This window comes from Amycolatopsis sp. NPDC058278 (genome assembly GCF_042881395.1).
Taxonomy (GTDB): domain Bacteria; phylum Actinomycetota; class Actinomycetes; order Mycobacteriales; family Pseudonocardiaceae; genus Amycolatopsis.
In genome coordinates, this window is record NZ_JBHVXZ010000056.1 from 1 (window position 1) to 56,534 (window position 56,534).

At 72.5% G+C, this 56,534-nt stretch carries 53 protein-coding genes (1 of these 53 running past the window's edge); 24 read left to right on the plus strand and 29 right to left on the minus strand.

Annotated features, from left to right (window positions below):
- Positions 1–126 precede the first annotated feature (126 nt).
- The 4 genes from ACFVYA_RS27110 to ACFVYA_RS27125 form a co-directional block, all read right to left on the minus strand.
- On the minus strand, positions 127–480 hold the full coding sequence (locus ACFVYA_RS27110; protein ID WP_387048916.1) for a hypothetical protein: 354 nt from the start codon (positions 478–480) through the stop codon (positions 127–129).
- 408 nt (positions 481–888) lie between these two features.
- Positions 889–1,182 carry an ANTAR domain-containing protein gene (locus ACFVYA_RS27115; protein ID WP_285985538.1) on the minus strand — a complete coding sequence of 98 codons (294 nt, stop codon included), beginning with the start codon at positions 1,180–1,182 and terminating at the stop codon, positions 889–891.
- Between the two features lie 88 nt (positions 1,183–1,270).
- A complete protein-coding gene (locus ACFVYA_RS27120; RefSeq protein WP_387048918.1) occupies positions 1,271–1,621 on the minus strand; it encodes a hypothetical protein in 351 nt (116 codons plus the stop codon).
- Positions 1,622–1,726: 105 nt separating this feature from the next.
- Positions 1,727–2,095 (minus strand): hypothetical protein, encoded by a 369-nt coding sequence (locus ACFVYA_RS27125; RefSeq protein WP_285985540.1) that lies wholly within the window; start codon positions 2,093–2,095, stop codon positions 1,727–1,729.
- A gap of 403 nt (positions 2,096–2,498) precedes the next feature.
- On the opposite strand from ACFVYA_RS27125, the gene ACFVYA_RS27130 reads away from it, so the two are divergent.
- The 9 genes from ACFVYA_RS27130 to ACFVYA_RS27170 all read left to right on the plus strand — a co-directional run bounded on the left by ACFVYA_RS27130 (position 2,499) and on the right by ACFVYA_RS27170 (position 12,553).
- Complete coding sequence (locus ACFVYA_RS27130) at positions 2,499–3,335, plus strand: hypothetical protein (protein ID WP_285985541.1); 837 nt, start codon at positions 2,499–2,501, stop codon at positions 3,333–3,335.
- Positions 3,332–4,297 carry a polysaccharide deacetylase family protein gene (locus tag ACFVYA_RS27135; protein ID WP_387048920.1) on the plus strand — a complete coding sequence of 322 codons (966 nt, stop codon included), beginning with the start codon at positions 3,332–3,334 and terminating at the stop codon, positions 4,295–4,297. Before ACFVYA_RS27130 ends, ACFVYA_RS27135 begins: the two co-directional genes overlap by 4 nt.
- Positions 4,298–4,359: 62 nt before the next feature.
- Positions 4,360–5,592: an O-antigen ligase family protein gene (locus ACFVYA_RS27140; RefSeq protein ID WP_387048922.1), complete on the plus strand. Its 1,233-nt coding sequence runs from the start codon at positions 4,360–4,362 to the stop codon at positions 5,590–5,592.
- Complete coding sequence (locus tag ACFVYA_RS27145; RefSeq protein ID WP_387048923.1) at positions 5,567–6,619, plus strand: glycosyltransferase; 1,053 nt, start codon at positions 5,567–5,569, stop codon at positions 6,617–6,619. Before ACFVYA_RS27140 ends, ACFVYA_RS27145 begins: the two co-directional genes overlap by 26 nt.
- Positions 6,616–7,470: a hypothetical protein gene (locus tag ACFVYA_RS27150; RefSeq protein ID WP_387048925.1), complete on the plus strand. Its 855-nt coding sequence runs from the start codon at positions 6,616–6,618 to the stop codon at positions 7,468–7,470. The genes ACFVYA_RS27145 and ACFVYA_RS27150 overlap by 4 nt, the downstream gene beginning before the upstream one ends.
- Before the next feature lie 208 nt (positions 7,471–7,678).
- On the plus strand, positions 7,679–8,899 hold the full coding sequence (locus tag ACFVYA_RS27155; protein WP_387048927.1) for a glycosyltransferase 87 family protein: 1,221 nt from the start codon (positions 7,679–7,681) through the stop codon (positions 8,897–8,899).
- Complete coding sequence (locus ACFVYA_RS27160) at positions 8,896–10,320, plus strand: oligosaccharide flippase family protein (protein ID WP_387048929.1); 1,425 nt, start codon at positions 8,896–8,898, stop codon at positions 10,318–10,320. The genes ACFVYA_RS27155 and ACFVYA_RS27160 overlap by 4 nt, the downstream gene beginning before the upstream one ends.
- Positions 10,317–11,426: a glycosyltransferase gene (locus ACFVYA_RS27165; RefSeq protein ID WP_387048930.1), complete on the plus strand. Its 1,110-nt coding sequence runs from the start codon at positions 10,317–10,319 to the stop codon at positions 11,424–11,426. Before ACFVYA_RS27160 ends, ACFVYA_RS27165 begins: the two co-directional genes overlap by 4 nt.
- Positions 11,423–12,553, plus strand: coding sequence for a glycosyltransferase family 4 protein (locus ACFVYA_RS27170; protein WP_387048931.1), 1,131 nt, complete (start codon positions 11,423–11,425; stop codon positions 12,551–12,553). The genes ACFVYA_RS27165 and ACFVYA_RS27170 overlap by 4 nt, the downstream gene beginning before the upstream one ends.
- Positions 12,554–12,689: 136 nt before the next feature.
- Here ACFVYA_RS27170 and ACFVYA_RS27175 read toward each other — a convergent pair whose 3' ends face one another.
- Both ACFVYA_RS27175 and ACFVYA_RS27180 read right to left on the minus strand, forming a co-directional pair.
- Positions 12,690–14,078, minus strand: coding sequence for a putative glycoside hydrolase family 15 protein (locus ACFVYA_RS27175; protein ID WP_387048933.1), 1,389 nt, complete (start codon positions 14,076–14,078; stop codon positions 12,690–12,692).
- The gene (locus tag ACFVYA_RS27180; protein WP_387048934.1) at positions 14,060–15,490 is read right to left on the minus strand and encodes an exopolysaccharide biosynthesis polyprenyl glycosylphosphotransferase; all 1,431 of its coding nucleotides are present in this window, start codon (positions 15,488–15,490) and stop codon (positions 14,060–14,062) included. Before ACFVYA_RS27180 ends, ACFVYA_RS27175 begins: the two co-directional genes overlap by 19 nt.
- A 315-nt stretch (positions 15,491–15,805) precedes the next feature.
- Here ACFVYA_RS27180 and ACFVYA_RS27185 point away from each other — a divergent pair, with 315 nt between their 5' ends.
- Both ACFVYA_RS27185 and ACFVYA_RS27190 read left to right on the plus strand, forming a co-directional pair.
- Positions 15,806–16,636 carry a glycosyltransferase gene (locus ACFVYA_RS27185; protein ID WP_285985552.1) on the plus strand — a complete coding sequence of 277 codons (831 nt, stop codon included), beginning with the start codon at positions 15,806–15,808 and terminating at the stop codon, positions 16,634–16,636.
- A 4-nt stretch (positions 16,637–16,640) separates the two neighbouring features.
- Positions 16,641–17,951, plus strand: coding sequence for an NAD(P)/FAD-dependent oxidoreductase (locus tag ACFVYA_RS27190; RefSeq protein ID WP_387048936.1), 1,311 nt, complete (start codon positions 16,641–16,643; stop codon positions 17,949–17,951).
- On the opposite strand, the gene wecB is transcribed toward ACFVYA_RS27190, so the two are convergent.
- Entirely contained in the window at positions 17,921–19,096 is a 1,176-nt protein-coding gene (wecB, locus tag ACFVYA_RS27195; protein WP_387048938.1) for a non-hydrolyzing UDP-N-acetylglucosamine 2-epimerase, read from the minus strand. The two genes, ACFVYA_RS27190 and wecB, sit on opposite strands and share 31 nt — an antisense overlap.
- A 162-nt stretch (positions 19,097–19,258) precedes the next feature.
- Between wecB and ACFVYA_RS27200 the strand changes: the two genes are divergently transcribed.
- Positions 19,259–20,200, plus strand: a complete 942-nt coding sequence (locus ACFVYA_RS27200; RefSeq protein ID WP_387048939.1) for a lysyl oxidase family protein — start codon at positions 19,259–19,261, stop codon at positions 20,198–20,200.
- Between the two features lie 87 nt (positions 20,201–20,287).
- On the opposite strand, the gene ACFVYA_RS27205 is transcribed toward ACFVYA_RS27200, so the two are convergent.
- The 16 genes from ACFVYA_RS27205 to ACFVYA_RS27280 all read right to left on the minus strand — a co-directional run bounded on the left by ACFVYA_RS27205 (position 20,288) and on the right by ACFVYA_RS27280 (position 38,450).
- Positions 20,288–21,226, minus strand: coding sequence for an anti-sigma factor RsbA family regulatory protein (locus ACFVYA_RS27205; protein WP_387048941.1), 939 nt, complete (start codon positions 21,224–21,226; stop codon positions 20,288–20,290).
- Positions 21,223–21,378: a hypothetical protein gene (locus tag ACFVYA_RS27210; RefSeq protein WP_387048943.1), complete on the minus strand. Its 156-nt coding sequence runs from the start codon at positions 21,376–21,378 to the stop codon at positions 21,223–21,225. The genes ACFVYA_RS27205 and ACFVYA_RS27210 overlap by 4 nt, the downstream gene beginning before the upstream one ends.
- A 127-nt stretch (positions 21,379–21,505) precedes the next feature.
- Positions 21,506–21,910, minus strand: coding sequence for a VOC family protein (locus ACFVYA_RS27215; protein ID WP_387048945.1), 405 nt, complete (start codon positions 21,908–21,910; stop codon positions 21,506–21,508).
- A gap of 43 nt (positions 21,911–21,953) precedes the next feature.
- Positions 21,954–22,382 (minus strand): hypothetical protein, encoded by a 429-nt coding sequence (locus ACFVYA_RS27220; protein ID WP_387048947.1) that lies wholly within the window; start codon positions 22,380–22,382, stop codon positions 21,954–21,956.
- A gap of 230 nt (positions 22,383–22,612) precedes the next feature.
- The gene (locus ACFVYA_RS27225) at positions 22,613–23,938 is read right to left on the minus strand and encodes a right-handed parallel beta-helix repeat-containing protein (RefSeq protein ID WP_387048948.1); all 1,326 of its coding nucleotides are present in this window, start codon (positions 23,936–23,938) and stop codon (positions 22,613–22,615) included.
- Between the two features lie 17 nt (positions 23,939–23,955).
- Positions 23,956–26,208 (minus strand): glycoside hydrolase family 2 TIM barrel-domain containing protein, encoded by a 2,253-nt coding sequence (locus tag ACFVYA_RS27230; RefSeq protein ID WP_387049005.1) that lies wholly within the window; start codon positions 26,206–26,208, stop codon positions 23,956–23,958.
- Entirely contained in the window at positions 26,208–28,022 is a 1,815-nt protein-coding gene (locus ACFVYA_RS27235; protein WP_387048950.1) for a rhamnogalacturonan lyase, read from the minus strand. Before ACFVYA_RS27235 ends, ACFVYA_RS27230 begins: the two co-directional genes overlap by 1 nt.
- 32 nt (positions 28,023–28,054) lie before the next feature.
- Positions 28,055–29,071 carry a GDSL-type esterase/lipase family protein gene (locus tag ACFVYA_RS27240; protein ID WP_387048952.1) on the minus strand — a complete coding sequence of 339 codons (1,017 nt, stop codon included), beginning with the start codon at positions 29,069–29,071 and terminating at the stop codon, positions 28,055–28,057.
- 28 nt (positions 29,072–29,099) lie between these two features.
- Positions 29,100–30,155, minus strand: a complete 1,056-nt coding sequence (locus tag ACFVYA_RS27245; protein ID WP_387048954.1) for a rhamnogalacturonan acetylesterase — start codon at positions 30,153–30,155, stop codon at positions 29,100–29,102.
- Positions 30,156–30,216: 61 nt separating this feature from the next.
- On the minus strand, positions 30,217–32,484 hold the full coding sequence (locus ACFVYA_RS27250; protein WP_387048955.1) for a cellulase family glycosylhydrolase: 2,268 nt from the start codon (positions 32,482–32,484) through the stop codon (positions 30,217–30,219).
- Between the two features lie 158 nt (positions 32,485–32,642).
- The gene (locus ACFVYA_RS27255) at positions 32,643–33,752 is read right to left on the minus strand and encodes an arabinogalactan endo-beta-1,4-galactanase (protein WP_387048957.1); all 1,110 of its coding nucleotides are present in this window, start codon (positions 33,750–33,752) and stop codon (positions 32,643–32,645) included.
- Positions 33,749–34,825 (minus strand): LacI family DNA-binding transcriptional regulator, encoded by a 1,077-nt coding sequence (locus ACFVYA_RS27260; RefSeq protein ID WP_387048958.1) that lies wholly within the window; start codon positions 34,823–34,825, stop codon positions 33,749–33,751. Before ACFVYA_RS27260 ends, ACFVYA_RS27255 begins: the two co-directional genes overlap by 4 nt.
- Positions 34,822–35,379 carry a hypothetical protein gene (locus ACFVYA_RS27265; RefSeq protein ID WP_387048960.1) on the minus strand — a complete coding sequence of 186 codons (558 nt, stop codon included), beginning with the start codon at positions 35,377–35,379 and terminating at the stop codon, positions 34,822–34,824. The genes ACFVYA_RS27260 and ACFVYA_RS27265 overlap by 4 nt, the downstream gene beginning before the upstream one ends.
- Complete coding sequence (locus ACFVYA_RS27270) at positions 35,376–36,206, minus strand: carbohydrate ABC transporter permease (RefSeq protein ID WP_387048962.1); 831 nt, start codon at positions 36,204–36,206, stop codon at positions 35,376–35,378. The genes ACFVYA_RS27265 and ACFVYA_RS27270 overlap by 4 nt, the downstream gene beginning before the upstream one ends.
- Entirely contained in the window at positions 36,203–37,150 is a 948-nt protein-coding gene (locus ACFVYA_RS27275) for a carbohydrate ABC transporter permease (protein ID WP_387048964.1), read from the minus strand. Before ACFVYA_RS27275 ends, ACFVYA_RS27270 begins: the two co-directional genes overlap by 4 nt.
- A gap of 13 nt (positions 37,151–37,163) precedes the next feature.
- Complete coding sequence (locus tag ACFVYA_RS27280) at positions 37,164–38,450, minus strand: ABC transporter substrate-binding protein (RefSeq protein WP_387048966.1); 1,287 nt, start codon at positions 38,448–38,450, stop codon at positions 37,164–37,166.
- Between the two features lie 285 nt (positions 38,451–38,735).
- On the opposite strand from ACFVYA_RS27280, the gene ACFVYA_RS27285 reads away from it, so the two are divergent.
- From ACFVYA_RS27285 to ACFVYA_RS27295, 3 genes are all read left to right on the plus strand, one after another.
- Entirely contained in the window at positions 38,736–41,468 is a 2,733-nt protein-coding gene (locus tag ACFVYA_RS27285) for a hypothetical protein (RefSeq protein ID WP_387048968.1), read from the plus strand.
- The gene (locus ACFVYA_RS27290) at positions 41,465–42,487 is read left to right on the plus strand and encodes a GDSL-type esterase/lipase family protein (protein WP_387048970.1); all 1,023 of its coding nucleotides are present in this window, start codon (positions 41,465–41,467) and stop codon (positions 42,485–42,487) included. Before ACFVYA_RS27285 ends, ACFVYA_RS27290 begins: the two co-directional genes overlap by 4 nt.
- A gap of 91 nt (positions 42,488–42,578) precedes the next feature.
- Positions 42,579–43,547 carry a hypothetical protein gene (locus ACFVYA_RS27295; RefSeq protein WP_387048972.1) on the plus strand — a complete coding sequence of 323 codons (969 nt, stop codon included), beginning with the start codon at positions 42,579–42,581 and terminating at the stop codon, positions 43,545–43,547.
- A gap of 348 nt (positions 43,548–43,895) precedes the next feature.
- Here ACFVYA_RS27295 and ACFVYA_RS27300 read toward each other — a convergent pair whose 3' ends face one another.
- Positions 43,896–44,498: a TetR family transcriptional regulator gene (locus ACFVYA_RS27300; RefSeq protein ID WP_387048974.1), complete on the minus strand. Its 603-nt coding sequence runs from the start codon at positions 44,496–44,498 to the stop codon at positions 43,896–43,898.
- Between the two features lie 77 nt (positions 44,499–44,575).
- On the opposite strand from ACFVYA_RS27300, the gene ACFVYA_RS27305 reads away from it, so the two are divergent.
- Both ACFVYA_RS27305 and ACFVYA_RS27310 read left to right on the plus strand, forming a co-directional pair.
- Entirely contained in the window at positions 44,576–45,046 is a 471-nt protein-coding gene (locus tag ACFVYA_RS27305; protein ID WP_387049006.1) for a pyridoxamine 5'-phosphate oxidase family protein, read from the plus strand.
- Positions 45,047–45,160: 114 nt separating this feature from the next.
- Positions 45,161–45,520, plus strand: coding sequence for an STAS domain-containing protein (locus ACFVYA_RS27310; protein WP_387048976.1), 360 nt, complete (start codon positions 45,161–45,163; stop codon positions 45,518–45,520).
- Here the strand turns inward: ACFVYA_RS27310 and ACFVYA_RS27315 are convergent, their stop codons facing one another.
- Positions 45,521–46,528: a hypothetical protein gene (locus ACFVYA_RS27315; RefSeq protein ID WP_387048978.1), complete on the minus strand. Its 1,008-nt coding sequence runs from the start codon at positions 46,526–46,528 to the stop codon at positions 45,521–45,523.
- 54 nt (positions 46,529–46,582) lie between these two features.
- Here ACFVYA_RS27315 and ACFVYA_RS27320 point away from each other — a divergent pair, with 54 nt between their 5' ends.
- The 4 genes from ACFVYA_RS27320 to ACFVYA_RS27335 all read left to right on the plus strand — a co-directional run bounded on the left by ACFVYA_RS27320 (position 46,583) and on the right by ACFVYA_RS27335 (position 49,694).
- Positions 46,583–47,251 carry a TetR/AcrR family transcriptional regulator gene (locus tag ACFVYA_RS27320; protein ID WP_387048979.1) on the plus strand — a complete coding sequence of 223 codons (669 nt, stop codon included), beginning with the start codon at positions 46,583–46,585 and terminating at the stop codon, positions 47,249–47,251.
- Positions 47,252–47,323: 72 nt separating this feature from the next.
- Positions 47,324–48,124 carry an alpha/beta fold hydrolase gene (locus ACFVYA_RS27325; RefSeq protein WP_387048981.1) on the plus strand — a complete coding sequence of 267 codons (801 nt, stop codon included), beginning with the start codon at positions 47,324–47,326 and terminating at the stop codon, positions 48,122–48,124.
- Entirely contained in the window at positions 48,121–49,353 is a 1,233-nt protein-coding gene (locus tag ACFVYA_RS27330; protein ID WP_387048983.1) for a PP2C family protein-serine/threonine phosphatase, read from the plus strand. The genes ACFVYA_RS27325 and ACFVYA_RS27330 overlap by 4 nt, the downstream gene beginning before the upstream one ends.
- Complete coding sequence (locus ACFVYA_RS27335) at positions 49,350–49,694, plus strand: STAS domain-containing protein (RefSeq protein ID WP_387048985.1); 345 nt, start codon at positions 49,350–49,352, stop codon at positions 49,692–49,694. The genes ACFVYA_RS27330 and ACFVYA_RS27335 overlap by 4 nt, the downstream gene beginning before the upstream one ends.
- 55 nt (positions 49,695–49,749) lie before the next feature.
- Here ACFVYA_RS27335 and dapA read toward each other — a convergent pair whose 3' ends face one another.
- Positions 49,750–50,586 carry a 4-hydroxy-tetrahydrodipicolinate synthase gene (dapA, locus tag ACFVYA_RS27340; RefSeq protein ID WP_387048987.1) on the minus strand — a complete coding sequence of 279 codons (837 nt, stop codon included), beginning with the start codon at positions 50,584–50,586 and terminating at the stop codon, positions 49,750–49,752.
- A gap of 72 nt (positions 50,587–50,658) precedes the next feature.
- Here dapA and ACFVYA_RS27345 point away from each other — a divergent pair, with 72 nt between their 5' ends.
- Positions 50,659–51,618, plus strand: coding sequence for a LysR substrate-binding domain-containing protein (locus ACFVYA_RS27345; protein WP_387048988.1), 960 nt, complete (start codon positions 50,659–50,661; stop codon positions 51,616–51,618).
- Here the strand turns inward: ACFVYA_RS27345 and ACFVYA_RS27350 are convergent.
- Complete coding sequence (locus tag ACFVYA_RS27350; RefSeq protein ID WP_387048990.1) at positions 51,572–52,297, minus strand: class I SAM-dependent DNA methyltransferase; 726 nt, start codon at positions 52,295–52,297, stop codon at positions 51,572–51,574. The genes ACFVYA_RS27345 and ACFVYA_RS27350 overlap by 47 nt on opposite strands.
- Positions 52,298–52,392: 95 nt before the next feature.
- Here ACFVYA_RS27350 and ACFVYA_RS27355 point away from each other — a divergent pair, with 95 nt between their 5' ends.
- Positions 52,393–52,665, plus strand: coding sequence for a hypothetical protein (locus tag ACFVYA_RS27355; RefSeq protein ID WP_013229189.1), 273 nt, complete (start codon positions 52,393–52,395; stop codon positions 52,663–52,665).
- 12 nt (positions 52,666–52,677) lie between these two features.
- Positions 52,678–54,501, plus strand: coding sequence for a glutamine--fructose-6-phosphate transaminase (isomerizing) (gene glmS / locus ACFVYA_RS27360; RefSeq protein ID WP_387048993.1), 1,824 nt, complete (start codon positions 52,678–52,680; stop codon positions 54,499–54,501).
- Positions 54,502–54,506: 5 nt separating this feature from the next.
- On the opposite strand, the gene ACFVYA_RS27365 is transcribed toward glmS, so the two are convergent.
- Both ACFVYA_RS27365 and ACFVYA_RS27370 read right to left on the minus strand, forming a co-directional pair.
- A complete protein-coding gene (locus tag ACFVYA_RS27365; RefSeq protein ID WP_387048994.1) occupies positions 54,507–55,916 on the minus strand; it encodes a BNR repeat-containing protein in 1,410 nt (469 codons plus the stop codon).
- Positions 55,917–55,998: 82 nt separating this feature from the next.
- On the minus strand, positions 55,999–56,534 hold the final stretch of the coding sequence (locus ACFVYA_RS27370) for an NAD(P)/FAD-dependent oxidoreductase (RefSeq protein WP_387048996.1). 640 nt of this gene lie beyond the right edge of the window; 536 of the gene's 1,176 nt are visible here — the last part of the coding sequence; its start codon lies off the right edge, out of view; its stop codon occupies positions 55,999–56,001.

The following is a 56,534-nucleotide window of genomic DNA, read 5'->3' on the forward strand; positions in this document are numbered from 1 at the left end:
GGACGGGGAACCGGAGTGTGCAGCTCGCTCCCTGTTCCGGGCACGCCGCACCACCTCGGGCGCGGCGCCGGATTCCGCGCCTCGGCCGGCATCCGCACACACAACGGGCGGCCGTGGCGCGGGGACTCAGTGCCCCTGGCTGGTGCCGCCGTCGGCGAGCCCGCTGGAGGCGCAGTTTTCCGGGTTCTCGCCGCTGGCCTCGTGCTCGCCCGGCGACAGGATCGGCACGCCGATGCCGTTGAGCGAGTTCTGGATCGGCACCTGGACGCCGAGCACGTTGATTTCGTTGTCGCACACGCCGAGCGCGGCGTTGACGTTGTGCAGCACGTCGGTGTTGTTCAGGTTGAGCAGGCCGAGCTGGTCGGTGTGACCACCGTGGTGGTGGTCGTGGCCGTCCGGCGTGGCGGCGGCCGCAACGCCACCGGCCAGGAATGCGCCAGCCGCCATCGCAGCGGTGACGAACCCGATCTTCTTCAGCATTTGTTCTCCTTGATCAGTCGGTGCATCGGACAGGACGGCGACAAGGTGTGTGTGCTCCGTCCCGCGTGGGGGAAATGTACTGAGATAATGGGACGAATTCCACCGCACGCCACCATTGGGTGCCCACCGCGAGCCGCTGACCGGGCAGTGATTGGCCCGATCGGGTCAGCAGGGTTTATCGCGGGAAAAAAGATTTCCGTTGAAACGAGCGGGATTCGCACACTCGTTCATCGCACAACCACTCCAAGAAACGCCGCGGATACGAAGAGGAAGCCGTAGGCTCGGAACCACGGAACGCGTTCCCTCGACCCCGGGAGCGGGTATCCGGCTGGTGAACCGGCGGGGTGTGAACCCCTCAGCCGAGCCCGCAGCCGGGCGACGCACAACCTCGCCGGTTCCCAGCTCCCGTCAAGCCGGTCCGGTCAGCAGGTGACGGCACAACACCGCGCGGACCGCGTTCTCGGTGTCCTCATCGGACAGTCCACGGCCGGCGTCGCTGCCGGCGGCCACGACGACCGCGGCCACGTCGCGGAGCTTGACGTTGCTCAGCTGCGACACGGTGACCAGCACGCCGAACGCCTCGGCGGCGGGGCAGCCCCGCAGCAGCATCACCATGCCCTTGGCCTGCTCGATCACCGGCTGGGACGACAGCGCCTCGCGCAGCTGCGCGTTCTCGGCCGCCGGGTCGACGTCACCGGCCACGGTCGTCCTCCCCTGCTCTTCTACGCACAGCGAAAAGCCGCCGCGCGGAAAACTGCATCCGCGCGACGGCTTCTTCCCACCGGGTCGGTCAGTGGCCCTGGGCCGTCCCGCCGTCCGCGATGCTGCCGCTGGCGCAGTTCGACGGCGTCGAGCCTTCGGCTTCGTGCGCCCCCGGCGACAGGATCGGGACGTCGATCCCCTCGGCGACATCGTGCAGCGGAACCTGCACCCCGAGCACGTTGACGTCGTCGTCGCAGACGCCGCCGACCACGTTCACGTTGTGCAGCGCGTCCAGGCTCTGCACGTTGGCCAGGCCGAACTGCTCACTGTGGTCGACCGGGTGGCCCGAGACGGTGACATCGGTCGCGGAGGCCGAGCCGCCGAACGCGGCCAACCCGGCGGCCAGTGCGGTCGCGACGAATCCGAGCTGCTTGATCACGAGAAAGAACTCCTCAACTGCCCACCCCGGCACGGGGCGGTACTTCACGGCGCAACCCGTGGCTGCGCCATTCCGGAAAACCATTCATTCCGCCGAAGCGGAAACTCACTCGCCCTGGCTGGTGCCGCCGTCGGCGAGCCCGCCGGAGGCGCAGTTGTACGGCGACTCGCCACTCGCCTCGCTGGCACCCGGCGACAGGATCGGCACGCCGATGCCGTTGAGCGAGTCGTGGATCGGCACCTGGACACCGAGCACGTTGATGTCGTTGCCGCAGAGCCCGAGGGTGCCGTTGACGTTGTGCAGCGCGTCGGTGTTGTTCAGGTTCACCAGGCCGACCTGACCGGTGTGGTCGTAGCCGTAGCCGCCGTGGTGGTGGCCGTGCTCTTCGTCCGGCGTCCCGGCGGCCGCGATCCCACCGGTGACGAAAGCCCCGGCCGCCATGGCGGCGGCGACGAAGCCGATTTTCTTCAGCATGGATTCTCCTCAATAAGACAATTGCCGAGGCGGCATTCAAGGCATTGTTCCGCCTCGGTGGGAAAAACGTACTGATGGCCCGCCGGGCGTTCCAGCCGATTCACCGATCGTGTGGGGTGAGCGAACCCCTGACCGGGGTTCGTATAGCCCGAACGGGTGGCCCCGGCGGCGGGCCGCCAGGTCGTCCGAAGACGACGCGGGTGATCACCGAGCCATTACTACGCAACGTGTTCTTCGAGCGAGACACCACGATGCGTCACGCTTTGGAGTTGCTCAACGCGGGCAGATCGATGTCTCAGCGTGACGAATTCCCGAACCCCATCCTTCGAAAGTGAAGCCACTTCCGCGTTCCTACGCTTTACCGGGTCACCCGGTACGCGGGGCGGGACATGAGGAGTGGTTCGTGGTGGATTACGCGGTGCTCGTGGCGTCCGCGGTGCTCTACGCGGTGGGGATCGTCGCGCAGAGCGTCGCCGCCCGGCGGGCCGGGAACCGGCCGGGCACGGGACTGGGCCTGCTGGCCCGGCTCGCCGCCGATCGCCTGTACCTGCTGGGTTTCGCCGGTCAGCTGGGCGGTTTCGCGCTCGCGTTCTTCGCGCGCGCATCCCTGCCGCTGTACCTGGTCCAGGCCGCGTCGTCGTCGGCCATCGGGCTGGCGACCGCGTTCGGGGTCTTCGTCCTCGGGTGGCGGATCCGCACCGGGGAAGCGATGACGCTGGTGCTGCTGGCTTCCGGGCTGGTCGTGCTGGCCGGGGCCTCGTCGGCCTCGGTCGCCACCGACCTCCCGGCCGCCGGGGTCGCCGCACTGGCGGTCGTGGTGCTCGGCACCGGGCTGGCGATGATCCCGGCGGGCCGGGCGGGGACGTTCCTGCCGGCCGCGGTCCTGTCCGGGGTCGCGTTCGCCGTCGTGGCGGTCGCCAGCCGGACCCTCGCGCACCTCGATCTCCTTGCCCTGCCGGGAAATCCGCTGACCTGGCTGATGCTGGCGGCCGCGGTGCTCGGCCAGGCTTCGATGGCGGCCGCCCTGCAGCGCGGGCCGGCGGCGGCGGTCGTGGCCACCGCCGACGCGACCACGATCGTGCTGGCGTCGGTCACCGGCATCGCCGTCCTCGGCGACCACGTCGTCGCCGGACAGGGGGCGTGGGTCGCCACCGGCCTCGCCGTGGTCGTGTGCGGTGTCCTGCTGCTCGGCGTGCAGTCCCGCGCCGGCGCCCCCGCCCTCGCGGGGGAAGCGGCGTGAGCCCGCGGCCGCTCGCGAGCGTCTCGATCGACCTCGACAACCTGTGGGCCTACCTCAAGACCCACGGTGATCCCGGCTGGCGCGACCGGCCCAGTTTCCTGCCGTCCGCGGTGCCGCGGCTGCTGGAGATCCTCGGCGAACAGGGCCTGACGACGACGGTCTTCGTCGTGGGCGCCGACGTCGTCCGCGAAGACGGTGCCAAGGCGGTCGCCGAGATCGCCGCGGCCGGGCACGAGGTGGCCAACCACTCCTTCGGCCACGAGCCATGGCTGCACCGCTACTCCCGCGAGCGGCTCGAGGACGAGCTGAGCCGGACCGAAGCCGCGATCACCGCCGCGGGCGCGCCCCGGCCGAGCGGGTTCCGCGGTCCCGGCTACAGCGTCACGCGGGATCTGGTCGAGCTGCTCGCCGAACGCGGCTACGCCTACGACGCCAGCACGCTGCCGACGTGGATCGGCCCGCTGGCCCGCGCGTACCACAACCGCACGGCGAAGACTTCGGAAGAAGGGGCCGGCGAGCTGTTCGGCGGCGTCTCCCGGGTGCTGGCCCCCGTGCACGCCCACCGCTGGCAGACGTGCACGGGCAGCGCGCTGGTCGAGCTCCCGGTGACGACGATGCCGCTGCTGCGCACGCCGATCCACGGTGCGTACCTCCTGCAGCTGCACGCGATCTCGCCGCGGCTGGCCCGGGCGTACTTCCGGACGGCGTTGCGGCTCTGCCTCGTCCGCGGCGTGTCGCCTTCGCTGCTGCTGCACCCCACCGACGTCCTCGGCGCCGCCGACGCTCCCGGGATGGAGTTCTTCCCCGGGATGGCGGCACCGGGTGCGCGGAAGGTGGCCTGGCTCGGCTGGGTGCTTTCCGCGCTGCGGGAGCACTTCGACGTCGTCGGCACCGGGGAGTACGTCAGCCGGACGGTCGTGCGGCGCACGCGGCCGGTGACCAGATTGGACGCCAGAAGGTGACCATGGACCCGGCCCTTCGGGGGTCCGGGTGGCGGAGCCCCCGGCCCGGGGCGGAGCCCCGGATGACACGGGTCGTCAGGCCTGCCCGGCGCGAGAACCTCGAGGCGAACCTGCTGCGGTTCCTCGCGTGCGCGACCGTCGCTTTGGCGCCGGTCGAGGGTTACCTGACGGCCGTGCAGAGCCAGCTCGGCAAGGTCGCGCCCGCCTTGCTGACCGTGGTCTGGCTCGCCGTGCGGATCCGCCACCGGCAGCCGCCAAGGCCGACCCCGCTGCACGCCGTCCTCGCGCTGCTCGCCGTCGTGCTGGCGGTGACCGCGTCCGTGCACGCGGCGGGCCCGTTCACCGCGGAGTACACCGTGCGCTGGCTGCCGTTCCTGGTGGTCACCGCGGTGCTCGCGGACGTCGCGAGCCGGGAGGTCCCGATCCGGTGGCTGCTGCTCGCGGCAGCCGCGGGCGCGACCGCCGCCGGCGCGGGTGCCCTCTACAGCCTGGTCGCCGAGGGCGAAGCGCGCGCGAGCGGGCCGCAGCCGGATCCGAACGACCTGGCCTACTTCCTCGTCGCGGCGGTGCCCCTGCTCGCGGCGCTGCACCGCCGGGGCCGGGGCGCCGTCCTGACGGCCGCGGGCATCGTCCTGGTGGCCGGCGCGACGGCGACGTTCTCCCGCGGCGGCGCGCTCGGGCTGACCGCCGCGGTCGGCTGGCTGCTGCTGCGCCGGGTGCTGCCGTGGCAGGTGCTCGCCGCCGCGGCCGTGGCGGTCGCCGGGCTGGGGCTGGGCGCGTGGGCGTTCGCCGGGCCGCAGCTGGACCGGGCCCTGCAGGAGAAGAGCTTCATCGCGGCGTCCAATGTGGACACGCGGGAACTGCGCTGGCAGGCGGCGGCGCGGATGCTGACCGCCCATCCGGTGCTCGGCGTCGGCCCCGGCGGGTTCCGCGAGCACTACGCCGCCGAGTCGCACAACGCCGAGGTCGACGAGCAGACCCCGGTGGCGCACGACATGTACCTCGAGGTCGCCGCGGAACTCGGCCTGCCCGGGTTCGCGCTGTTCGCCGGGGTGGTCGTCACCGCCGCGGTGGCGAGCGAGCGGACGGTCCGCCGGGCCGGCCCCGGCGCGCGGCGGACGGAGGCGGTCGCGATCCAGGCGTCGCTGCTGGCCGTCCTGGTGACTTCGACGTTCCTGTCCGAGCAGTACTACCTGCCGCTGTGGTCGCTGGCCGCGCTCGCCGTCGCGGCCGAAGCCCGGGTCCGACGAGAAGGAGAGGGAAGCGCCGATGCGGGTGCTGCACGTGATCAGTGAGATGGGGGCGGGCGGGGCGGAGACGCTCGTGGCCGGCATGGTGGCCCGCGGCGAGGAGTACGGCTGGGTGTCCGCCGTCGCCAGCGGCGGGGGCTTCCGCGCCGACGCGCTGGCCGCGGGCGGCACGCCGACGTTCCCCGTGCCGCTCGCCCGCCGCAGCAAGGCGGGCGTGCTGAAGGCGGCCTGGGCCACCCGCCGCGCGATCGCGCGGTTCCGGCCCGACGTCGTGCTGGCCCACAACGTCGGCGCGAGCCTGGTGGCCCGCCTCGCGCTCGTCCCCGGGCGGCGGCCGATCACCGTCTTCCACGGCGTCGCCGAACCGGACTACGCCGCGGCGGCGCGGATCCTGCGCCGCACCTCCGGCCAGGTCGTCGCGGTCTCCGCCGCCACCGCGGACCGGCTGGAGGCGTCGGGGCTGGAGCGTCCGGTGGTGATCCGCAACGCGGTGTTCCCGAGGCCGCCGGTGTTCGGCCGCGCGGAGATCCGCGCGTCCCTCGGTGTCCCGGAGCGGACGCCGGTCGCGCTCTGCCTGGCCCGGCTGGAACCGCAGAAACGCCACGACGTGCTGCTCGACGCCTGGGCCGCGGTCAGCGGCGACGCCGTGCTGTGGCTGGCCGGCGACGGCAGCCTGCGTCCGGAGCTGGAGCGGCGCGCGCAGGAGCTGGGCCGCCGGGTCGAGTTCCTCGGCACCCGCGCGGACGTGCCGGACCTGCTCGCCGCGGCCGACGTCACGGTGCTGACCAGCGACTGGGAAGGCCTGCCGCTGGCGGTGCTGGAGTCGATGGCGGCCGGCCGGCCGGTGGTCGCGACGGACGTCGGCGGGATCGCCGGGGTGCTGGCCGGCGGCGGCGGGATCGTGGTGCCGCCGGCGGATCCGGCCGCGACGGCCGCGGCGCTGAGCACCCTGCTGTTCGACTCGGCGGCGCGGGAAACCGCGGCGCTCGAAGGAATCCGGGCTGTCGAACGCGACTACGACCCGCACACGCTCATGAAGTCCTACGACGAGTTGCTCCGAGGTGCCCGATGAAGTACCGCAGTGTTGTCTCGAGCGTCGCCGTCGCGCTGCTGGTGGGTGCGCTCGTGCTGATCGTGGGCCTGACGCGCGGCGCGGAGTACCAGGGCCGGGTGAGCCTGCTCGCCGGCCCCGCCGCGGCGGACGGTGCTCCTTACGGCGAGGTCGTGTCGCTGGCGTTGCCGGCGCTGGTCGAGCTGGCCCGCAGCCCGTCGGTGCTTTCGGCCGCGGCCCCGGTGTCCGGGTACCGCCCCGACGAGCTCGCGGAGCACGTGTCGGTCGAGCTGGTCCCGGCATCGGGCCTGGCGCGGCTGTCGGTGCGAGCGGCGTCGCCGGAGCAGGCGGGCGCGACGGCGCTGGCGCTGGGCAAGGCGATGATCGACGCGGATCTCCTCGCCCCGGCCGGGAAGCTGCGGACGCTGGACGCGCGGCCGGAGGTGCTGACGGTGGCACCGGACGTGCCGCTGGTGGGCGGGCTGGCCCTGGTCGGCGCGGTCGCCGCCGGGCTGGCGACGGCCGCTCTGCGCCGGTTGACCCCGCTCGGGGCCGGCCCGGGCCCGGTGCGCCGGGCACTGGCGGCGGCGGGAGTGCACCGCCCGGTGACGGTTCTGCAGGAGGCGGACCCATCGGCGGCGGACCGGCTGGCGGTGCTCTGCCGCGCGGCCGGACGGCCGGTCCGCGTGCTGCCGGTGACACCCGAGCTGACCGAGACGGCGGCCAAGCTGGCGGCGGGATTGCCGGAGGAGCACGGAGACGGCGCCTCGGTGGTGGCCGTGACGGCGGCGGGCCGCAACCAGGCGGACCTGACCGCGACGGTGGCGGTGCTGCCGGCGGACGCGGTGCTGGTGGCGGTGGTGCAGGCATGACCTCACGGCCACACCCGGTTCCCGGCGCGCTGTCCACGCCGGGCCGAACACGTCCCGCCCTCCTTGCGACGGTGGTGCAGGCATGACCTCACGGCAAGACACCGCCACTGCCCCCACCTCCCCCGGGCGCCACCGGCGACTCGGTCGCGATGGTGCCTCGCAAGACACCGCCACCGACCGGCGACCGGCCCTCAGCCGCGGCGCGGGCATGTCCCGGAGGCAGCGTCTCGTCCTCCTCCTCGCGACCCTCGCCGGCGGCCTGAGCACCTGGCACGCCGTCTCCCCTTCGTGGCGAGTCCCGTTGCCCACCCCCGCCGTCCTCGGCGAAGAACGGCTGCAGGACTTCCGCGATGCCCTCTACTTCCCCATCCGCGAGTTCCTCGCCGGCGGCAACCCCTACGACCCCGCCGCGATGTTCGCGCACTGGCCGGTGCGCCAGGATTTCAACCTCTACCAGCCCTACCACCTCCTCCTGCACGCTCCGTTCGCGCTGCCCGGCTACCGCGCCGGCGCCGTCGCGTTCACCTTCTTCTCGCTGCTGCTGCTCATCGCGCTCGCCGCGGTGGCCGCGCACGCCGTCCGGCGGTACGTTCCGGTGCCGTTCGCCGTCACCACCGCCGTCGTCGCCGCGCTGCTCGTGACCAGCCAGGTCGGGAAGGCCCAGCTCTTCGTCGGCCAGGTCAACCCGCTGATCGCCCTCGGCGCGGCCGGTGCCGTGCTCGCCCGGCGCGACCGGCCCGGGTGGGCGGCCGTCGCCCTCGCGTTCGCCTGGCTCAAGCCCCAGTACGGCTTCCCGCTGGCCGTCCTGCTGTTCGCCCGCGGCTCGCGGCGGGTCGCCTTGCTCGGCACCGCCATCGCCGCGGCCGCCAGCCTGCCCGTCGTCGTGCTCCTCGTGGTGCGGAGCGGCGGCATCGGGCCGTTCCTCGACGTCGTCGTCGCGAACCTCGACCACGCGCGCGGTACCGACTACGGCGCCGTGGATTCCGTGACCGCACAACGCATCGACGTCGCCGCGGTGCTGTTCCGGGTCACCGGCTGGGCGCCCTCCGGCGGCGAGCTGGTGGTGCTGGCCGGCGTGCTCGTCGCGAGCGCGCTGCTCATCCGGAAGACCAAAGAGCCCGTCGCCGACCTGCTGACCCTCCTCGCCGTGGTGGTCTGCGTGGTGCACCAGCCCGGCGACGTGCTGATCGCCGTCCCCGCGATGGCCGCGGTGGCCGCGCTGTGGTGGCACCACCGCGGCGAACGGGGCTGGGGCGCGGCAGGCTTGGCCGTCCTCGCGCTCGCCGTCCCCTTCGCCCATTTGTACACAGTGGACACTCTGGTGGTCTCGGTGCTCGGGTCGCGGACGGCGGTCACCGTGGACGGGGTCGCGGTGGTCCTCGCGTGGGGCCTCGCCGTGGTCGCCGCAAGCCGGGTGCGGGCACCGTGACGGCCGCGCTCGGGACCCGCGCGGTCCGCGGCTCGCTGTGGCTGGGCGTGGTCAACCTCGTCAGCAAGAGCAGCCAGATGCTGGTCACGCTGGTGCTGGCCGCCCTGCTCACCGAGGGCCAGCTCGGCGCCGTGGCGCTCGCGGTGGCGCTGGTCAACCTCGGCCAGGTCGTCCAGTCGATCGGGGTCTACGACGTCATCGGGCGCACCGAGCGCGACGCGCGCCGGACGGCGGGGACGGTCCTGACGCTGAGCGTCGGCGCCGGGATCGTCCTGGCCGTCGCGCTGGTGGCCGCGGCCGGCCCGCTCACGGCGTTGCTCGGCACGCCGGACGCCGCCGGGCTGGTCCGGCTGGCCGCACTCGGCCTGCCGTTCTCGGCGGCGGGCGGGGTGCAGATGGGCCTGATGCACCGGGAGCTCGACTTCCGGCGACGGCTGCTGCCCGACGGCGGGAGCGCCGTGCTGGGCGCGGTGCTGACCGTCGTGCTCGCCGCGTGCGGTGCCGGGCCGCTGTCGCTGGTGCTCGGCCTGCTGGCCACGGCGGTGACGCAACCGCTGCTCGGCGCGCTGGCCCGCGGCGGGGTACGGCCGTGCTGGGACGCCGCGGCGGCGCGCGAAGTGCTGGGCTGGGTGACCGTGGTGGGACCGGCCGCGGTCGTCGGCGCGCTGCTGGTCAACCTCGACTACTTCGCGGTCGGGCACGGGCTCGGGGCGGACGCGGTCGGCGTCTACTCGCTGGCGTACCGGCTCGCCTGGGTGCCCTACATCATGGTGGCGGTCGTCCTCGGCGCGGTCGCGTTCCCGGTGTTCACGCGGTTGCGGCGTGAGGGGGCGCCCCTTGCCGGGGCGGTCACCCGGTTCACCCGCGCGGTGCTGGTGGTGACCGGCGGCTTGTACCTGGCGCTCGCGGTCCTCGCCGGCCACGTCGTGCTGCTGGGCGAGCGGTGGGCGGGCGCGGCCGGTCCGCTGGTGCTGCTGTCCGGCTACGGCGTGGGGATCTGCCTGCTGCAGATCTGGTACCAGGCGGTGAAGGCGACCGGGCACGTCCGGCGTTATCTGGCGCTCGAGTCGACGCACCTGGTGCTGCTCGCGGTGGGCCTGGCGGTGCTGACCCACGCGGGGATCGGAGCGGTGGCCTCCGTGCAGTGTGCAGCGGCCTGGCTGGTGGTACCGGTGGCGTGGCGGGTGCTGGCGGGGCTCGGCGTGGCGCCGTCGGTGGCGGAGCTGGGCGGGATGTTCGCCCGCGTCACGCTCGCTTGCGTGGCAGGCGCGGTGCCGGCGGTGGTCCTGGGCCGGTGGTTCGGGGACTCGCTGCCGGGAGTGGTGGCCGAAGCCGCGGTCCTCGTCGCCGGGTACGCCGGGGCGACCCTGCTGCTGCAGCGGAGTGCGCTCGCCGAACTGCGCCGGGGAGGCCTGCGGTGAAGCTCGCGCACGTCTCCCAGCCGGTCACCGCGGGTGTCGCCGTCGTCGTCCTGGAACTCGCCGTGGCGCAGCGGGACCGCGGCTGGTCCGTCACGATCGTCTGCCCACCGTCCGGCTGGCTCGCCGGACGCGCCCGCGAACTCGGCATCGAAGTCCGCGGCTGGGCCGCGCGCCGCGCGCCGGGTCCCGGCTCGGTCACCGAGGCGCTGCGGCTGCGGCGGCTCCTGGCCGACCTCGACCCCGACGTCGTCCACCTGCACAGCTCCAAAGCGGGCCTCGCCGGCCGGCTGGCCGTGCGCGGCGGCCGCCCGACGGTGTTCCAACCGCACCTGTGGTCCTTCGAGACGGCCGGCGGCCCCCTGCGCCGCGCGTCCGCCGCGTGGGAACGCCTCGCGTCGCGGTGGACCGACCTCGTCGTCTGCGTGAGCGACGACGAACTGGCCGCCGGCCGGGCCGCCGGGGTGACCGCCGAGGCGGAAGTCGTCTGCAACGGCGTCGACACCACCCGGTTCGTCCCCGGCGACCGGACCGCGGCACGACGGCGGCTCGGGCTGCCCGAACACGCGCCGATCGCCGTCTGCCTCGGCCGGCTCGCCGAGCTCAAGGGCCAGGACCAGCTGCTGTCGGCCTGGCCCGCGGTGCTGCGGCGGCTGCCGGACGCGCAGCTCGTCTTCGCCGGCGACGGGCCGATGGGCCCGGTGTGGCGCGAGCGGCACCCGGTGGCGGGGCACGCGTCCGTGCGCTGGCCGGGGCACACCGACGAGCCGGCGGCCTGGTACACCGCCGCGGACGTCGTCGTCCTCCCCTCGCGCGCCGAGGGCATGGCGCTGGTGCCGCTGGAAGCGATGGCGTGCGCGCGGCCGGTCGTCGCGTTCGACGTCGGCGGGATGCGCCAGAGCGTCGCGGACGCGGGCGCGGTGCTGCCGCCCGGCGACGTCGGCCGGCTCGCCGACGCCGTCGCCGCGCGCCTCGCCGACCCCGGGCTGGCCCGGCGCGAAGGCGAACGCGGCCGCCGCCGCGCCGAACTGTCCTTCGACCGGGGGCGGATGACCGACCAGATCGCCGCCCTCGTCGACAAACTCACCCCACCGGAGCGCCTCTCGTGACCCGCATCGCCTACCTGCTCACCCAGGACCGCGGCGGTCCGGTGGACGTCACCGTCCGGCTGGCCGCGACGCTGGCCGCCGACGGCCACGACGTCCGCGTCTTCGGTCCCGTGCCGGCGCGGGGCGCTTCGCTGCTCGGCGGCCACCACGAGGAACTCGCGGTGGCCGACAAGGAAGACCTCGCGGCGGCGGGCCGGGCGCGGGCGGCGCTGCGGGCGTGGCGGCCCGACGTCGTGCACGCGCAGGACCGGCGCGCGGGGCTGGTGATCGCGGGGCTGCGGTTCGCCCGCGGCACCCGGCCGGCGCTGGTCCAGACCTACCACGGCGTGCCCGACGACGTCGCGGAGCCGTGGTTCCGGGGCGAGCGCGGGGCGGCCGGGCCGTCGGGGTACACGCGGACGGTGCTGGCCGCGGACGCCGTCGTCGCCCGCGTCCTGGACCGGACGATCGTGCCGGCCGAGGCGATGGGGGCCTTCCTGCGCCGTCGCCTGCGGGTGCCCGCCGGGCGGCTGGCGCACGTCGACAACTGCGTGTCCCCGGCCGAACCGGACCCGCCGCGGGGGCCGGTGCGCCACCTCGTCTTCGCCGGGCTTCTGGTGGAGCGCAAGGGCGTGCTCGACCTGCTGGCGGCGTTGAGCGTGCCCGGCGTGCTGCCCCCGGACGCGCGGCTGACGGTGGTCGGCGACGGCCCGGAACGCGCGGCGGCGGAGCGGGCCGCCCGGCAGCCGCCGCTGGCGGGGCGCGTGACGTTCCTCGGCTTCCGGCCGGACGTCCCCGCCCTGCTCGCCGGCGCGGACGCGCTGGTTCTGCCGTCCACAATGGAGCAGCAGCCGCTGGTGGTGGCCGAAGCGATGGCCGCGGGCAAGCCGGTCCTGGCCACGGCCACCGGCGGCGTCCCGGCCATGCTCGACGTCCCGGGCGCGCCCGCGTTCCTGGCCCCACCGGGCGACGTCCCGGCACTGGCCTCGCGGCTACGCGCGCTGTTCGCGGAGCCGGACCCGGGCCGCCTGGGCCGGCTCCTCGCCGAACGCGCCCACACCCGCCACCACCCGGAGGCCTGCGCCCGCCGGCACCTGGACCTCTACGACCGGCTGACGACATCGTGTCGTCCCGCCAATCACGCGTGATGGCCCTTCAATCACGCGAGATGACCCTCCGATCACCGGGCTCCGCGTGATCCGAGCCCGAACTCGCGTGATCCCGGACGGAACTCACGTGATTGAAGGCGGAACTCGCGTGATTGAGGGGTCGACACGAGTTTGGTCACCTTGCCCAGAGCAAACCGATCCGGAACTCGTCGCGGGTGATCCGCCAGGTGCCGCGTTTCACGAGTTGCTGCGGGTCGACCAGGACGACCGCGTCCGCGGCCTGCAGGGTGAGCGAGGGCGGGGGCGGGGTCGACGTCGGAGCCGAGGTGGGTGGCGAGGTCCGGGTGGGGGTGGTGGTTCGCGTGGGGGTCGGGGCGGGGGCGGGGGCGCCGGGGGCGACCAGGCCCTCCGGGGGCTCCACCGTCTGGGTGGACGCCGTTGTGTTGACCGCGACCCAGCCGTGGGTGAACGTCCGGGTCCAGACGCCGTTGGCCAGCCGGCTCGCCGCGTCGATCGCTTCGCCCAGCCCGGAATCCTGCAACGTCGACCACTCCGGCGCGCGGTAGTCGTCGGTGGTCGCGCGGGTCCAGCACGTGCGGGGGCCGGCGAGCAGGGCCGCGCTCGCGTAGCCGGACCGCTCCTCGCGCGCGTTGTGCGTCCGCGTCACCAGCAGCAGCAGGGACTCGCCGAGGGCGGCCTGGGCGCGCAGCTCCTGGAACTCGTTGCCGCGGAAGGTCAGCAGGCCGCCGGTGCCGCCGTTCTCGCGGAACCCGAAGTTCTCCTCCATCGCGCCGCCGAAGCGGGAGTGCGCGGTCCAGCGGCCCGGCACCAGGTGCGTCTCGGACACGTTGGGCACCATGAGCTTCTGCGCGTTCGTGAGGGCGTCACCGGCCTTGGACAGGAACGCGTCGAGGCCGTCGCGGAGCTTGCGGTCGGTCTCCGCGACGTTCGCCGTGCCCGCGAGCACCGCGGACGAATAGTGGCTCAGTGAGTTGAAGTCGTTGTCCGCGAGCACCCCGTCCCAGCCTTCGCGGGTCACCTCCGCCACGACGGCGTCGGTCCAGGCCTGCTGGTAGTCCGGGCTCCACACGGTCATCTGCCAGTGCCGCGGGTACCCCTGCCACTCGATCCGCCGCCCGTTGACGTCCTGGGCGAACCACTCCGGATGGTGCTCCTGGGCGGCGACGTAGCCGATCCCGCTCGGCAGGAAGATCGCGTCCTGGCCGCCGTCGACCGCGCCCGGGTAGTTGCGCGTGCTCGACAAGTCCTTGTACACCAGCACCTTCACCCGCGGGTTGAGCTGGTGCAGGCGGCGCATGGCCGCCCCCTGGTCGGCGTTGAGCACCACGACCTGGTAGCGCTTGGCCGCCTGCTCGATCTCCGGCGACGTCGGCGGCCGGCCGATCCCGTACCACCACGCGCAGGGCGCGAGCGGCTTCGGCGGCGGTGCCGCGATCTCCTGCGCCGAACTGGCGACGCAGCCGGCCAGGCAGCCGGTCAGCAGCACGAACGCGGCCGTCCAGCACGCCACCGGGTGGTGGCGCATCAGCGTTGCCTTCGGCACAGCAGTTCTCCCACCGTGAGGATGATGATCTTGACGTCGAGCCACAACGACCAGTTCGCGATGTAGTAGTTGTCGTAGCGCGCCCGGTCCGCGATCGAGGTGTCGCCGCGCAGGCCGTGCACCTGCGCCAGGCCGGTCAGCCCGGTCGGCACCCGGTGCCGGGCCCAGTACAGGTCGTGGACGGCGGAGAACTCGTGCACGAACACCGGCCGCTCCGGCCTCGGGCCGACCAGCGACATCTCCCCGCGCACGACGTTCCACAGCTGCGGCAGCTCGTCCAAAGAGGACCGGCGCAGGAAGCGGCCCACCGGGCCGACCCGGTGGTCGCCCACGACCGACCAGCGGGTCTGCGAATCGTCGACGACGGCCTGCCGCACGCTGCGCAGCTTGTAGAGCACGAACGTGCCGCCGTCCATCCCGACGCGCACCTGCCGGAAGAAGACCGGGAACCCGCTCTCCACCGCGACGGCGAGCGCGCAGACCGCGATGACCGGGGCGAGGACGACGAGCGTGGCCGCGGCCAGCGTCGTTTCGACGACGCGCTTGACCCACCAGCTCGGCCGCCGGGTCGGCGCGCCGCCCAGCCACACCAGCGGGTAGCTGCGGAGCCGGTCGACGCCCGGCCCGTCCGGGCAGAGCTCGAACAGGTGCGGCAGCACCAGGGTGACGCAGCCGAGGCGGTGGGCGGTGATGGCGGCGTCGACGATCGCGCCGTCGCGGTCGTCGGCGGGGGCGAGGATCACCGTGCCCGCGCGCAGCCGTGCGATGGCCCCGGTGAGGTCGCCGTCGATCCGTTCGACCGGCAGGCCGTCAGGCACCGGTTCCGGGCCGGACGCCGCGACGCCGACCGGCAGCAGCCCGAACTCGGGGTGCTCCAGCATGGTGCGGACCAGCTCGCCGCCGATCCGGCCGGACCCCACCACGACGGCCCGGTCGCAGCGGCGCAGCCGACGGCGGCCCCACCGGCCGAACGCGAAGACCGCGGGCCGGACCGCTTCGCTGAGCACGGCGAAGCAGAGGACCACCTCCTGCATCCGCGCCGTTTCGTCGCCGTCCATCCCGGCCACCAGCCCGAAGCCGGTGACGAGCGCGAACGCCAGCGCGGTGGCGGTGACCGAACGCGGCAGGTCCTGCAGCCAGGAGAGCCAGAGGCGGCGGCGGTGGACGCGGGCGGCCACCCGGGCTCCCGCGAGGGCCGCGGCGGTCACCGCGGCGCACACCGGGCCGGGCCCGGTCCGCAGCACCGCGGTCAGCCAGGCGGCGCCGTCGACGACGACGAGCAGCACGGCCACGGCGTTGACCCTGGCGAGCAGCGGACGGGCGCGGACGGCGTCCCGCGGCCGGTCGCCCGGCCGGACCCGCCGCTGGGCCGGCACCGCTTCGGTGACGACCGTGTCCCTGAGTTCAGTCACCGGTCTCGACCTCTACTTGACATGAGGGTTCCATTCTCGCTTTCTTCACGACTCAGCCATTCGAGGCAACACCGGCACGATCGAGTGAATTTTTCCGCAAACGTCGGGAAATGCACTCGATCGGGGCGTCCAGCAGACCCGATCCGGTGATTTCCGGAAACACCACGTAGTTCTGATGACGCGCATCCTTCCGAGGGATTTCCGGGGCCACTAAAGAAACCACACAACATAGCCGAATAGGACTGGACGGCCGCACCAAACCCGAGTCCGGACGGGTGACGGGCAAAAACGAAGACAAACCAGACGAGGGGAACCGTGGCGCGCGAAGAAACCACCCTGGCCACACTGTCCGAACCGGACCGCACTGGAGCGGATCCCACCGGGGGACGGACCGGCGGACGGGCGCACGTCGTGCTGCCCGCGTTCAACGAAGAAGCGTCCCTGCCGCCGCTGCTGCGCCGGCTCGCCGACGTGGCCCGCACCGAGCAGGTCACCGTCTGGGTCGTCGACGACGGTTCCGCCGACGCCACGGTCGCCGTGGCCGGGGCGGGCTACGGCGGGCTCGACGTCCGCGTCGTGCGGCACCTGGTGAACCTCGGGCTCGGCCGCGCGGTGCAGTCGGGGCTGCGGGCGGCGCTGGAGGAAGCCGGTCCCGACGACGTCGTCGTCGTGATGGACGCCGACGACACGCACGACCCGGCGCTGATCCGCGCGCTGCAGGCGGAGATCACCGCCGGCGCGGACGTCGCCATCTGCTCCCGGTTCGTCCCGGGCGGCGACGACCGGACCGCCCCGTTCGGGCGGCGGCTGCTGTCCCGCGGCGCGGCGCAGCTGTTCCACCGCACCCTCGACGTCGACGGCGTCCGGGACTTCACCAGCGGCTACCGCGCCTACCGGGCGTCGCTGCTGGCCCGCGCCTCCGCCCACTGGGGCGAGCGGCTCATCGAGGAGCAGGGCTTCGCCTGCATGGTGGAGCTGCTGCTCAAGCTGCGCCACTGCCGCCCGGTGATCACCGAGGTTCCGCTGGCCCTGCGGTACGACCGCAAGCAGGGACCCAGCAAGCTGAAGCTGCGGCGGACCGTCGTGCAATACCTGAAACTGCTCGCGCGCGACCGGCTGAGCCCGGCGCCCTACCGGAAGCTGTGACCCGGTGACCCCTCCCGACTCCGCGCACGTCGCCGTGATCGGCGGCGGCATCTGCGGCCTCGCCGCCGCCCACCGCCTCGCCCTCCGCGGCACCCGCGTGACCCTGCTCGAAAGCAGCGATCAGCTCGGCGGCCTCGGCACCTTCTTCGCCCACGGCGACCAGTGGGTCGAGCGCTTCTACCACTGCATCATGCCTTCCGACGCGAGCCTGCTGGCGCTGCTGGGCGAGCTGGGCCTGCGGGACGCCGTGCGGTGGCGCGAAACGACGATGGGCATGGTCGTCGACGGCCGCCGCCACCCGTTCAACTCCCCGCTCGACCTGCTCCGCTTCTCCCCGCTGCGCCTGCACGACCGCGTGCGCTTCGGCGTGGTTTCGCTGCTGCTGCGCCGGTTGGGGCGGGACCGCGACCTCGACACGCTGCGCACCGAGGACTGGCTGCGGGGGCTCTACGGCGACGTCGTCTGGGAGCGGCTCTTCGCGCCGATGTTCGGCTCGAAGTTCGGACCGTCCTTCGGGGACGTTCCGGCGTTGTACCTGTGGCAGCGGCTCGGCCGCGAGCGCAACGTCGCCACCCGTGGCTACCCGGACGGCGGGTACAAGACGATCATCGACGCGCTGCGGGCGTCGATCGAGCGGGCCGGCGGAGTGGTGCGCACCTCGGCGCCCGTCCGGCGGCTGCACAGCACCGGCGGCCGTTCGGTCCTCACGCTGACCGGCGGCGAGGTCCTGGACGCCGATCACGTGATCTCGACCGTGCCGCTGCCGCTGCTGCGGCGCATCGCCGACGAAGCGCTCGCCGCCCGGCTGCCCACGACCGACCTGCCCTACCAGGGCGTGGTCACCGGCGTGTTCTTCCTCCGGCAGCCGGTCACCGAGCACTACTGGACGCCGGTGCTGCACTCGGGCACGGAGTTCGACGGGGTCGTCGCCATGTCCGCGCTCGCCGGCCCCCACGACGGTCGCCACCTCGTGTACGTCATGCACTACACCGACCGCGACTCGCAGCTGTACCTCGACGACGACACCGCGATCGCCGCCCGCTGGTCCGCGCAGCTGCGCGGCCTGTACCCGGAGCTCGGCACCGACGGCATCGAGGAGGTGCGGGTGTTCAAGGCGCCCTTCGTGGAACCGGTGTACCCGCTGGGGTACCTGGCCCGGCGCCCGCCGGTGACCGTGGACGGCACCGGCCTCCTGCTGGCCACCACCGCCCACGTCTACCCGGACGTGACGAGCTGGAACTCGAGCGTCGCCTTGGCGAACGACGTCGTCGCGGCGCTGGCGGGTCAGCCCGCGGTCACCGAACCGGCCCGCTGATCGAGCAACGCGCCCAGCGCCGTCACGATTCGGGCGGAGGCGGACCCGTCGCCGTACGGTGACGGGAGGTGGCGGAGGCGCTCGCGGTGGCCGGCCACGCCGTCGAGCCACCGCGCCACCTCCGTGCCGATCGCCGGGCCGGGGAGCACCCGCGTGCCGAACGTTCCGGCGATCTCGGGGCGCTCCGTGCTGCGCCGGACCACGACCACCGGTCGCTTGAGGACACTCGCTTCCTCTTGGATGCCACCGGAATCCGAGACGAGCACCGCCGCTTCCGCGGCCAGCGCGAGGAACGCCGGATAGGCCTGGGGTTCCAGCTCGACGAGCGGGCCGAGCAGGTGCCGCAGGCCGAACCGCTCGACGCTCTTGGCCGTGCGCGGGTGCAGCGGGAACACGACCGGCAGCGGCAGGCGGCCCAGCTCGCGCAGGATCGTCCCCAGCCGCCCGGCGTCGTCGACGTTCTCCGGGCGGTGGATCGTGGCCAGCACGAACCGGTCGCGCTCCAGCCCGCGCGCCGCCAGCACCGCCCGCCGGTCGTCGGTGGCCGGGAGCGCGGCCTGCAGCGCTTCGACGACGGTGTTGCCGGTGACCGTGATCCGTTCGTCCGGGACGTTTTCCGCCAGCAGGTGGGCGCGGTTGAGCTCGGTCGGCGCGCAGCACAGGTCGGCGAGGTGGTCGATCAGGACGCGGTTGTGCTCCTCGGGCATCGCCCGGTCGTGGCTGCGCAGCCCGGCTTCGACGTGCACCAGCGGCAGATCGTGCGCGTTGGCCGCCAGCGCACCGGCGAGCGCCGACGTCGTGTCGCCCTGGACGACCACCGCCCGCCCGGGCCGGTCCGCCAGTACCTCGTCGACCGCGCTGACCGTCCGGCCGAGCTGGCCGCCGCGGCGGCCGGCGCCCACGCCGAGTTCGTGGAACCGGTCGGACGGCGGCAGGTCCGCGCGGATGCGCGAGTACAGCGAGCGGTCGTAGTGCTGTCCCGTGTAGACGACGGCGCACTCGCCGCCGAACACCCGCATCAGCGGGGCGAGCTTGATCAGTTCCGGCCGCGTGCCGCAGACCAGCGTGATTCCCCCGGTTCCGGTGGGCTGCGCCGCCGGGGAACTCCCGGTGACTTCACGGAAATCTGCGGTGGTCGTCGACATGCGGTGCGATCCTTTCGGGGGGTGAGTTCGCCGCACGCTACTCACCGGAACCGCGAAACCGGACACAACTCATTCCATCGTGTGACGACGCGGGGTGGCACCGGGGAAATGCGGACGCCCTAGGATGGGGCCGATCGGAATACCGGACAGGACGGCCCGCTCTTGCTCAAGAAATTCGTGGTACTGGCGCTCGTGGCCCTTTCGGCCACCGTTTCCGCCTCCGCTCCCCGTGCCGACGCCGCGCCGAACCTCCTGCTCCCCGACCTCCGCCAGGCCGTGCCGGGGTGCGCCGGCGGCAGTTCCGGCGAACTCCCGCTGTGCACCGCCTGGGACGTGTGCCCGGTGATCGACCCGGCCGCCCCCAACGGCCGCTGCGTCGCGCCGTCGGTGGCGAAGGCCGTCCGGCTGCGGTTCACCAGCGCGGAAGAGAACGTCGGCGACGGGCCACTGCTGCTGTACGGGCGCCGCGACAGCACCAAGCAGGAGACCATGACGGTCCGGCAGGCACTGCGCAACGGCACGGACGGCTCGATCCCGGACAGCTACGGGGCGGCGCAGCGCGCCACCGGGGCCTTCACGTACTACGAGCCGGCCCTCGCCCACCAGCACTGGCACCTGATGAACTTCGAGCGCTTCGCGCTGGTTTCCCCGCAGGGCAACACGGTGGTCACCGACCGCAAGAACGGCTTCTGCCTCGGCGACCGGTTCCGGGTGCACGACATCGGCGAGCTGAGGAACGTGCCGGGTGACACGGGAGCCGACGCCGCCCTCGCCAAAACGCTGCGCGGCAACATGTGCCGCCACCACGAGCCCACCGCGCTCGAGGTACTCGAGGGGATTTCGGTCGGCGCGGGCGACGACTACAAGTACCCGGTGGACTTCCAGTGGCTGGACATCACCCACGTCCCGACGGGCACGTACGACCTGGTGAACACGGTCAACGCCGACCAGACGCTGCTGGAGACGAACTACCGCAACAATTCTTCGGCGGTCGCACTGGCCATTGCGTGGCCGCTGGGAATGCCGGGGCCGGACGGGACGGTGCCGGCCGCGCCGGTGGTCAAGCTGCTGCGCAGTTGCCCGGGACAGCCCCGCTGCGCCTGAGCGGCCGGAGGTCCCTGTCCGGTTGCCGAGCCGCGGCGGCGGTGAGTGCGCCGTCGCGGAGCGGTTTCAGGGAGCCGGAACCGCGCGCTACCAGGGGCGGCCCGCCGTGAGGCGGGCCGTGAAGCCGGTTTCGTCGCGGTGCAACGTCACCTGGCTGCAGATCTGGTGGGCGATCCACAAGCCGCGGCCGCCGATGCTGCGGGCCGCCGGCAGCAGCCCGGCGAACGGGTCGGCCGGCCCTTCGCCAGCGTCGTGCACCGAGACGACCATCTGCCCCGCGCCCGCCCAGATCCGGACCCGGACCGGCGGGCGGCCGTGGCGCAGGGCGTTGTCCACGATCTCGCTCACCGCGAGGACGAGGTCGTCGACCTCCTCCTCGGGCAGGTCCACCGGGGCGATGGCGACGACCGCGCGGCGCGCGTCCGCGGGTCGGGGGTCGGCCAGCTCGGCCAGCGGTGGGGTGAGTTCGATCGGGAGCGGCGCCATCGGCCGCGGGCCGGCCAAGAAGGACAGCGGGTCGAGGTAGCCGGTGTTCGTGCGGTGGCCGCCGGGAGTGGCCACGAACGGGTGCGTCCGGGCTACGTCGTCGAGGACGTGCCGCGGTGTCTTGCGGATGTCGTACGCGCACATGCTGCGCAGCGGGAACTCGTCGTAGGCGTGGTTGACCGCCGACTCGTAGCGGGCCCACCAGTCCCACGACGTGTCGATCGCGGCCGGCGGGATCTCGCCGAAGATGCGGATCCCGGCCGCGCCGCCGGCGACGAACCCGGCCATCAGCTCGCGGTAGGACTTGATCGCCGCGGCCGGCCGCGCGTACAGGTCGCGGGTGGACAGGTACTCCACGCGCGCGGACGGTGGCAGGGCGCCGCGCACCAGCTCGGCGCGTTCCGGCTCCAGCGACACCAGCGTCGGCTCGCCGGCGGCCAGCCCGCCCTCGAGGAACGGCACGGCGACGGCGAGCAGATCCTCGTCGCGGTCGTAGTGGACGGCGGCGTGGTCGTAGCCCCGGTCCTGGCCGGCGCTCACGCGGCACGCTCCACGCGCACGCCGGTCAGGTCCAGCAGCTCGACGAGCCGGGCCGGCGTGGACAACCGCGTCCGCAGCACCACCGTGGTGGCGTGCCGCTCGGCGTAACCGCACATCGCGGACATCGGGTGGCCGGCCATGTAGTGGTCCACTCGGCCAGGAACCTCTGCGCGCGGGCCACGAACCCGCCGCGGCGCCGGTACCCCCCGGCACATGTGGTCGCGGGCGGGCGAAGACCGCGCGCTGTCCCGCTCGGTCGGCATCGGCACGGGGCCGAGACTACGCCGCCGGACCGGCTCCCGGTGCTCCCGCCCGCGCCGCGGGGTCGCGGACCTCGGCCACCGGTTTCACGCAGACGCAGAACAGGTTGTCCTCCGGGTCGGCGAGGACGACCCACTCGTCGGCCGGGTCGTCGTCGACGTGGCGTACGAACCGTGCGCCCAAGCCGATGAGCCGGTCGACCTCGTGCCCCAGGTCGTCCGCGTAGAGGTCGAGGTGCATCTGGTCCCGCGCCGACGCCGGCGTCGCGGACCGTTGCAGCGACAGGTTGACGTGCGGGCCGCGCAGCAGCCGGAAGCCGCCGTCTTCGGACGCCGGCCGGAGGCCCAGCGCCGCGCACCAGAAGCGGGTCATGGTGTCCAGGTCGGTGCAGTTGATCACCGTGCTGCCCAGCCTGATGGCCATGGTCGTCTCCCCCGTCCTGCCGGCGGCGCGTGGTGCCCCCCGCTTACCCGCTCGGCCGGGCGGCGAACCCCCGCTCCCGCTGGTGCAGGTAGGCGGCGATCCGCACCCGCAGGGCGCGGACGTCGGCGAGGTGCACGGTGAACGAGCCGCCCGGCTCGGGCCGCGGCGGCTCGCACGGCCCGGAGACGTAGACGTAGCCGTCCGCCGGCTCGTGCCGGGGTTCCGACCAGGCCGGCTCGCCTTCGAGGGTCAAGCGGCCCGCCCGGGCCCGCGCGGTCCAGTAGGTCGGCAGCTTCATCACCTCGCCGAGCGCCTTGGCGAAGCCGGGGAGGTCCTCCTCGCGCAGGGCCAGCCCGCGCCCGGCCCACCCCCGGGGTGCCGCGGGGCCACGGCCGGCCGGAACGTGCGTGAAGGTGGCCTGGTCACCGGAGGTCCGAATCGTCCACTGAGGCAATTCGGTCAATGTGGGCACGCTCGCTCCTCGTTCTCGCCGTCCCCCAGAGCACCACCCAGCCTAGTTGATCTCCATCGGGTCGTCGAGCGGGCGTCGGCGACGCAGCAATTGAAAGCGCTTTCCGTAAATCGTCGAAAAGTGCGTATTCGCCGAAGGTGCTCAGCCATGACCGACAATCCGGAAACCGCGCCGGCCAAGCGGGTCCCGGTCGGTGGTGACCCGGGCGGGGTCACCACCGATCCGTCCGTTCAGGACTCGAAGGCGCCGAGATCAGGGGCGCTGCCGCGGTAAGGCAGGCCGACGTTGGTGCCCTTGTCGATCAGCGAGCTGCCCGCCGCCAGGTGGAGGTTCGGCAGCACCGGCAGGCTGCCGTCGGCCTGGCGCCGCGCGTCCCAGCCGGACGTCGACACACTCCGGAACTGCGCGTCCGACAGCGTGCCGCCCAGGTTCCACGAGTTGTACGAAGCGCTCGTGCCCGACATGTTCGACGTCAACGTGCCCGCGTAGGCGATGTTGTTCCGGAGGTTGCCCAGCCCGGTGGCGGCACCGCTCGAGGTGATGCCGAGCATGTTGTAGTCGGGGTGGTTGTTGTAGCTGGTGTTGTTGAAGTAGTCGTTGGCCAGCGTGTGGTGGTTGGCGTAGACGCCCGCCGCCTTGTTGTTGAACGCCACGGAGCCGCGAAGGAAGTGCTTGACGCCGTTGGCGACGTACTTCCCGCCGTAGCCGCCCATCTTGAAGCCGTTGCCGTTGCCGGATGACGTCGTGGTCTGCGGCAGGTAGCCGTTGCGCCAGGCCCACGAGTTCTCGATGGTCACCGACGAGAACGCGTTGATCAGGTCGAACCCGTCGTCGGAGTTCCACCACGCGCGGCAGCCGCGGAAGACGTTGCCCGGGTGACCGGCGGAGATGTGCGCGCCGAACCCGTCGGCGCTTTCGCCCGCGCCGTTCGAGGTGCGCGGGTCGTAGTTGTCGTGGGAATCGGAGTTGAGGACGAGGTTGCCGCCGCCGTCCTGGATGAACAGCCCGGGTCCCATGTTGTTGTGCAGGTCGAGCGCTTCGAAGGTGTTGTCGCTCCCGGAGATCCAGATGCCCCACGACTCGTGGTTGAGGTTGTTGTTCTGGGGCACGCCCTTGACTTCCAGCCCCTTGAGGTGGATGTAGTTGCCGGTGACGTCGAAGCCCTTGATCCGGCAGTCGTCGCCGACCCGGGAGAAGTCGAAGACGGGCGTTTCGCCGGGATAGGCCCAGTAGCGGATCGGGCTACCGGAAGTGCCGCTCTTGTTCAGCGTGATCGCGTCCACCCGGTCGGTCTGGCTCGCGCAGGCCTTGTTCGCCCGGGAGTAGGCGTAGGTGCCACCCCGGAGGTACACCGTGTCGCCGGCCTGCGCGACGGCCTGCGCGTGCGCGACCGACGCCCAGGGCGCGGCCTGGGTCCCGGCGGCGCTGTCACTGCCCGCCGGGGCGACGTAGTAGGTCTTCCCGGCCGCCGGGCTGCTCGCCGCGACCGGGGTACCGACGAGCGCGGCGGCGGTCACCGCGACCGCGCAGAACACGAGGGGGACAACGGTTTTCATGCACACTCCAGGCTTCTTCAGTTGCAGCTGCCGGAACACGGCACGAACGGTGCCGTGGTGCCGGTCAGCGTGGTCGTGCCGAGCGTCAGCCCGGCGGAGCTCGCGGTCACCGTGATGGTGCCCGCGCCGGTGGCCCGTACCAGGCCGTACGCGACACCCTGGTAGGCCTTCCGCACCGGGCCGCGGAAGGTTTCCTGCACCGGGCTCCCGCTGTCGACCGCCACCAGCTCGCCCGGCCCGCTGACGCTGAACGTGATCGGGGCGGAAGAGCCGGTCACCACGCGGCCGGAAGCGTCGGCCACGGTGGCTTTGACGTACGAGACGTCGTCGACGTCCGTGGACACGGTGCTGTGGTCCGGCGACAGCAGCACGCGGTTCGCCGTGGTGCCGGTCGCCGGTGGTGACGTCGTGGGCGCACCCCACGTGCGCTGCCACGAATACCCGATCGGCCGGACCGTGCCCACGCCGTCCAGCAGGCCGAAGTCCGGCTCTGCCCGCGGCCACAGCCCGTCGGCCTCCCCGAGGTACGCCACACCGGTCCACAGGAACAGGCCGGTGACCACGGCGTTGTTGCGGACGGTCGTCCACGCGGAGGTGTCGGTGCCCATCTCGGTGAAGAGCCCGGCCCGCGCCGGAGACGTCTTCGCGGCCTGGATGACCTCGTCGGGGCGGTAGTTGCCGCCGAAGACATCCACGATGGTCCGGGTGGCCCCGGTGACGTCGCCGCTGTCACTCGGCCGGAACAGCGCTTGGGTGACCGGACGGCCGGGGTCCAAGCTGTGCGCGATGGCGACCATCCGGGTCAGCAGCGGCGTCCGGGTCGCGATCGGGTCGCGGATCTCGTTGCCGGTGCTCCACATCGCCACGCTGGGGTGGTTGCGGTCGCGCATGACCACGCTGGTCGCGTCCACCTCGTAATAGGCACTGCGGCGCGAAGCGCTTCCGTTGAGGGTGGCGGCGGGGGCATGGATGGACCAGGGCACCGAGCCGCTCGCGCCGGGCACCGCGGGCGTCCCGGTCGGCGACGACGCCGTCCGGTTGAAGTACGTCGCGTAGTCGCCGAGGTCGGAGTACTTGTGCTGGGTCCAGACGTCGAAGAACTCGTCGAGGACCAGGAACCCCATCCGGTCGGTCAGCTCGAGGAACGCCGGGCTCGGCGGGTCGTGCGCGGTGCGGATCGCGTTCACCCCGAGCGCCTTCAGCTGCGCGAGCCGCCGCTGCACGGCCCGCTGCGGGGCGGCCATCCCGAGCCCGTGGAGGTCCTGGTGCAGCGCGACCCCCTGGAACTTCACGGTCTTGCCGTTGAGGCTCATCCCGCTCGAGGGGCTGAACGCCAGCGTGCGGATGCCGACGGACGTGATGTCGTCGTCCACCGCGGTGCCGCCCACGAGGACGGTGGTGGCCAGCGAGTACAGGTTCGGGTTCGCCAGGTCCCACAGCTTCGGGTTGCTCACCGGCACGTCGTAGGCGAAGGTGGCCGACGCCCCGGCGGCGATGGTCTTGGCCGCCGTCGTCACGGCGGGCAGCGCGGCCCCGCCCGGGTCGCTGAGCACGCCCTGGACACTGACGCTCGCCGCGGCGCCCCCTTGGTTGACCACCGTGGTTTCCGCGTGCACGGTGTTGTTGTCCGGCGTGGTGACGCGGGTGGCCCACTGGCCGATGTGCACCGGATCGGTCGCGATCAGCCGGACGTCACGGTAGATCCCGGCACCGGTGTAGTAGCGCGACGCCGGTTGCGACGTCGTGTCGGTCTTGACGGCGACCACGTTGTCGCCGCCAAGCTTTGCCGCCGCCGTGATGTCGTAGCGGAAACCGGTGTACCCGTACGGGTGGGTGCCGATGAGCGTGCCGTTGACGTACACGCTCGCGTTGGCCATCACGCCGTCGAACTCCAGCGACACCCGGCGCCCGGCGGGCACCCCGGCCAGCGAGAAGTGCTTGCGGTACCAGCCGATGCCCGAGGGCAGGTACCCGCCGCGGCCGGTGCTCGGTGCCGACTGCGAGAACGGGTTCGCCGGCGGGTTGCGGCCCTCGATGCTCCAGTCGTGCGGCACGCTGAGCTTGCGCCAGCCACCGTCGTTGTACGAAGCACCGCCGGCACCACTGGCGTCACCGTAGTTGAACAGCCAGCCGGCGTCGAAGTCAGCGACCGTCCGGTACCGGTTCACCGCGGCGGTCCCCGCGTCGGCGGTGCCGGACACGACGGTGAGCGGCGCGAGCACGAGCGCCAGCACCCCGGCGGCGGCTTTCCGCAACGTCGACACCGCCATCACCGGGCCAGGGCGAAACTCGGGTGCGGCGGCTGGTTGTACGCCGTGTTCTGCCACGCCACGGCCTCCCGGTACTGCCGGTCCTGCATCAGGGACACGTGCGAGATGCTCGTCGGGTCCGTGGTCGAGTAGATCCGCAGCGCCCGGTTGTCCGAGGTCGGCCAGACGACCTCTTCGCGCCAGTCGCCGAACAGGTCGGCCTGCAGCGACGGCGTGTTCTTGGTGCCGTTGTTCGCGTGCACGCCGGAGCCGGTCAGCAGCCGGGTGTCGCCGCCGGTGCCGTACTTGTCGATGTGGGTGCCGTCCAGCAGCTCGCGCTGGGCGTCACCGTCCCAGTAGATGACGAAGTTCGTCGACGACGGCTTGCGCCCGATGTTCTGGCCGCTGGTGTTCAGCAGCCCGGACACCGCGGACGACCACGACTCGGCGCCGGGGCTGCCGGCGTAGATGTCGTCCGAGACGCCGCGGCCGTTGTCGCAGTTGCAGGAGGCGTTCTGCCAGATGATCTGCCCGGTCTTCGCGTCGGCCATCCAGGCGGCGGGCTTGGACTTGTCTTCGTCCACTTTGAACTCTTCCAGGCCCGCGCGGCTCGGGATCAGGTCGCCGACGTGCATGGCGTCGCCGTGGCCGTTGCGGGTGTTCCACAGTGGACTGCCGTTGTCGTCGATCGCCATGGCGCCGAAGACGATCTCGTCACGGCCGTCGCCGTCGGCGTCCGCGATGGCCAGCTGGTGGTCGCCCTGGCCGGCGTACTGCGACCCGGCCGAGTTCGAGTCGAACTTCCACCGCTCGGTCAGCGCGCCGCCGCGGAAGTCCCAGGCCGCGATCACGGTCCGGGTGTAGTACCCGCGGCTCATGATCAGGCTCGGGTGGGAGCCGTCCAGGTAGGCCGTCCCGGCCAGGAACCGGTCGACGCGGTTGCCGTAGCTGTCACCCCAGGAGGACACCGTACCGCGCGGCGGGTCGTAGTTCACCGTGGACACCGCGGCGCCGGTCTGCCCGTTGAACACGGTGAGGAACTCCGGGCCGGACAGGACGTACCCGCTCGAGTTGCGGTAGTCGGCGCTCGCGCTGCCGATGACCTGGCCGGTGCCCGACCGGGTGCCGTCCGCGGTCTTCATCGCGACCTCGGCCTTGCCGTCACCGTCGTAGTCGAAGACCTGGAACTGCGTGTAGTGCGCGCCGGCGCGGATGTTGCGCCCGAGGTCGATCCGCCAGAGGCGGGTGCCGTCGAGCCGGTAGGCGTCGACGTAGACGTTGCCGGTGTAGCCGGACTGCGAATTGTCCTTGGAGTTGGTCGGATCCCACTTCAGCACGAGCTCGTACTGGCCGTCGCCGTCCAGGTCACCGGCACTGGCGTCGTTCGCGGTGTAGGTGTAGCTCTCCCCCGCTGGGGTCGTGCCGCCGGCGGGCGGCTGGATCGGGACGTCCCGGGTGCTCGCGGCGACCCCGCTGGTCAACGTCAGCGAATCCTCCGCGGCGAAGGCCGACACCCGCTCGACCCCGCCGGTCACCGCGCGCACGGTGTACCGGGCCCCCGCCGGCGCGCCCGCGTCCACGAAGCTCGTCGGGCCGCCGACCGGGGCGGTGGTCACCTTGGTGCCGTCGCGGTAGACGTTGAACGCCACGCCGGCCGGGTCGTCGGCGAGCAGGCGCCAGCCGACGGTGTTGCCCTGGGCGGTGTGGACGCTGACCACCCCGCGGTTCAGCTTGTCGACCTGGGGCGTGGCCGCGACCGCGGCCGGGACGGGCACCAGCCCCGCCACCAGCACCCCCGCGGCGGCGAGGACCAGCCGCTTGACCGAGTTACGCATGGCTCCTCATTTCTGCAGTGTTTGCCGGAGGATCACCCGAGGACGGCGACGAGCCGGTCCGCGATCTTCCGGTGCCCGGCGTCGTTCGGGTGGGTGCCGTCCGCGGTGTCGGTGGCCTTGTCGATCCAGCCCGTGGTGTCGATGAACTCGACCTTGCTGTCCCCGGCGTTGTTCCGGGTCGTCACCGCGGCTTTCGTCTCGGTGGCGTAGCGCCGGTAGAAGTTCTCCATCGCGTAAATGGCCGCGTTCGGGTACTTCGCGCGGACCCGTTGCAGCAGCGTCAGGTACGCGCTCTGGAACTGCGCACCGGAGACGCCGTGCGACAGGTCGTTGGTGCCGAGGTTGATCACCACGTCGGTGGCCTGGTAACGGGCGAAGTCCCAGTCCGGCGAGCCGGTCGCCAGGCCGGTCTTCAGGAACCGGTCCCGCATGCCGAGGCACCCGTCCGGGGCCGGGTACAGGCAGGCGCCGCCGACGGCGATCTGGGTGTGCCCGGCGCCCAGTTCCTCGCCGGTCAGCCAGCCGTACGCGGTCAGCGCCTGCTTCGACGACCGCTGGCCCACCGTGATCGAATCACCGACGAACTCGATGATCCGCGACGGCACGGCCGGCACCACGGTCCGGGCCCCGGAGTCCAGGACCACGCCCTGGAACACCGCGTCACCGTGGTAAGAACCGGCGACGGGCCGGTAGGACACCCGCAGCGTGTGCGTGCCCTGCGGCAGCCGGGCCGGCGTCAGGTCCAGCGTGCCGCGGACGTTCGTCCGCGACACCCAGGCGCCGCCGTCGATGCTGGTGAACAGGTCGACGGCGTTGCGCTGGCGCAGTTTCACCGTCGTCCCGGTGAAGCCGACCACCACGTACGCCCCGGCCCATTCGGACACGTACGCACCCGCCGAACGGGTGTCCCAGCGCCCGAAGTACCGGATGTTCGAGTCCGACGGCGAGCCGTCGCCGGTGGCGGCCGAAGCCGGGTGCACCGCCGTGCTCACCGCGGCCACGACCGCCACCGCGAGCGTGACCGCCCGCGACCTCGTGCCGATCGGCATCCTCTGCCCCTTTCTCGTCCGCATCGGGTCAGCGCAGGTAGGCGACCAGCGAGAGGTTCTGCTCGCGGACGCCCTGGACGACCAGGTCCGCCATCCGGGTCGCGCCGTAGACCGAGAAGTGCGTGTTGTCGGTGACGCCGTCGGTGGCCTGGGTGAGGTAGATCTGCTGCGACGCCGACGGGCCGAGGGATTCGACCAGGGCCTTGCTCTTGGCCGTCAGGTCGATCACCGGGACGTTCGCGCTCTTGCCCAGTGCCCGGATGATCGCGGGCAGGTCGGCGCCCACGCCGTTGACGTGCAGGGCGGTCGGGGTCAGCTTGGTGCCGCTGAACAGCCGCCGCACCGGCGGTGTCACCAGGACCGGGATCCCGCCGCGCTCCCGGACGCCGTCGACCAGCTTGGTGAGGTTGTCGCGGAACGCCGTCGCCGACGTCTGCTTGTCGTTGTGCCCGAACTGGATGAGGACCAGGTCCTTGCTCTTGATCAACGGCTTCATCCGCGGGAACAGCGCGCTGTTGGCCAGGAAGCTGCCCGAGCTCTCGCCGGAGTCCGCGTAGTTCGCGACCACGGCCCCGCTCCGGACGGCGGTGGGCAGCACCTGGCCCCAGCCGGTGTAGGGCGCCACCGGCTGGTCGCAGACGGTCGAGTCGCCGGCCAGGTAGGTCACCAGCGGGGCCTGGGCCGCCGTCACGGTCAGGGAGCCGATCGCGGGCGCACTGCCGCCGAACGTGAGGTCCAGGCCCGCGGTGCCGGTGCCGCCCTGGCCGGTCGGCTGGCCCTCCGGGTTGCGCACGTTGACCGTGACCGTCGTGGGGACGACCTGGCCCGCGCTCGTCGATACAGCGGTCAGGACCTGCCGTCGTGCCTCCGCCGACATCGAGGTGTTCGCCGCTCTGGTGGTGCTGCCGAGCCCGACGGTGACGTCGTAGTTCCCCGGGGCGACGGCGAAGTGGCACTTGATCGGGGCGCTTCCCGAGCACTGCGCGGGAAGTGCTTCCCGGACGGCCGCGGCCACCGCCGGTGCGGGAACCAGGGTGGCCGCGGCCAAGCCGGCGAGGACGACCGCTCGCTGCCTGAATGACACGAGGACTCCTTTGTCCGTGATGTATACAGTCCTGGATGTTTACAGTCCTGAGTGGACTATCTCAGCCGATGGAACAGGTGCTGCCGTTGAGCGTGAACCCGGACGGCGCCGGGTTGGTGCCGGTGAACGTGCCGTTGAAGCCGATGCCGGTCGAGGCGTTCGGCGCCAGCGTGCCGTTCCAGCTCAGGTTCTCGGCGGTGACGGCCCCACCGGACTGGGCGAAGGTGGCGCCCCAGCCGGGCAGGGTGACCTGCTGGCCGCCGGCGAAGGTGAAGCCCAGCGTCCAGCCGGTGACCGCGCTCGTGCCGGTGTTCGTGATGGTGACGTTGGCGGTGAACCCGTTGCCACCGCCCCAGTTCGAGGACGCGTAGGCCACCTTGCACGCGCCGGAACCGCCGCCCGGGCTCGTCGTCGCCGTCGCGACCCCGGAGCCGGCCGAGGTGTTCCCGGCGGCGTCCCGCGCCCGCACCTGGTACCGGTACGTGCTCGAAGCCGTCAGGCCGCTGTCGGTGTACGAGGTCGTCGCGGTCGAACCGACCACGGCGAACGTGCCCCCGCTCGCTCCCGGCGCCCGGAGGACGTCGTAGCCGGTGACGGCGACGTTGTCGGTCGACGCGGTCCAGCTCAGCGTGGCCCCGCTCGACGTCACGCCCGACACGGCCGGCGTGCCCGGGACGGACGGGGCCTGGGTGTCCGCCTGGCCGCCACCGTAGCTGGTGGCTTCCTTCGACGTCTGCCGGATCCCGTTGGCGCCGTTGAGGAACCGCTCGCCCCACGCCGTCAGGCTCGCCGGGTCGAAGTTGTTCGTCATGTCGAGGTAGGCGACGTCGCTGCTGTTGCCGCTCCACGACCAGCCGAGGTAGCCGAGGCCGCGGGCCTGCGCCTGGGCCATGATCGTGTCCTCGTCCGGGTTGCCGTCGGTGTGCATGTTGCCGAACTCGCCGACGACCAGGGGCAGCCCGGCGGTGCGGAAGGCGTCGAAGTACGCGTTGACCTCGGCCGCGGTGTCGTAGACGCCGTACATGTGGATGGAGAAGACGGTGTTGTGCTGGGGGTCGGCGGAGAACACCGCGGGGGCGTTGTCGCGCATGATGTTCTGCCAGTCCTGGCCCCACATCGGCGCGTCGGCCATCAGCAGGTGCTGCAGCCCGGCGGCCCGCAGCCGCTTGATCGCGTTGCTCGTCGCGCTCGTCCAGGTCGCACTGACCTGCTGGTCGTTGCCGAACGGCTCGTTGCCCAGGTTGATCACGACGTAGTTCTCCTGGCCCTTCAGCGCATCGGCCACGCTGATCCAGTAACCGGCCGCCTGGTCGAGGGTGGCGGCCCCGCTCTGCTCGCCGTACCCGGTGGTGTCGTGCACCTCCAGGACGCAGATCAGCCGGTTCTGCTTGCACTGCCCGATGACACCCGTGACTTCGGCGGCCGGGGTCGGCCCCCACCGCTGCCCGCTGCCGAGGACGACCCGGACCGTGTTGGCGCCGAAGGACTTGATGTCGGCGAAGGCCCGGTTCTGGCCCGGGTACCAGACGTACGCGTGGTTCACCCCGCGCAGCACGAACGGCGAGCCGTTGGCCTCGAGGATCCGGGTGCCGTCGACGTGCAGGCCGGTCGCGGTGGGCGTGTCGGTGCCGAGCGCCGCCACCAGGGCGGGGTACCAGCGGCTCTCCAGCTTCTGGATGCCGGTGGTGTCGTTCGGGTGGACGCCGTCACCGGTGTCCGTCGCCGGGTCGAACCCGGTCCACTGGTCGACGACGGTGATCGGCGACGCGGCCGTGGAGTGCGCCTGCGCCCAGCCGGGGATGGCGTTGTTCAGGTCGACCACCCGCTGACCACAGGCAGCGCAGTTGGCCGGGTTCATCGGGATGATCTTCGCGACGACCAGCTTGGTCGCCGGGTTCGCGGCCCGCATCTGCCCGAGGAGCGTGGTGTAGGCGTCGAGGATCGTGCTCGCCGGGATGTTGCTCCAGACGTCGTTGGTGCCCAGGTGCATCAGGATGATGTCCGGGTGCGTCGCCGACAGCCAGCCGGGCAGCTGGTTGTCCCGGGCGATCCCGGTCGCCAGGAACCCGCCGTGGCCCTCGTTCTCCCCGTCGTAGGTGAAGCCGCAGCCCTGGGGCGGCAGGGTGCCGACGAAGTCGACGTCCGTGTGGCCGGTCTCCTGGAGGTGCTTCCACAACAGCGCGCGCCAGCAGCCGGGCGACCCGGTGATGGAGTCGCCCAGCGCCATGACCCGCGTTGGCGTGGCCGCCCCGGCCGCGGCGGGGGCCATGACGGCGGCCGCGGCCAGGAGCAAGCCGGCCACGAGCGCACGGAGGAATCGCCAGTTCATTACCGACCTCCTGGAGAACGACTCGACAGGAAAGTTTCAGGCTGGGAGCGCTCCCACGGTAACACGCGCGACACCGGCGGAACACCAGTGATGAGACAGAAAACGGCCAACCTGCTTAACCGTTAAGCTGGCTGAGAAAGCGTTTTCTCGGTGGCCGGTCACGCTCGCCAGCGAACCTGCGGGTTGAACCGGCCGGAGCGGTCGAAGACGGCCTGGTTCTCCCAGCCGTTGCCGGAACCGGCGATGTCGGCCGGGTCCCAGCCGTTGCCGGTCACCGCGTACCAGGTGGGTTCCCAGTAGAAGACGCCGATCGCGCCGGCGGCGCGGGCGGTGTCCTGGACGGCGGTGAAGTTCGCCGCCTGCCCGGCCGGGGTGGCCGGGTACCCGGCGCACGGCTGCGCGGCCGAGATGACGTTGGGTGTGCTGTCGTCGTCGGCCGTCGTGTACGGGTAGGCCGTTTCGGCCAGGACGACCGGCTTGCCGTACCGGGACCGCAGGTCGGACACCACGCCGGCCATGTTCGCCATCGTGCCGTGCCAGTAGCAGTAGTAGGACAGGCCGGTGATGTCCCACGGGACGCCCCGGGCCCGGATGCCGTCGTAGAACCAGCGGGCGTGGGCGTCGCTGTCGGCGTCGGCGGTGTGGACGACGACCTGGGTGCCGCCGTTGCAGGCCTTGGTGGCGTTGTAGCCGGCCTTGAGCAGCAGGCTCAGGTTGGTGAAGTCGTTGTTCACGACTTTCCCGTCGTTCCACAGCATCCCGACGTTGATCTCGTTGCCGATCTGCACGCTGTCCGGGGTCGTGCCCTGGGCCTTGAGCCCGGAGCAGACGTCGTAGGTGTAGTCGTAGACGTCGGTCTGCAACCGGCTGACGCCGTGCGACGCCCAGGCCGCGGGCTTGGTCTGCGTATCGGGATCGGCCCACGTGTCGGAGTAGTGGAAGTCCACCAGGAGCTTGAGCCCCTTGGCTTTCACCGTGCGGGCGTACTGCAGCACCTTGGCCTTGTTGTTGTAGCCGCTGCGCGGGTTGTTCCACACGCGCAGGCGCACGTAATCGGCGCCCGCACCCTTGAGGATGTCGAGGGGATCGCGGGCCACCCCGGCCGCGTCGGTGTACTTCGCGCCGAGGTCGAGCGCCCGCTGGACGGTCGAGACGTCCGCGCCCAGCATGCTCAGTGAGTTCGCGGCCGAAGCCGTGGGAACGGGCAGGACGAGGGGCACCAGGATCAGGGCCGCCGTCGCGAGGCGGCCGGTGCGGGACACGGTCATCCGATCTCCTTTGATCGAGTTCTCGAGCTGTTCGACGACGGTGCCGGCCACCGCGCCCGTCTCGGGCGGCGGCTCGACTCGCGGACGACCAGCTCCGGCGTGAAGACCACGTGCCGGTGCTCGTGCTCGGCCGGCGACAGCGATTCGGCGATGACCAGGGCCGCGGCGGTGCGGCCGATCCGGTGCCTCGGCTGGCGGACCGACGTCAGCGGCACCGCGGCCGCCGCCGCGAAGTCGATGTCGTCGTAGCCGACGATCGCCAGGTCCTCCGGCACCCGCACGCCCGCCCGCACCGCGGCCTGGAGCAGGCCCAGGGCCAGCAGGTCGTTCGCGCAGAAGACGGCGTCCGGCAGCACCGCCCTGGCCAGCAGCTGCTCGCCGGCCCGCAGGCCGCACGCCACGTTGAGGGCCGGTGCCGGCAGCACCTCGAGGACGTCCGGCGGCCGGCCCGCCAGGCGGATCGCGTCGCGGGCGCCGCGGTGGCGCTCGGCCGCCTGGTGGATGCCCGCCGGGCCGGTGACCATCACGATCCGCTCGCATCCCTCGGCCAGCAGGTGGGTGACCGCGAGCTCGCCGCCGTGGCGGTCGTCCACCGCGACCGAGCACAGGTCCTCCTCCGCCGTCGGGTGGTCGAGCAGGACCACCGAAATCCCCCGGTCCCGCAGCCACCGCACCGGTGCCGGCCCGGACTCGACCGGCGTGATCAGCACCCCGTGCACCCGCTGCGAAGCCAGCAGCTCGACGTGCCCGCGTTCCTTGGCCACGGATTCGCCGCTGTTGCACAGGATCACCGCGTGCCCGGCCTCGCTCGCCGCCTCTTCGACGCCGCGGGCGACGTCGGTGAAGAACGGGTTGCCCACGTCGAGCACCACCAAGCCGATCGTGCGGGCGGTGCCGGAGCGCAGCTGGCGCGCCGGCTCGTTGCGGACGTAGCCCAGCGCGTCGATGGCGGCGAGGACCCGCGCGCGGGTGGCGGCGGCGACCACGTCGGGGCGGTTCAGCACGTTGGACACCGTCCCGACCGACACCTCGGCCCGGAGGGCGACGTCCCGGATGCCGATCGGCGGCTTCACCGGCGCTCCCGGGTGCCGACCGCGACCGCGGCCAGCACGAGCAGGCCCGGAGCGACGACCACGAAGGCCGGCGCCTGCCCCACCACGACGGCCACGACGACGATCGCGGCAACGAGCCCGAGGCTGCCACGCCAGTCCGAGACCGTTTCCCGGCCGGCCACCGCCAGCACCTCGGGCCAGCGCCGCTCCGGTCGCCAGGCCGCCGCGCCCCGCAGCCCGGCCGCGAGCAGCGCGGCGAGCACCAGTCCCAGCACGGCCCCGAACACCCGGCCGCCGGGCAGCCCGCCCAGCACCGCGACGACGTCGACGGCCCCGACGACCAGCAGACCCGCCGGGGCCAGCACCGCCACGGGGTGGGCCAGCGCCGTGCGGAACAGCCGGGCGAACCGGCGCACGGTCGGGGTCCGGACGTCCGCGGCGACCTCGGTGACCAGGACCGAACCGGCGGCCGCCGCGGCCAGGGACGTCACGACGAACACCGAGGCCACCCCGACCAGGAGGCCGACGAAGAGGACCTCGGCGAGCAGCGTCAGCGAGCGGTATTGCGTTTTCATCCCTTCAGCCCCGACGTCGCCACGCCCTCGACCAGGTACCGCTGGAAGGCGAAGAAGAACAGCCCGATCGGCAGCAGGGCGAGCACCGACATGGCGAACATCGGGCCGAACGCCGACTGGCTCGTCTGGTCGACGAAGATCTGCAGCGCCAGCGGCAGGGTGAAGCGGCCGGGGTCGTTGAGGTAGATCAGCTGGGAGAAGAAGTCGTTCCAGGTCCAGATGAAGGTGAAGATGGCGGTGGTGATCAGCGCGGGGCGCAGCAGCGGCGCGATCACGTACCGGAACGTCCGCACCGGCCCGCAGCCGTCGATCGTCGCGGCCTCGTCCAGTTCGCCGGGCAGCGCGCGGATGAACTGCACCATCAGGAAGACGAAGAACGCGTCGGTGGCCAGGAACTTCGGCAGGACGAGCGGCCAGAACGTGTTGACCATGCCGAGCTTCTGGAAGATCACGTACTGCGGGATGAGCACGACGTGCTGCGGCAGCATGATGGTGGAGAGCATGAACCCGAACATCGGCCCGCGGCCCCGGAAGTGCAGCCGGACGAACGCGTAGGCAGCGAGCGAACAGGACACGACGTTGCCGATCACCGCGCCGACCGAGATCACCAGCGAGTTGGCGAAGTAGTGCCAGACGCTGTACCCGGCCACGCCGGCGAACACCTGCGTGTAGTTGTCCCCGGTGGCGTGCGACGGCAGCAGCGACAGCCCGGCCAGCACCTCCTCCGCGGGCTTGAACGACGCCGAGACCAGCCATACGACCGGGTACAGCAGCACCACCAGGATCAGCACCATCAGCGGGTGCCATCCCCACGACCGGCGGGTCATCGGCCCTCCCCCGCGTAGAAGACCCACCGGCGCGAGCCGCGGAACAGCAGCGCGGTGAGCACGCCGATCACCACCAGCAGTACCCAGGCCATCGCCGAGGCGAAGCCCATCCGGAAGTCCGTGAATCCGCGCTGGTAGAGGTAGAGGGTGTAGAGCAGGGTCGAGTCGCTGGGCCCGCCGCGGCCGCTGCTGACGACGAACGCGCCGGTGAACGACTGGAACGCGTGGATGGTCTCCAGCACCAGGTTGAACAGCAGCACCGGCGACAGCATCGGCAGCGTCACCGACCGGAACCGGCGGACCGCGCCGGCGCCGTCGAGCTCCGCCGCCTCGTACAGCTCCTTCGGGATCTGCTTGAGCCCGGCGAGGAAGATGACCATCGGCGCGCCGAACTGCCAGACGGCCAAGGCGATCACGGCCAGCAGCGCGAACTGCGGCCGGTCGACCCAACCGCCGGTGCCGAGGCCGAACGCGGCGAGCACCCGGTCCGCCGTGCCGCCGGTCGAGAACATCGCGCGCCACACCAGGGCGAGGCTCACGCTCGCACCGAGCAGCGAGGGCGCGTAGAACGCCGAACGGTACAGCCCGGCGCCGCGGCGGGCGCGGTTCAGCAGCATCGCGACGGCCAGCGCCAGCCCGAGCTTGAGCGGCACCGAGAGCCCGACGTACCGGGCGGTGACGCCGGCGGCGTGCCAGAACCGGTCGTCGGCGGTGAACATCGTGACGTAGTTGTCCAGGCCGACCCAGCGCGGCGCGTCGAACAGGTCGTAGTCGGTGAACGACAGGTACAGCGACGCGATCATCGGGCCGATGGTCAGCACCAGCACGCCGAGCAGCCACGGCGACAGGAACAGGTAGCCGGTGCCCTGGCCGGCCCGGCCGCGCCGACGGCGGGGCGCGGGCCGGCCCGGCACCACCGGCCGGTCCAGCACAGCTTGCGTCATCGTGCGTTCTCCCTCAGGACCCGAGCGACTGCTGCGCGGTCTGCACCACGCGCGCGGCCCCGTCGGCGACGCTCGTGCGGCCGAAGATCACGTCGTCGTAGACGCGCTGGAAGTCGCGCTTCACCGCCGCGGACCCGGTGGGCCACAGGCCGGTCGCCGGGCCGATCCGGTCGGCGACCGACTTCTCGTAGTCGCACACCGCCTTCGTGGCGGCCTGGGCCGCGCCGCAGACCTGCTCGCGGATCGCGGTGTTGGGCGGCAGCCCGCGCGCCACGCCCAGCAGCTTCCCCGCTTCCGGGTTGTTGACCAGGAAGCTCAGCAGCTTGGCGGCGGCCTCCTTGTGCGCCGAGCGCTGCGCGACGGCGAAGGTGACCGGCGGCATCGCGGCCATGCCGGACACCGTGCCGTCGGCGGGCAGCGGCGCCGCCTTGATCCCCGGGCCGTAGCTCGAGAGGTACGCGCTGAGGCTGGAGTCGTAGTTGATCTCCGACCCGGCCCGCTTGGTGACCAGGCCGGAGTTCGGCATGGAGCCGTCCATCTTCGTGGTGACCTCGGGCGCGGTGACGGCCTTGGCCGCGCGCAGGTCGCCGGTCAGCGTCCAGAACCGCGTCAGGTCGGCGGCGGTGAACCCGAGCTTGCCGTCGTCGGTGTAGAGCTGCTTGCCGTGCTGGTGCAGCCAGACCTCGAACCAGTCGACGGCCCAGCCGAAGTCGGTCGTCCCGGCCACGCCGGTCGCCGCCACCTTGCGCAGACCCTCGCCGAACTGCGCCCAGGTCCAGGTCTTGCCGGGCCCGGACGGCGGCTCGACGCCCGCCTTGGTGAAGACGCCCGCGTCGTAGGCGAGCATCTGCGTGGTCTGGCCGCCGGGCACGGCGTACTGCTTGCCCTCGATCTTCCCGCCGGCCAGCAGCGCGGGGGCGATCCCGGTGACGTCGACCGCCTTGCCCACGTACGGGCTCAGGTCTTCGAGCACGTGCCGGTGCTGGTACTCGCCGAGCGTCGCGCGGTCCAGCTGGATCAGGTCCGGTGACGCGCCGCCGGCGACCTGGGTCGAGAGCTTCTGGAAGTAGGCGTCGTACGCGGCGTACTCCGTCTGGACCGTGATGCCCGGATTGTCCTTCATGAACAGGTCCACGGCGGCCTTCGTGACCTTGGCGCGGTCTTCGTTGCCCCACCAGACGAAGCGGATCGTCGTGGGTCCCGCCGCGGCACCGCCGCCACCGCACCCCGTGATCAGCCCCGCCAGCGTGACCGCCACGGCCGCCACCAGGCCGGCGCGCAGCCCGAACCGTCCGTTCATCGAATTTCCCTTCTGGAGACCACCACCCGGGCGAGCTCACCGGAATTCGGTCTTGAATCGGTTCAAGCACGGTAAGTCCGCGCGCGGGCGGCGTCAACCGGCAATGATCGCACCGAAAGCGCCGAAACTTTCGAATCGGTCGAACGGTTGCCGCCGTTGATCGGTTGATCGAGAAAGCGCTTACTCGCGGACTGGACTGATCGGGTCGCCCTCGTTGACAACGGCCGGGCCGTCTGGTTTGAATCGGTTCATCGCGGCAGCGACGAGCTGATCCGGAGGCCGACGATGTCCCCGCAGTTCCCCCTTTCCCGCAGAGTCTTCCTCGGCGGCGTGTCGGCCCTGGCCGCCACCGCCGTCACCCCGTCGACGGCCGCCGCGGCGGCCGCCTCCGCGGCGTCCGGCGGCGGCGAAGTCCGCCTGCACTGGCTGGACGGCCGCCCCGCCGCCCCGGTGGGCTGCGCCTTCGGCGTCCCCTGGCCACGGGGCACGCTGTCCAGGACCGTGCCGCTGGCCCTGCACGCCGGCGACGGCAGCGGAGTTCCGGTGCAGTCGTGGCCGCTGGCGTACTGGCCGGACGGTTCGGTCAAGTGGACCGGGCACGCCGTGACGTCGGCCGCCACCGCGGACGCCTTCACGCTGGCACCCGGGACACCCACGCCGCCACCGGTTCCGGTCACCGTGCGCCGGTCGCCGCGCGAAATCGTCGTGGCCAACGGGACGGTCGAGCTGAAGCTCGCCACGACCGGGGCCGTCGCGCTGCCGTCGCTCTCCCGGGCCGGGCGGGTCGTCGCCCGCGACGGCGAGCTCGTGCTGCGGCTGCAGGACCAGCCGGACGACGACGGCGACACCCGGGCGCCCCGCCGCGAGGACTGGACGGGCATCGTCGAACGCGCCGAGGTCGAGCAGGCGGGCCCGGTGCGCGCGGTGGTCAAGCTGACCGGCCGGTACCGGCGCGACCGCGGCCGCGGCACCCGCGCGGTCCTGCCGTGGACGCTGCGGGTCTACCTCGGGGCGGGCGACGAGTCCCTGCGCGTGGTGCACAGTTTCCGCTGGGATGCCGACGAAAACCACGATTTCGTCCGCGGGCTCGGCCTGCGGTTCGCCGTTCCGCTGACCGACGAGCCGCACAACCGGCACGTCCGCTTCGGCACGGCAGCGGGTGGTGTCTGGGGCGAGCCCGTCCGGGTGCTCACCGGCCTGCGCCGCGACCCCGGCACGGCGGTCCGGAAGGCCCAGACCGACGGCACCGCCACCCCGCCGGTCGCGCAGTGGGGCCAGCAGGTGCGCGACGGCTACCAGAACCTGGCGCTGTGGAACGACTTCACGCTGTTCCAGGAGTCCGCCCGGCACTTCGCGGTGTGGAAGCGCACGAGCGCCGCGGGCAGCTGGCTCAAGCACGCGGGCCACGGCGACCGCGCGTCCGGCTTCGGCTACGTCGGCGGTCCCGCCGGCGGGCTGGGCTTCGGGCTGCGTGACTTCTGGCAGCGCGCCCCGCGCTCGCTGGACATCCGCGGCGCGGCCACGGACACGGCGTCGGTGACGCTCTGGTCGTACTCCCCGCTGGCCCCGGCGATGGACCTGCGCACCTACGACACCGTCGCGCACGGGCTGGATCTGTCCTACGAAGACGTCCAAGACGGCTTCGCGACGCCGCAGGGCATGGTGCGCTCGACCGAACTGCGGCTGTGGGCGCTGGCGGCCACCCCACCCCGGGACACGGTCGCCGCGTTGTCGGCCACGCTGACCGCGCCGCCGCAACTCGTCGCGGACCCGGGCACCTACCACGCGGCCGGCGTGTTCGGCCGCTGGAGCCTGCCCGACCGCAGCACGCCCGCCCGCGCGGCCCTGGAAGACGGGATCGCCCGCGAAATCGGCTTCTACGCCGACCAGGTCGACGAGCGCGAGTGGTACGGGTTCTGGCACTACGGCGACGTCATGCACACCTACGACGCGGACCGCCACGAATGGCGCTACGACGTCGGCGGGTACGCTTGGGACAACGCCGAGCTCGGGACGGACGCCCTGCTCTGGTACGCCTTCCTGCGCTCGGGCGATCCCCGGACGTTCCGGCTGGCGCACGCCATGACCCAGCACGTGTCCGAAGTGGACACCCACCACAGCGGCCGGTTCGCCGGGCTCGGGTCGCGCCACGCCGTCGTGCACTGGGGCGACGGCGCCAAGGAGGCGCGGGTCGGCGAGTCGTTCACGAAGCGGTTTTCCTACTACCTCACCGCCGACGAGCTGCTGGGCGAGCTGATCCGGTCGTCGCTGCAGGTCGACGAAACCCTGCGCACGGTCGACCCGCTGCGCGAAGTCCTGCCGCCGCAGACGAAGGCGCCGGCCCGCGTCCGCATCGGACCGGACTGGTACGCGCTGGTCAGCAACTGGCTGACGGAGTGGGAACGCACCGGCGATGTCCGCTGGCGCGACCGGATCGTCACCGGTATGAAGGACATCGCCACCTTCCCCGCCGGGCTGTTCACCGGCGAGGCGGGCGGCGCGGTCGGCTTCGACCCGGCGACCGGGCACCTGGTGAACCTGGAGAAGGGGGACTTCGACGGCGGCTACAACCTCTCGATGGCCTTCCTCGGCGAGCAGATCCTCTGGGAGGCGCTCGACCTGGTCGACGTCCCGGAGTTCCGCCGGACCTACCTGGACTTCGCCCGGTACGCCCAAGCCCCGTCGGCCGAGAAGATCGCCCGGTACGGCCGCGACTTCAACCCCGGGCTGTTCAAGACGATCTACTCCCGCGTGACGGCCTGGGCGGGCGAGCAGCTCGGCGACGCGGGCCTGCGCAAGCGCGGCTGGGACCAGTTCACCAGCGACCCGGCGGGCAAGCCGTGGCCGCCCGCGGAACGCGTCACCGGTTCCGCCGTCGCCGGTCCGGTGACCGAGATCCCCACCCGGACCACGACGAACCCCGCGGGCGACTTCGCCACGTTCGCCACCAACGACTTCGCCCAGCGGAACCTCGCCACCATCGCCCTGCTCGCCATCGCCCCGGAGGAAGCGCCGTGAAGATCCTCGGTCCCGCCCTGGCCGTCTTGCTCGCGTTCGGCGCGGTGCCGGCGGACGCGGCTCCACGGTGGACCGTGTGCACCGGCTCGTGCTCGTTCGACGTGCCGGCGGGCGACTACCGGATCGACGTGGTGCTGGGCGGCCGGGACGCCGGGTCGACCGGGCTGGACGTCGAAGCCCGGCGGATCGCCCTCGCGCCGGTGGCCACCAGGGCGGGCCAGCGCGTCGAGCGCTCGGTCACCGTCGAGGTGCGCACGCCCGAAGGCATGCCGAGCGGCCAGGACGGCCCGGGCACGCCGGGACTCCAGGTGCACCTCACCGGCCCGGCGCCGCAGCCGGTCCGGATCGCCGTGACGCCGGCACCGAAGGCGCCGCGGGTCTTCGTCATCAGCGACTCCACCGCGTCCGACTGGGCGAACCTGCCGAAGAACGGCTGGGCCCAGGCGCTGCCGGAGTTCTTCCGCGCCGGCCCGAGCGTGCGGAACTACGCCCAATCCGGCGCGAGCACGGTCAGCTACCTCGCGGACCCGCTCTACTTCGCCCGCGTGCGAACGATGATCCGGCGCGGGGACACGGTCCTGATCCAGCTGGCGCACAACGACAAGCAGACGACCGAAGACGTCTACCGCGCCAACCTCGCCACCCTGATCTCCGGGGTCCGGGAGCGGGGCGGGGCGCCGGTCATGGTCACACCCCCGGTGCGGCACCGGTTCGGCGCGGACGGCAAGCTCACCCCGCTCGGCCTCGTCGTCAACAACCTCGGCGTCGACCTGCCCGCGGTCATGCGAGACGTCGCCCGGCAGCAGAAGATCCCGCTGCTCGACCTGACCGCGCGCAGCCAGGCGCTGCTGGAAAGCCTGGGCGAAGCCGCGTCCTGGCCGCTGTACCTGACGCTGGCGCACGACGGCGTCGACGACGCGACCCACCTCAGCCGGTACGGCGCCGAGCAGTACGCCGCGCTCGTCGCACGGGCGATGGCCCAGGCCCGGTTGCCGCTCGCGGGGTTCCTGCGCCCCTGACGGGTGACGGCCGTTTCCGCCGGGCCCCTCCTGGGTATTCTCCCTGCGCCGGTAACCCGACCATGCGTGCGCCCCTGCGCGAGGTGAGGTCATGGTGACGACGACAGGTGATGGCTTTCCGCTTCCGATCAGCATCGAAGACACCGACGTCGCCCAGCTGGAAGCGGCTGTCGGAGTCCTGCGGGCGCTGGATTACCGGCAGGGCGGCGGGTTCTGCCGGGACGCCGTCCGGGTGGTCAAGACGGCGAGCCTCCTGCTGCACTGGGGCACGGTCCCGGATCCGTTACGGGCCAGGCTGTCCACAGTGCTGGCCGACGTGCACAACCTGCTGGGCTGGACGGAATTCGACATCGGACACGACGAACCGGCACGGCGCCGCTTCGCACGCGCGGCGGAAATCGCGGCGGAGGCAGGAAACGGCAGCCTGGTGGCGAACATCCGCTACCGGCTCGGCCGCGTGCACCTGCACCGCCACGACGTCGCCGGCGCGCTGGCCGAGTTCGCCCGGGGCCGGGTGGCCGCGCAACGCTCCGATTCCCACCGGGCCCTGGCGATCCTCGCGGCCAACGAGGCGTGGGCGTTCGCGATGGGCGGCGACGAGCGCGCGGCCCTGACCCGGCTGGCGGAGGCCGCGGCGGCGTTCGCGGCGGCGGGTTCGTGGCCGCAGCCGAGGCCGTGGGAGGCGTTCTTCGGCGAGCCGGACATGGCGGCGATGCGCGGCACGGTGCTGACGGAGCTGGCCACCGCGGTGGCACCCCGCCACAGCGGCGAAGCGATCACCCAGCTGACCGGGGCGGCGGCCCGCTACGGCGCGGACATGGCCCGGAGCCGGTCGTTGACGTTGATCATGCTGGCGCAGAACCACGCGCTCAGGGGCGACTTCGCCGAGGCCACCCGGATCGGCGAGGAGGCGGTCACCCTGGCCGGGCAGGTGGGTTCGGTCCGGCCGAAAGACCGCCTGGCGCCTTTGGAGCGGCTGCTGCGCGCCCATCGCGGTGACGCGGCGGTGGGGGCCTTGGTGGATCGGATCGGGCGGTACCGGGCGGAGCCCCTCAGCTGACTTCCGGGCCACTCGGCGACGCGGCCACGGCTCCCCGGGCGGCGCGGGCTTCGCAGTCAACGGCCGCGGCGGCTCGGCGGCTCCGCAGGCGGCCTGGCAGCCCAGCGGCTCGGCAGCGCGGCAGGCGCCCCCGGCGGCCCAGCAGCCCGGCGGCCCAGCGACTCGGGCGGCCCAGCAGCCCGGCAACCCCAGCAGCCAGCGGCTCGGCGGCTCAGCAGCCCGGCGCCCCCGGCAGCCCAGCGGCCCAGCGGCTCGGCAGCTCGGCAGCTCAGCGGCCCACCGGCCAGCGACCCAGCGACCCGGCGGCCAGCGACCCGCCAGCCCAGCAGCCCGGCGCGAGCTTCGCGGTCAACGGCCGTCCGGTTCGATCGTGATCGCGGTCAACGCGCGGCCGATGAGGTCCGGCAGCGCTCCGCCGCCCGCGACCCAGTCGTCCAGTGAGATGCGGACCGCCGCCATCGCCAAGGCCGCCAGCATGCGTGGGCGTGGGTCCTGCGCCGCCGCCTCTCGGAACCTGGGGGCCAGCAACGTCGCGATGGCCCGCTCGTAACGCTGGTAAGCCTGGGCCGTCCACGCGGCCAAGGTCGCCGACGTCCGGGTGAGGCGGGCCAGCTCGCGGATCGAATCCGCGTGCGCCGGGAACTCCGCCGAGAGCTCACCGAACGCCGCCACCAGCGCTTCCTTCGGCGCCAGCTCGGCCGGCTGGCGGGCGATCGCCGCGGTCACCAGCGTCAGCCACGGCCCGGTGATCCCCTCCGCGACCGCGCTTTCCTTGGTGTCGTAGTAGCGGAAGAAGGTCGCGCGGGCGACTTCGGCGTCCGCCGCGATGTGGTCCACCGTCGTGCCGGCGACGCCGTGGCGACCGGCCAGCCGGGCGGCCGACGCGGCGATCCGCGCGTTCGTCTCCCGCCTCTTGCGGACGGCCAGGCCTTCCGGTTCACTCTGAGACATAGTCTCATTCTGGACTGTGTCTCAGCGAACGGCACGGTCGGCGAGGAGCCCGGGTGAACCAGCGCGCGCAGATCGTCATGTCCGCGGCCGAGATCGGCCGGTTCCTCGACGAGCAACGCGTCGCCACGCTCGCCACCCTCGGCCCGTCGGGCCAGCCGCACCTCGTCGCGATGTGGTACGCCGTGCTCGACGGCGTGCTGTGGTTCGAAACCAAGGCCAAGTCGCAGAAGGCCGCGAACCTGCGCCGCGACGGCCGCGTCACCGTGATGATCGAAACCGGCGACACCTACGACGCGCTGCGCGGAGTCGCCCTCGAAGGCCGGGCCACGATCGTCGACGACCCGGACGCTCTGTGGGCGGTCGGCGTCAACGTCTGGGAGCGGTACAACGGCCCGTACAGCGAAGAGGTCCGGCCGATGGTCGAGTTCATGCTCACCAAGCGGGTCGCCGTCCGCCTCGACGTCGACCGGACGCGGTCGTGGGACCACCGCAAGCTCGGGTTGCCCGCACTGCCGCTCGGGGGCACCACCGCCCGCCCGCGAGGATGACCCCGTTCGGGTTGTCGCCCGATGTTTCGTCGTCGCGAACCCGGGGTACCACCGATCCGGAGCGGACCGGCCGCTCGGAGAAGAAGGGATCCCGCATGCAGACCAGGGGTGATCGTGACCGCTGAGAGCAACCGGATCCGGCCCCAGGACCTCTTGCGCGTGACGGCCCACCACTCCGGCGGCGCGGTCGTGCTGGCGGTGGCGGGCGAGGTCGACCTGCTCAGCGCCCCCGTGCTCGGCGACGGCGTCACCACCGCCCTCGCCGACGCGCCGGAACTGCTGGTCATCGACCTGTCCGAAGTGTCCTTCCTCGCGTCCATCGGCATCACGGTCCTGCTCGAGGCCCGCCGCCAAGCCGGCACCCGGATCCGGGTCGTCGCCCCCGAAGACGGCGTCGTCAACCGCACCCTCCGGCTGACCGGGCTGCACGAAGCGCTGGCCGTCACCACTACCCGGGACGACGCGCTCGGGTGATCAGGGCCGGGCGAACCGGGCCGCGACGGTGTGGAAGACCTCCTTCGGCTCCCACGTCAGGCCCGGGTACGCCGTGCCGTCCTGCCCGTCGAGGACTTTGACGACGCCGTAGCTCGCCAGGTCGAGATCGCGCCGGGGCCCCGCGCCGGACGGGTATTCGTAGCCGGCGAAGGTGAACCAGAACGCGCCGTGCACGCCCTCGGCCTCGAAGACGTCCATCAGTTCGGTGAAGTACGCCGCCTGACCGGCCTCGTCGCGGACGTAGTCGCCGTTCAGCGCCCGCGGCTCGGCGCCGAAGTCGACGATCGTCCACCCCATCCCGCCCGCGTCGGCCGCGCCCCGGTGGGTGCAGCAGCCGAATTCCGTGATGACCAAGGGTTTTCCGTGACTTCGGTGGGCCTGCACGTGCCGGGCGAAGTCAGCGGCGTTGGCGGTCGAGCGGTACAGGTTGACGGCGGCGAAGTCGAAGTCCGCCCAGTCGATCTCCTCCCAGTCCCCGGCCGCGTAGGTGAGCCGGCCGCCGAAGTGCCGCCGCGCGACGGCGGCGAGCTCTCGGAGCGTCGCGGCGAAATCCCACTCGCGGGAGAACCCGGCCCAGGCAGCGGGATCCGTCGCGTTGCGCAGGCGTTCCAGCAGGAAGGCGCCGGGTACGAACCCGGTGCAGAACAGGGACATCTCGCAGCCGAGCACGAACACGGTTTCCGGGTCCCGCGCCCGGATTTCCTCGGCTCGCCGCGCACACTCGGCGAAGTAGGGCGACAGCTGCGGCGGCGTGCGGTCCATCGGGAACGGCGAAAACCACACGCGCAGCCCGGCGTCGATCGCGGCGTGCGCGGCCACGGCGAGCCGGTCCGGATCGTCGCCGCTGATCCGGACCGCATCGCAGTGCAGGTCCGCCGCGATGATTTCGAGTTCCCGCCGCACGACCGCGGGCTCGAAGTCCCGGCGCGACCGGTCCCCGACCGCGCCGCCGAAGCCGGTGTCGTAGTTGATCCCCCTGAGCTGCATCCGCCCTCCCGGAATGTACGTCGTACACTTGAATGTACGCTGTACACTCCGCCCATGCCACGCCTGATCTGGCACCAGCCGGAGCCCCCGGGCCGGAAGAACGCGCTGACCCGCGCGTCGGTCGTGCGCGCGGCCATCGAGGTCGCCGACACCGGCGGGGTCGCCGCGCTGACCATGCGGGCGGTGGCGGACGCGCTCGGCGTGTCGGCGCCGATGTCGCTGTACCGGTACGTCCTGAACAAGGACGGCCTGGTCGACCTGATGCTCGACGAGGTGTCGGCCGAGGTCGAAGTGCCCGCGGCCCCGAGCGGCGACTGGCGCGGCGACCTGCGCGGGCTCGCCACCAGCCTGTGGGCGATGATCGGCCGGCACCGCTGGTACGCCGAGCTCGTGGACGGCCGGCCGCCGTTCGGGCCCCGCACCCTGCGGCGCGCCGCCTTCCTGCTGACGGTGCTCGACGGCGCGGGCCTCACGCCGGCGGTCGCGTACGCCTCGCTGCTGGACAACTACGTCACCGGAACGGCGATGAGCGTCACCCGCGAGCTGGTGATGCTCGAGCGGTTCGGCATCGGCTCGACCGAGGACCTGCGGTCGTACGCGGGCGAGATGGCCGACGACTCGCTCGCCACCTGGCTCGCGGACATGCCGGACCTGACGGCGGACGCCCGGTTCGAGCTCGGCCTGGACTGCCTGCTCGACGGCTTCGCGCAGCGGCGGCGTTGAGCTGGAAGCCGCAGACGACGCAAACCCGCGCTCAGCCCACGGCGCCGCCGGGTCGGTGGCAGGATGTGCGCGGTGAGCATGCGCACCAGGAACAACGTGACCGTCACCGGCCGGGAAGACGGTCCCACCGTCCTGCTCGCCCACGGTTTCGGCTGTGACCAGAACCTGTGGCGCCTCGTCGTCCCCGAGCTCGCGCGGCGGTACCGGGTCGTTCTGTTCGACCACACCGGCGCGGGGCGCTCGGACCTGGCCGCCTGGACGCCCGAGCGCTACGGCAGCCTCGACGGCTACGCCGACGACGTCCTGGCCATCTGCCACGAGCTGGACCTGCGGGACGTCGTGCTGGTGGGCCACTCGGTCAGCGCGATGATCGCGGTGCTGGCCGCCAACCGGGAACCGGACCGGTTCGCGAAGCTGGTGCTGCTCACGCCGTCCCCCTGCTACCTCGACGACGAGGGCTACCGCGGCGGGTTCAGCCGTGAAGACATCGACGAGCTGCTCGCCTCACTCGAGTCGAACTACCTGGGCTGGTCGGCGACGATGGCGCCGGTGATCATGGGCAACCCGGACCGGCCGGAGCTGGGCGAGGAGCTGACGAACAGCTTCTGCCGCACCGATCCCGCGATCGCCCGCGTCTTCGCCCGGGTGACGTTCCTCTCCGACAACCGGGCCGATCTGGCGAAGGTCGCCGTGCCGACGCTCGTGCTCGAATGCTCGAACGACGCCATCGCGCCGCCCGAGGTGGGGCGGTTCACCCACGAGCAGATCAGCGGCAGCACCCTGGTGACGCTGGCCGCGACCGGGCACTGCCCCCAGCTCAGCGCGCCCGAGGCGACGGCCGCCGCGATCACGGCGTTCGTGGGCGGGCCATGATGTGCGAAGACCACCCCGGCCCGGGTGGTCAGGAAAGCGCCGCACCGGAATTCCCGGCTTTGCTGGAGGACAGCGCGGAAGACCTCTACGAGCACGCCCCCTGCGGGTACCTCTCGACACTGCTGGACGGCACGATCGCGAAGATCAACGCGACGCTGCTCGGCTGGCTCGGCTACGAGCGTGACGACGTCGTCGGACGGCGCCGGTTCGCCGATCTGTTCACCGTCGGCGGCCGGATCTACCACGAGACGCACTTCGCGCCGCTCCTGCGCATGCAGGGCGAGCTCGGCGGCGTCGCCTTCGAGCTGAAAGCCGCGGACGGGACCCGGCTGCCGGTGCTGGTGACCTCGACGGTCAAAACCGGCACCGACGGACAGGCGCAGCTGATCCGCACCACGATCTTCGACGCGCGCGACCGGCGGGCCTACGAACAGGAACTCCTGCGGGCACGCGAAGAAGCCGAACGCGAACGCGACCGGGTGCAGCGGCTCGCCCGGACCCTGCAGCAGACCCTGCTGCCCCCCGCCCTGGCCGAGGTACCCGGTGTGCAGGTCGCGGCCTACTACCACCCGGCGTCGGCCGACGAGGTCGGCGGCGACTTCTACGACCTGTTCCCGCTGACCGGCGACACGTGGGGGTTCTTCCTCGGTGACGTGTCCGGCAAGGGCGCCGCCGCGGCCGTGGTGACGTCGCTGGCGCGCTACACGCTGCGCGCCGCCGCGGTGCTCGACCCGGACCCGGCCATCGTGCTGGATCGGCTCAACACCGTGCTGCACCACGAGTACCGCGGCCCGGACCCGCGCTACTGCACCGTCATCCAGGGCCACCTGCGGCCCGGGGACGGCGGCGCGGCGGTCACCCTGGCCACCGGCGGTCACCCGCCGGCGCTGCTGATCCGCGCCGACGGCACGTCGACGTTCCTGCCGGTCCCGGGCGGCCAGCTGGTGGGCGCGCTGCCCCGCGCGCGTTTCGCCGCCGTGGACGTCTTCCTGACCCCCGGCGACACCCTCCTGCTGTACACCGACGGGCTGACCGAAGCCCGCACGCAGGGCCGCGTCCGCTACAGCGAAGAACAGCTGCAGGAGCACCTGACCGGCCTGGCGCCGACGACGGCGCCCGCGGTGATCGCGGCGGTCACCGGCCTGCTCGCCGGCTTCGGCGACGGCGTCGAGGACGACACGGCGCTGCTGGCGCTGAGCATCCCGTTCCCCGGAGGCGATCGATCGTGACCGGCACCCCGTTCTCCGTCACGACGCGCACCACCGGGGCCGGCGCGGTGGTGACCGTCGAGGGAGAGCTCGACGTGGCCACCGCACCACGCCTGCGCGCCGGCGTGGCCGCGCTCGTCCTGGGACCCGGTCAGCTGCTGGTGGTGGACCTGGCCGGGGTGACGTTCTGCGACTCCAGCGGGATCTCCGCGCTCATCGCGGCCCGCCACGTCGCCGAGGAGGCCGGAGCGGCCGTCGCGCTGGCCGCCGTCCCCACGCGGCTGAGCCGGACGTTCGGGCTGATCGGCCTCGGGGACTTCTTCCCCACCTACCCGAGCGCCGAAGACGCCTTCAGAGGCTGACTCGAGCACCTCGAGCCCGACGGCCACCGGCTCTTGTGGGGGTCCGGCTGGCTGGTCAGGCGGTCTTCGCTTCGACCAGCGGGAGCCGCACGCTCGGGTGCGGGATGATCCCCCGTTCCGCCAGGGCGGCTTTGGCGTTCGCCGCGCCCGTGCCGGAGCGCGTCAGGCGGTCCGTCGACGGGATCAGCTCCTCGTGGATCGCCCGCGCCCGCTCGAGGTCGCCGGCGCGGACGGTGCGGATGAGCTCGGCGGTGCGCTCGGCGGCCACGTTGCCCACGACGCTGACCAAGCCCGCGGCACCGCAGGCGAGGTACGGCAGGTTGAGCTCGTCGATGCCGCAGTAGTACGCCAGCGACGTGCGGGACATGACCGTCATCGCTTCGGCCAGGTCGCCCTTGGCGTCCTTGACCGCCCGGATCCGCGGGTGGCCGGCCAGCTCGATCAGGGTGGCCGGCGTCATCGCGAGGCCGGTGCGCATGGGGACGTCGTAGAGCATCACCGGCAGCTCGGTGGCGTCCGCCACCGCCCGGCAGTGGGCGATCACGCCGGCCTGCGTCGGCCGGGAGTAGTAGGGGCAGACGAGCAGCAGCGCGTCGGCGCCGGCCGCCTCGGCTTCGCGGGCGCGGCGGACGCTCGTCGCCGTGTCGTGGGTGCCGACGCCGGCGATCACGCGCGCACGGCCTCGGGTCCGGGCCGCCACGGCCCGGACCAGGCCGGCGGACTCGGCGCCGGACAGGGTGGGGGCCTCGCCGGTGGTCCCGCCGACGACGAGGCCGTCGCACCCGGTGGCCAGCAGGTGGTCGACGAGCCGGGTGAGGCCGGGTTCGCAGAGCGCGCCGCCGGGCTGCATGGGAGTCACCATCGCGACGAGGTTGGCGCCGAATTCGGTCATGCCCTGACCTTGCCCAGCGTGACTGCTGCGGTCCAGCGATGCTTTTTTGCCGGTATTGCGTAGCCTGGCTTCATGATCGAGGTGGGCGCGCTGCGGGCGTTGCGCGCGGTGGCGGCGCTCGGGACGCTGGCCCGGGCGGCCGAGGAGCTCGGGTTCACGGCGTCGGCGGTTTCACAGCAGCTCAAGCGGCTGGAACGCCAGGTCGGGGTCCCGGTGCTGGCGCCGGCCGGCCGCGGGGTGGTGCTGACCCCGGCCGGGCAGGCGATCGCCGACTCGGCGCCGGAGGTGTTCCAGGCGCTGGAACGCTGCGCCGAAGCGGCCCGGTCGGTGTCGGCGGGCGCACCGCGCGGCACGCTGCGGGTGGTGGCGTTTTCGACGGCCATCCGCGGCCTGCTCGCGCCGGTCGTGCCCCGGCTGGCGGCGCGGTTCCCGGAGCTGCGCCTGGAACTCACGGAGCAGGACCCCGGCGAGGCGTTGCACAGCGTCGGCGCGGGGACGGCGGACCTGGCGCTCGTCCACGACGCCGACGGGTTGCCGCCGGCGCCCTTGCCGGTGTCCCTGCCGCCGTCGCTGGTGCGGCGCTGGGTGCACACGGACCTCGGCGACGTGGTGATGAGCCGCGCGCACCCGCTGGCCCGGCTCGACGCGCCGCTCGACGAGGCCTCGCTGGCCGGGCACGCGTGGGTGACCAGCCCGCCGGGAACCGTGTGCCACCAGTGGTTCCGGCGGTTGTTCGCGCAGGCCCGGACCGAGCCGGACGTGCGCCACTCGGTGGACGACTTCGCGACGCAGCTGTCACTGGTGGTTCCGGGACAGGTGGTGGCGTTGATCCCGCGGCTCGCGCGGCCGCCGTTGGGGGACGGCTTGGTGGCGCGGCCGTTGCGGCGGCCGCCGAAGCGGGAGGTGCACGCGGTGTGGCGGCGGAGCGCGGAGGCGAGCCCGGCGATCCGGGCGGTGCTGGCCGAGCTGGGCCCGGCCGAAGCGATCAGTGCAGCCGGTACACCGAAACGTGCGATGCCGACGCCGTCGTGAACTCCGCCCCGGTCCAGTCGGCGTGCCGTGACTCCAGCTCGAACCCGGCCAGCCGGCCCATCAGGTCCAGCTCGGCCGGCCAGATGTAGCGCTGCGGGCACCGGCTCAGCCGCGCCTGCCGGCCCTCGTCGAACGTGAAGTGGTGGGACACCAGGTGCTGGCGCACGGTGTCGTAGGTGTCGACACCGACGTACCCGGAGCCGGCGCGGAACACCACGGCGTCCTGACCCGGTGGCAGCCGCCGCAGCTCGGGGACGCCCAGCTCGATCACGAACCGGCCGCCCGGGTCCAGGTGGCGGGCCGCGTTGCGGAAGCACGCCACCTGCTCGTCCTGGGCCAGCAGGTTCGAGATCGTGTTGTACACGAGGTAGACCAACGAAAACCGGCCCGGCGCGGTAGCCGTCGCCATGTCCCCGACGATGACCGGAATCGTCGCCTTCTGCCGCAGCCGGGCGAGCATCGGCTCCGACAGCTCGATACCGGTGACGGACACCCCGTGCTCGGCGAGCGGGACGGCGATGCGGCCGGTGCCGATGGCGAACTCCAGTGCCCGCCCCCCGCCGGCCAGTGCGGCCAGTCGCTCCACCGCGGGCCCGACGACCTCGGGAGCGAACATGCCACGGCCGGGCGTGTCGTACCGCTCGGCCGTTTCGGCGTCCCAGATCTCGTCTTGTCGCACGGCTCCCACCGTCGCCCGCGGCCGGGGAAACTGTCCAACCAATTAAGACTTGCCCGATTTCGGGCAGGAATTTGGGCTTCGCCTCCCGGCAGTGCATGATGGCCCGTGTGGAGGACACCGACATCGTCGAGCGCGTCGCCGCGTCCACGGGGCTGCCGCCCCGGGTCGCCGCCCGGGTCGTCGACGACGTCCTGGCCTTCTACCGGACTCCCACCGAGGACTACGTGCGCCGCCGGCACGCCGAGCTGCAGGCCCAGGGCCGGAAGAACCCCGAGATCTTCCCGCTGATCGCCGCCGAGCTCCGGGGCCGCCTGGTGGCCGCGCCCGTCCTCTCCGAGCGGCAGCTGCGCCGCATCGTCTACGGCTAGAAAGGTTCGCCCGTGTGCGGAATCGTCGGCTACATCGGCGGCCAGAACGCCGCCCCCATCCTGCTCGAGGGCCTGACGCGGCTGGAGTACCGCGGCTACGACTCGGCGGGCATCGCCGTCCTCGGTGCCAAGGGCGGCACCCAGGTCCACCGGGTCGTCGGCCGGGTGCGGAACCTCGCCGCGGCCCTGCCCAAGCGGCTCGCCGGGAAGGCCGGCATCGGGCACACGCGCTGGGCCACGCACGGGCCCGCGTCGGAGGCCAACGCGCACCCGCACACGTCCGAAGACGGCCGGATCAGCGTCGTCCACAACGGCATCATCGACAACGCCGACGCCCTGCGCGCCCAGCTCGCCGACGCCGGCGTCACTCTCACCTCCGAGACCGACACCGAGGTCCTCGCCCACCTGATCGCGCGGGCGACCGCGGAAACCCTCGAGGACGCCGTCGTGCAGGCGGTCTCGCGGATCACCGGCACGTACGCGATCGCCGTCACCGACAGCGCGCACCCCGACCGCCTGGTCATCGCGCGCAACGGCTCGCCGCTGATCATCGGCGTCGGCGAGCGGGAGATGTTCGTCGCCAGCGACCTCGCCGCGCTCGTCCGGCACACCTCACAGGTCGCACACCTCGACGACGGCGAGTTCGCGACCGTCTTCTCCACCGGCTACCGCACCTTCACCGTCGACGAGAGCGACACCACCAAGCCCGCCACCGAGATCGACATCGACGCCGAGGACCTCGACCTGGGTGGCTACCCGCACTACATGGCCAAGGAGATCCAGGAACAGCCCGAATCCGTCGAGCGGATCATCCGCGGCCGGCTGGACGACCGGTTCGGCGTCGCCCGCCTGGACGGGCTCAACCTGACGCCGCGGGAGCTGCGCGGGTTCGCCCGCGTGAAGATCCTCGGCTGCGGCTCCGCCTACTACGTCGGCCAGATCGGCGCGACGATGATCGAAGAACTCGCGAGGATCCCGGCCGACGCCGAAGCCGCGTCGGAGTTCCGCTACCGCAACCCGATCATCGAAGCCGACACCCTCTACATCGCGGTCAGCCAGTCCGGCGAGACCATCGACACCGCCTTCGCCGTCGAGGAGATCAAGCGCAAGGGCGGCCGGGTCGTCGGCCTGGTCAACGTCGTCGGCTCGACGATCGCCCGCGCCTGCGAAGGCGGCGTCTACCTGCACGCCGGCCCGGAGATCGCGGTCGCCTCGACCAAGGCGCTGACCAACATGGCCGTCGGGTTCGCGCTGATCGCCCTGGCCCTGGGCCGGGTGCGCGATCTGTCCAATGCGGACGGCCAGCGGATCATCGACGCGATCCGCGCGCTGCCGGGCCAGCTCAAGTCCATCCTGGACCTCGAGCCGGAGATCGCCGAGCACGCGAAGACCGTCGCCACCGCGAAGAGCTTGTTCTTCGTCGGCCGGGTCCGCGGCTACCCGGTGGCCCGGGAGGGCGCGCAGAAGTTCAAGGAGATCTCCTACCGCCACGCCGAGGCGTACCAGACCTCCGAGCTCAAGCACGGCCCGCTCGCGCTGATCGACGAAGCGCTGCCGACCGTGGCCATCGTGCCGTCGGACGAGCTGACCGGGCGCAACCTCGCCGCGGTCCAGCAGATCAAGGCCCGCGGCGGCGCGGTGCTGGCGGTGACCCACGCGGACGTCGACTTCGGCGAACTGGACGTCCCGCGGATCGTGGTGCCCAAGACCGAGCCGGAGCTCGACCCGATCCTGCTGACCATCCCGCTGCAGCTGCTCGCCTACCACGCCGCCCTGACCCTGGGCTACGACATCGACAAGCCGCGCAACCTGGCCAAGTCCGTCACCGTGGAGTGAGCTCCTCAGCCGAGGCGGAAGTCGGCCACCCGGATCGGTGAGGGCGTCGTCCCGCTCGAAACCTGCTGGTACATCACGGAAATGACGCCGTCGGCGGCCAGCCGCGAGTCGTCGACGTCGACCTCGCCGAAAGCGTGCAGGTCCGGGCTGTACACCGTCTTCCAGTCGGTCCAGCCGCTCGCCTCGGTGGCCGCGACGATCCGGCCGAACGGCATGACGAGGTAGGCGTTGTCGGCGCGGTCGAAGACCAGCTTCGTCCGCTGGGTGGACTCGGGCGCGACCGGCACTTCACGCTTGGTCCAGGTGCCGTCGGCCGCCCGGCTGAGGAAGAAGGTCCGGCCGTACTGCTTGCGCTGGGCGGAGTAGTTCGTGACGCACTGGGTGAACCGGCCGGGCACGTAGCTGATCACCGCGTGCGGCTGCCCCGCGGAGTCGACGGCCTGGCTCTCCTGGTTCATCAGCCCGTGGTCGACCCCGAGTGGGTCGACGACCGTGCCCGGCGAGGACACGGCCACCGGCGTGCCGCCCGTCGTCGCGACGACCGTGCCGGCGTTGTTCCGCCAGGTCCGGCCGCGGTCGTCGCTGAAGACGTAGCCGGTGTCGTGGTTGGCCAGCCCGCCGGCGTTGCACAGCACCCCGGAATTGCCTTCGCGCCAGGTGAACGTCGCGTGCAGCCGCCCGCCGGGCCCGTAGGTGAGGCCGTGCAGGTACATGTTGCGGGTCGTGCTGGTGACGCCGTTCGAAGTCCACGAGCCGGTCGCCGACGACCACTTCCCGAGCTTGCGCCAGCTGCCCCCGCTGTACTCCGCGAGTTCGTTGGTGCCGTTGCCGGAAGCGCCGGTCCGGTAGCTGAGCTGCAGCTTGCGCTCCGGCGTGACGACGAACTGCGGGTACGTGATCGCCCCGAGGTCGACGCCGTTCAGCGTGCGCTGCACCGCCCCGAACGCCGAAGACGTCCAGGCGTGCGAAGCGGGCGCGGACAGCAGACCGGCCACCGACTCGACGTAGTAGACCTGGTTGCCGTGGGTGTCCATGGCCACGTGCAGCCGGCCGTCGTCGGCCGAGACACCCATCGAGATGACGTTGTGCGAGTCGTCCACGGTCAGCTTGTGCGGCAGCGCGACGGTCTGCCACGCACCGCCGCCGCCGGCCCGCCGGGCGACCACCGCGCTGCGGTCCGCGGTGTACCAGGCCGCGTACTGGTAGCCCGCGTAGGTGAAGATCCCGCTCTGCTGGAAGGAGTCGTTGTTCACCAGCCCGTCGTAGGAGACGAAGTACAGTGCCTTCGCGTCGAGCTGGGTGTCGGCGATCTTGACCACGGACACAGCCGCCTCGGCGGGCGTGGCGGGCAGCAGCGGCAGCGCCGCGGCCACCAGCACGCCGAGAATTCGGGAAAGCGCTCTCTTCGCCGTCATGGCCCACCCTTCCCGCGATGTTAACGCGAACAAGGATTGCGCCACCGCTGAACGCCGTCAACCGACGGATGGGGGGTTTCGGCTAGGGCCGCCCGGCGAGGACCCCGCCGGTGATGTCCTGGCGGCGCAACCGGGCCTGCTTGGGCATGTTCCAGCCGAGCACGCCGGTGACGGCACCCCCGCGGCGGTACTGCGCCACGAACCGGCCCGCGCGCGGCTCACCCTCCACAACGGACACTTCGGCGTCCGCGGACAGCGTCCCGTGCACGTGGATCCGGGCGTCGAACTGGTTGGTCCAGAAGTAGGGCACCGGTGTGTACGGGCGGTCTTCGCCGAGGACGTTCCCCGCGACGGCGACCGCCTGCTCGGTGGCGTTGGTCCGGTTTTCCAGCCGCAGCAGCGCGTCGAGCCCCTCGTGGTGCCAGCGGGCGACGTCACCCGCCGCGTAGATCCCGTCCGCCGCGCGGCAGCGGGAGTCGCACACGACGCCGTTGTCGCACAGCACCCCGCTACCCGCCAGCCAGTCCGTCGCCGGCGCGGCCCCGAAGGCCACCACGACGACGTCGGCGGGCAGCACGTCGCCGGACGCCAGCCGGACCCCGGTGACCCGGCCGTCGT

Bases quoted from the DNA above. Each gene is read 5' to 3' on its own strand.
- ACFVYA_RS27145 (WP_387048923.1), top strand. From the start codon at position 5,567: ATGCGGGTGCTGCACGTGATCAGTGAGATGGGGGCGGGCGGGGCGGAG.
- ACFVYA_RS27285 (WP_387048968.1), top strand. From the start codon at position 38,736: ATGTCCCCGCAGTTCCCCCTTTCCCGCAGAGTCTTCCTCGGCGGCGTG.
- ACFVYA_RS27140 (WP_387048922.1), top strand. From the start codon at position 4,360: ATGACACGGGTCGTCAGGCCTGCCCGGCGCGAGAACCTCGAGGCGAAC.
- ACFVYA_RS27150 (WP_387048925.1), top strand. From the start codon at position 6,616: ATGAAGTACCGCAGTGTTGTCTCGAGCGTCGCCGTCGCGCTGCTGGTG.
- ACFVYA_RS27315 (WP_387048978.1), bottom strand. From the start codon at position 46,528: ATGCAGCTCAGGGGGATCAACTACGACACCGGCTTCGGCGGCGCGGTC.
- ACFVYA_RS27230 (WP_387049005.1), bottom strand. From the start codon at position 26,208: ATGGCGGTGTCGACGTTGCGGAAAGCCGCCGCCGGGGTGCTGGCGCTC.
- ACFVYA_RS27235 (WP_387048950.1), bottom strand. From the start codon at position 28,022: ATGCGTAACTCGGTCAAGCGGCTGGTCCTCGCCGCCGCGGGGGTGCTG.
- ACFVYA_RS27155 (WP_387048927.1), top strand. From the start codon at position 7,679: ATGTCCCGGAGGCAGCGTCTCGTCCTCCTCCTCGCGACCCTCGCCGGC.
- wecB (WP_387048938.1), bottom strand. From the start codon at position 19,096: ATGTCGACGACCACCGCAGATTTCCGTGAAGTCACCGGGAGTTCCCCG.
- ACFVYA_RS27295 (WP_387048972.1), top strand. From the start codon at position 42,579: ATGGTGACGACGACAGGTGATGGCTTTCCGCTTCCGATCAGCATCGAA.
- ACFVYA_RS27270 (WP_387048962.1), bottom strand. From the start codon at position 36,206: ATGACCCGCCGGTCGTGGGGATGGCACCCGCTGATGGTGCTGATCCTG.
- ACFVYA_RS27300 (WP_387048974.1), bottom strand. From the start codon at position 44,498: ATGTCTCAGAGTGAACCGGAAGGCCTGGCCGTCCGCAAGAGGCGGGAG.
- ACFVYA_RS27255 (WP_387048957.1), bottom strand. From the start codon at position 33,752: ATGACCGTGTCCCGCACCGGCCGCCTCGCGACGGCGGCCCTGATCCTG.
- ACFVYA_RS27225 (WP_387048948.1), bottom strand. From the start codon at position 23,938: ATGAAAACCGTTGTCCCCCTCGTGTTCTGCGCGGTCGCGGTGACCGCC.
- ACFVYA_RS27305 (WP_387049006.1), top strand. From the start codon at position 44,576: ATGTCCGCGGCCGAGATCGGCCGGTTCCTCGACGAGCAACGCGTCGCC.
- ACFVYA_RS27275 (WP_387048964.1), bottom strand. From the start codon at position 37,150: ATGACGCAAGCTGTGCTGGACCGGCCGGTGGTGCCGGGCCGGCCCGCG.
- ACFVYA_RS27125 (WP_285985540.1), bottom strand. From the start codon at position 2,095: ATGCTGAAGAAAATCGGCTTCGTCGCCGCCGCCATGGCGGCCGGGGCT.
- ACFVYA_RS27280 (WP_387048966.1), bottom strand. From the start codon at position 38,450: ATGAACGGACGGTTCGGGCTGCGCGCCGGCCTGGTGGCGGCCGTGGCG.
- ACFVYA_RS27320 (WP_387048979.1), top strand. From the start codon at position 46,583: ATGCCACGCCTGATCTGGCACCAGCCGGAGCCCCCGGGCCGGAAGAAC.
- ACFVYA_RS27215 (WP_387048945.1), bottom strand. From the start codon at position 21,910: ATGGCCATCAGGCTGGGCAGCACGGTGATCAACTGCACCGACCTGGAC.
- ACFVYA_RS27110 (WP_387048916.1), bottom strand. From the start codon at position 480: ATGCTGAAGAAGATCGGGTTCGTCACCGCTGCGATGGCGGCTGGCGCA.
- ACFVYA_RS27345 (WP_387048988.1), top strand. From the start codon at position 50,659: ATGATCGAGGTGGGCGCGCTGCGGGCGTTGCGCGCGGTGGCGGCGCTC.
- ACFVYA_RS27240 (WP_387048952.1), bottom strand. From the start codon at position 29,071: ATGCCGATCGGCACGAGGTCGCGGGCGGTCACGCTCGCGGTGGCGGTC.
- ACFVYA_RS27250 (WP_387048955.1), bottom strand. From the start codon at position 32,484: ATGAACTGGCGATTCCTCCGTGCGCTCGTGGCCGGCTTGCTCCTGGCC.
- dapA (WP_387048987.1), bottom strand. From the start codon at position 50,586: ATGACCGAATTCGGCGCCAACCTCGTCGCGATGGTGACTCCCATGCAG.
- ACFVYA_RS27355 (WP_013229189.1), top strand. From the start codon at position 52,393: ATGATGGCCCGTGTGGAGGACACCGACATCGTCGAGCGCGTCGCCGCG.
- ACFVYA_RS27365 (WP_387048994.1), bottom strand. From the start codon at position 55,916: ATGACGGCGAAGAGAGCGCTTTCCCGAATTCTCGGCGTGCTGGTGGCC.
- ACFVYA_RS27265 (WP_387048960.1), bottom strand. From the start codon at position 35,379: ATGAAAACGCAATACCGCTCGCTGACGCTGCTCGCCGAGGTCCTCTTC.
- ACFVYA_RS27330 (WP_387048983.1), top strand. From the start codon at position 48,121: ATGATGTGCGAAGACCACCCCGGCCCGGGTGGTCAGGAAAGCGCCGCA.